Raw genomic sequence first — 56,902 nt, forward strand, 5'->3', positions numbered from 1 at the left:
AGTCCCTCGCAAGGAACAATAATTAGTATACCGGCTGCTTGGGGGTTGGTCAATGGTTTTTTTAGAAATTGTGCATAAATTGTCATTTACAGGGACTTAATAAGAAAAGAGTAAAAACGTTCGTTTTTACTCTTTTCTATCGGATTTATTTTATCGTTTTGTTCGTGATTTTCACAACCACTCAATTGACTGGCCATCACGGCCGTCTTTAACAAGGATCCCCATGGCTTTCAGCTGATCGCGCAAGTCATCGGAAGCCGCAAAGTCTTTCTCCGCTCGAGCCGCTGCCCGTCGTTCCAACAAGACTTTCGCATCCACTGGCAAATCCCGCTTCTCCTCAAAGTCGTCCAGGCCAAAGATGTGCAACCAGTCCGCCAACTGCTTTTGCAACAACGCCGCCTCAGCAGCAGAGCCCCCAGCCTGCAGAGTCTTGTTCGCCAAAGTCAGCGCCTCAAAGACAACGGTCAGCGCATTCTCCACGTTAAAGTCATCGTCCATGGCGCCGATGAAACGCTCGTTCAACAAAGTCAGTTGCTCCGAAAGGGCCGCATCGACCTCGCCAGCCGACCCAGCCTTTTGGCCCAGGGCCCGCATGGTCCGGTAGACTTTGTCGACTTCCTGCTGGGCCTGGTCCAAACGATCGCGAGAGTATGCAACCGGGCGGCGGTAGTGGGTCTTGACCAAAAAGTAGCGCACGCCCTGCGGATCAATGGTCTCATCTGCTAACAGGTCGTGAATCGTGACGAAGTTGCCCAAGGACTTAGACATCTTTTCATCGTTCACGTTCACAAAGCCATTGTGCAACCAGTAATGAACAAAAGGCTTGTCATGGTAAGAAACCGACTGGGCCAACTCGTTTGTGTGGTGCGGAAAGGCCAAGTCAATGCCGCCAGCATGAATATCGATGGTTTCGCCCAAGAGCGAATCAATCATCACCGAGCACTCCAGGTGCCAGCCGGGGCGGCCCGGTCCCCACGGAGAAGGCCAGGCCGTCACGCCCGGACGCTCCTCTTTTTTCCAAAGGGCAAAGTCCGTGTCGTTTTGCTTTTCGTCTTGGTCGTCGCCGTCCAAACGACCAGCCGCATTCTTCTTCAACTCGGCCATGTTTTGGTGGGACAAAACGGCGTAGTCTTTGAACTGGTTGGTCTTAAAGTAGACATCGCCGTTGACCTCATAGGCCTGGCCCTGGGCCAGCAGCTTTTCGACAAAGGCCACCATCTCTTCCATATATTGGGTTGCTCTTGGCCGCGTCGTGGCTGGTTCGATATTCAAAGCCGCGGCATCCTCTAAGAAAGCATTGGCATACTTGTCAGCCACTTCGGCTTCGGTCAATCCCTCCTTTTCACCCTGGGCGATGACTTTATCACCAAGATCGGTAAAGTTGGACACGAAATTTACTTCGAAGCCACGCCATTCCAAATACTTACGGATGGTGTCAAAGGCCACCGAGGAGCGGGCGTTGCCGATGTGAATGTAGTTGTAAACCGTCGGACCACAAAGATACATGCGCACCTTGTTCTTTTCAATAGTAGAAAAGCCTTCTTTTTCAAGGCTATAGGTGTTGTAAACCGTCTGCATGTGTCGTCGTCCTTTTACATTTTTTCTTATTATAACAAAAAAGCGAAAGCCCTTCGGCTCTCGCAATGAATTTAGGCCAAGTACTTGGCGTTGATTTCGTCCATAGTCTTCAAAACGCTATTCTTATCCAATAGAACAAGCAGCTCTGGCAAGTTAGGACCCTGAATCTGGTGTGTCGTGGCAATCCGAATTGGGTTCCACAGTTCACGACCCTTGATTTCCAATTCGTTTTGAATGGCGCGAATCGTCTTCATGTAGGTTTCGGCATCCGCATCTTCTGGAAGGGCCCGGTAGGCGTCGTTCCAGGCAGCCAAAACCTTTTGACCAGCCTCGGAAGTCAGGTAATCCGTCATTTCATCGGTCACTTCACCCAATTGGAAGAAGGGCTCACGCATCAAGTCAACGATTTGACGGGTATAGGAGATGCCATCCACACCGGCAACGTCGATGGCTTCAGCCAACCAGTCCTGCTTGGCTTTGGCCTCTTCTTCTGAAATCAGACCGGCTTTAACCAATTCCTCGATCAACTGTGGCATGATGCGGTCCTTGTCGCGACGAATCCACTGGTTGTTAATCCATTCCAACTTCTTTTGGTCGAACTTGGCGTTGGCCTTTGACAAACGGTGCTCGTCAAACATGTTCTTGAATTCTTCCAGTGAGAAGATTTCGTCTTCACCCTTTGGTGACCAGCCCAAGAGGCCGATGAAGTTATCCAGGGCTTCTGGTTGGTAACCAAGTTCGCGGTACTGTTCCACGAACTGCAGGATATCGTTGTCACGCTTTGACAACTTCTTTCCCGTTGCCGCGTTGATGATCAAGGCCATGTGACCAAACTTTGGAATATCCCAACCAAAGGCGTCATAAACCATCATCTGCTTTGGCGTGTTTGAGACGTGATCATCCCCACGCAAAACGTGAGAAATTTTCATCAAGTGATCGTCGACAACCACGGCAAAGTTATAGGTTGGCATGCCGTCGGCCTTTTGGATAACCCAGTCGCCACCAACTTCTTTTCCACCGATTGAAATGTGGCCCTTGACGATGTCATCCCATTCGTAGACCTTTTCCTCAGGTACACGAATGCGAACAACGGGCTTCAAGCCTTCCGCTTCAAACTTTTCGTATTCGGCTTCCCGCTCCTCTTGGCTCATGCCTTCATATTCGTAGATATAGTGAGGGGCTTGCTTGGCAGCCTGTTGTGCCTCTCGTTCGGCCTTCAACTGTTCAGAAGTCTTGTATGACTTGTAAGCCAAGCCACGCTTCAACAAATCATCGATGAAGGGTTGGTAAATGCCCTGTTCGTTTCGCTCAGATTGACGGTAAGGTCCGTATTCACCAGGGTTTTCTGGTGATTCATCCCAGTCCAAGCCCAACCACTTCAGGTTGTCTAATTGTGACTTTTCCCCATCGGCGATGTTACGAGCGGAATCAGTATCCTCGATACGGATAACGAAAGTGCCGTTGTAATGGCGGGCGAAAAGCCAGTTAAACAAAGCCGTACGGGCGTTTCCAATGTGTAAGTAGCCCGTTGGTGATGGGGCGTAGCGGACGCGAAAGTCGTCAGTCATGAATTCAGTTCTCCTCAGTCAGCTTAGCTGAAAAATTTCTATTAATTAGTATACAACAAAGTGCCCGTTCTTTCAGGGCTAGGAAGAATGGATTAAAGTCGGTCAAGCAAGTGCCAGCTTCAAGGCCTCCTTGATGGTCGACACGCCGACCACCTCGAGCCCTTCCGGCACCTTCACGCCGGCCAAGTTGTTCTTTGGCACAACGGCCCGGGCGAAGCCGAGCTTTCGGGCTTCTTTCAAGCGCCCTTCCAAGTCGGAAACCGAACGGACCTCGCCGGTTAGACCCAGCTCCCCAATGAAGACGTCCAAAGCCGGCGATTCCTTATCCTGGTAAGAAGAAGCAATGGCAACGGCGATGGCCAAGTCAATGGCCGGTTCGTCCAACTTCACCCCACCGGCCGCCTTCAAATAGGCGTCTTGGTTTTGCAAGAGCAAGTTGGCCCGCTTTTCCAAAACGGCCATGATCAGAGAAACCCGGTTACGGTCCAAACCAGTGGCCGTTCGCTGGGCGTTTCCAAAGACGGACGGCGTCACCAAGGCCTGGAGTTCAACCAAAATTGGCCGCTCCCCTTCCAAAGTCGCCACAATGGCCGAACCGGTTGCACCGGCCAACCGCTCTTCCAAGAAAATCTCGGACGGGTTGGCCACTTCGGCCAAGCCCTTTTCCCGCATCTCAAAGATGCCCAGTTCGTTGGTTGCCCCAAAGCGGTTTTTGACAGCTCGCAGAATCCGGTACTTGTAGTGCCGGTCCCCCTCAAAATAAAGGACCGTATCAACCATGTGCTCCAAAATCTTTGGACCAGCAATGGCCCCACCCTTGGTCACGTGGCCAACGATGAAAATCGAAATGTTGTTGGTCTTGGCAATCTGCAGCAGGTCGGCCGTGACTTCACGGATTTGAGCAACGGAGCCAATCGGCGAGGTCAGATCCGGTTCCTGCATGGTTTGCACGGAATCGATCACCAAGTAGTTGGGCTTCAACTCCTCGACCTGCTTCTTAATGGCCTCCATGTCCGTTTCCGGGTAGAGGTAAAAGTCGTCGCCACCAACTTCCAAGCGGTCGGCGCGCATCTTGACTTGGGTAGCGGATTCTTCACCGGTTACGTAGAGCACCTTACCATGGCTGGCCAACTGGCCGGATACCTGCAGCAGAAGTGTCGACTTTCCAATACCCGGATCCCCACCAATGAGCACCAGGGTGCCGGCAACAACACCACCGCCAAGCACCCGGTTTAACTCCTGCAAGTCAGTGGCGACTTTGGGCGTGTCTTCTAAGGAAACCTGGTTGATCTTCTGAACCTTGGCCGCCTTACCGTCCAGGCCAACCCGGGACTTGCGCGACTGGGTTTCGGGTTGAATCTTTTCCTCAACAAAGGTCCCCCACTCCCCACAGTTTGGGCAGCGACCTAAGTAGCGGGCCGAAATAAAGTCACAGTTGGAGCAAATAAATTGTGTTTTCGTCTTGGCCACGAATTAGGCCTCCCCGGTTGAACCAAAGCCGCCGGAACGAATCGTCTTGATGGCATCCCCATCCTGATCAGCCAGCAGGAATGGCAAGAAGAGTCCTTGGCCAATCCGGTCGCCCTTTTTGATTTGCAGGTCTTCGTCACCAAAGTTCAAGAACTGGAAGAAGATTTCCCCCTCGTTCTTTTCATTGTTATAGTAATCGCCATCCACAATGCCGACCCCGTTTGGCATCATCAACTTCTTCTTGATGGGACCAGAGGAACGGGAAACCAACTGCAAGTATTCACCTTCTTGCATGTAGGCCTTGATTCCCGTTGAAACCAAGACCGGCTTCATGGACTCTTGCAAGCCACGGGCGGGAATCACTTTGTCTTCAGCCGCTTCAAAGTCGTAGCCAGCTGCCTGAGTCGTTGAGCGCTTTGGCAGGTTCAAGTCCGCCTTTTCGTATTTTTTTACAATTTCAAATCCACGTGTGGCCATGTGATTTCCCACCTTTTCTGCTAAAATTTACTTATTATCTTTCTTATTATACGACATTGAAAAGCTTTCAAAAAGGAGGGAATCGATGGCCATTGTTTCGGCACCCGGTTGGTTCTACTACGAGGAAAATAACAAGCGCCTCGGAGAAGTTTCCTATTTAATTGAAGAAAAGGGGCAGGTCCTAGCCCTGAATCACACCTACGTCGACCCCAGCATGCGCGGCCAAAACATTGCGCAACAACTGGTCGATGCCGTCTGCGACTTGGCCCGTTCAAAAGACGCTAAAGTAAAGCCCGACTGCCGCTATGCGGCTGTTTTATTCCGCCGTTTTGACGAGAAGTACGCTGATGTTGCGATGGAAGATGGTCCAAACGCCAATTCCTGCTCAATCTAGCACACACCCCGAAGAAAAAAGGAGTCCCCATGCAAACGTTCATGAAAGAGTTTCGCGAATTTATTCCAAACAAAAAAGGCGCTCTCATCTCTAAGGGAAAAGCTGTTGATTTGGACACGCAAGTAAACAAATATGCCGAAGAAAACAACCTTGAAATCCTTCAATTCCAAGTCCGCTACGGTTCCGGTTTTGGAGAAAGCCAAAGTCCTAAGCGCATCATGGTCCTCTTCCGCCAAATTGAAGACTAATCAACAGAGAATTTTTATTTGCTTGCCACTACCAAAGTCGCTTTGCTGAACCACAAGCGGCTTTTCATCTGTCGATTTTTGAATTTCTAGGGCAGTATGATAACCTATCACTAAATATTCTAATCAAGAGAGAAATTTTCGAGAGGTATCCATGTTTTCAGATTTCGGCTTAGCGCCCTTTATCGCACTCTTTGTCATCCTGTTTTTTATCGGCTATTTGTTCCGTAAGCAGTTGAAAAAGCCCCTTAATCTCTTGGTTATTTACCTGCTACTATGGCTGCTGATGACTTTCTTCCTCGTCACCAATCCGTCTTCCGATGGCCGATCCTCGATGTGGCTACCCTTCTATCTATTTTCTTTTCTGATCATTAACCAGGCTTGGATTCTTTGGAGAGACCATAAAGGCCTTCCAAAAAGGGAACCCTTGGCAGCCAAGCATCCCGTTGCGGCCTTTTTTGCCGTCTTCATCCCAGCCATTCTCATCTTGATTTACATTAATGGCTTTCTCCCATACGACGCACTGAATACTTGGTGGTCATCATTGCTCTTCCTGACCATTGCCATGCTAGGTGGGACGTGCAGTGACTTTCTTGCTAGAAAAGTCATGGACTATCTGGATGCAAAATAACTATTCATCATTAAATTAGATTAGCCGTTTTGCTAAATAATTGACAACACAAAAACACGCCCCCAGCTAGAGGATGAGATCTTCTGGGAGCGCGTTTTTTATTTATGAAAGGCAATCAGCAATTCGCTGCACCGATTTTATTTCTTCGCCTTCTTTTCTTCAATGGCTGAGATGACAACCTTGCCATCAACCATGTCCGCAGACAATGCCTTCTTGTCAGGGTTGTCCAGGTAGAAGTCTGTCACTTGGTCACGAATTTGCTGTTCGATGACGCGACGCAGTGGACGAGCCCCGAGGGCTTCATCGTAGCCGTCTTCGATCAAGTGTTCCTTGACTTCGTCTGAAATGGTCAAGGTCAAGTTCTTCTTGGCCAAAGTCTTATTGACATCGTCCAGCATCAAGTTGACGATTTGCTTCAAGTCGTGCTTCGTCAAAGCCGAGAATTCAACCACACCGTTGAAACGGTTCAGGAATTCTGGACGGAAGAAGTGAGACAAGCGGTCCATCAAATCGCCCTTTTCGACTTCCTTATCACCGAAGCCGGCGTTTGACGTGGCAATCACAACCGTGTTCTTGAAGTTGACGACGTTTCCTTGACCATCAGTCAAGCGACCGTCATCCAAGACCTGCAAGAGCAGCGTCAACACTTGTGGGTTGGCCTTTTCAATTTCATCCAAAAGGACGATTGAGTATGGGTTACGACGGACTTTTTCAGTCAACGTGTGGGCGTTGTCGTCATAGCCGACGTAGCCAGCAGTAGCACCAATCAACTTTGAAACGGCCGTTTGGTCGGAGTATTCAGACATATCCAAGCGGATGATGGATTCCTTCGTACCAAAGAGGTCCTTAGCTAATTGCTTGGCCAATTCCGTCTTACCAACACCGGTTGGTCCGACGAAGAGGAAGGAACCAATTGGACGGTTTCCTTCGTCAAAGCCGGCACGGTTACGACGAATGGCCCGAGCAACCATGTTGACGGCCTCTTCTTGTCCGATGACCTTTCCGGCCAAGCGCTTGTCGATCTGCTTCAAGTGTTCAATGTCTGAAGCACCCATTTGTGAAACAGGGATTCCGGTCAAGCGTTCAACGGACTTAGCCACATCGTTTGCAGTGGCCGTGACTTTCTTAGCTTCCTTGGCGTTTTCCAATTCATGCTTAATGTCCTTGATTTGCTTCTTGATGGACAAGGCCTTTTCGTAGTCCTCTTCGGCTACGACCCGATCCTGTTCAGCCTGCAAGTCGGCCAGGCGCTTTTCCAGCGAAACCTTATCGGTTGCTGGATTTTGTGCTGACAAGTGAGCGGCCGTCATATCGATCAAGTCGATGGCCTTATCAGGCAATGAACGCTGTGGGATGTATTGAACGGAATAGTCCACGGCTGCCTTCAAGACATCGTCAGGCAAGGCCACGTTGTGGTGCTTTTCGTACAATGGGGCGATACCCTTCAAAATCTTCAGCGTGTCTTCTGCTGAAGGGGCGTTGACTTTGACTTCGTTGAAACGACGGGCCAAAGCCGCGTTCTTCAAAATTGTGTTCCGGTATTCGTCTTGTGTAGTGGCACCAATCAAGGACAGTTCACCACGTGACAGGGCTGGCTTCAAAATGTCGGCCAAGCCCTTACCACCTTCGCCGTCACCGGTTGAACCGGCACCGAGAATTTGGTGAATTTCGTCAAAGAAGAGCACGACGTTACCGGCCTTCTTCACTTCGTCAATCAACTTCTGCACGTTTTCTTCGAAAGCACCACGGTACTGGGTACCGGCTTCCAACTGTGAAATGTCGATGGAGTAAATCTGCTTGTCTTGGATAGCGGCCGGAACATCCCCAGCCACAATGGCTTGAGCCAAACCTTCGATGACCGCCGTCTTACCAACACCGGCATCACCGACCAGAACTGGGTTGTTCTTTGTCCGACGAGACAAGATCTCGGCCGTTTCTTGAATTTCCTTGTTACGACCAATGACTGGATCGAGCAAGCCATCCTTGGCTTCTTGAGTCAAGTTACGGCCAAGCTTTTGGAGCATGCCGTCCTGCTTAATCTTGCCAGCCTGTTGACTAACACGACCGTTACCAGCCGTTTGGCCTTCTTGGCCAGCGCCGTTTGGCAGAACCCCGGTTTGCTTGTATTGGGCAAACTCTTCGGGCGTTACTTCCCGGCCGTTGATGAGGTAACGACGGTTTTCAGAGTTCATGCCGCCGAGGCCACCCATCATGTTGTTAAAAATATCATTCATATCAGAATTAAAAGGATCGTTTTGGTATGCCATAATTTTACCTACCTTTATAAAGTAATTATTTTGTCGAACTGTTTAAAAGTCTTTAGGAAGTTACCAACCGGTTAGCCGTCTGTTTGTTGACGGTAGCTTTCTTCCAATTCACGGAGCACCTGCCACATGGCGATGTGCTGTGCTTTGGCAAGGGCGTCCAAGTCACGCAAGTTCATGGACGTTGCTTGTGACTGCGCCTTGTTAAAGGACCGGTGAATGGTTGTGTAACCGTAACCAGAATTCTTAGACACTCGATAAATTGTTAAGGACTTGTCGTCCAAGTATCGTTTAATATTGAAGCGGACCATTTTCGTCCTCCTCTTCTGTCACATTGTTAACCATTCTGTAACCTCCTCGACTATTAGTATAACACATTTGTGATATAACACAAGTGTGCTATATCTATTTTTTTAACAATCCTTTAAACTAGGTATATTGGCGCCGATGGTCAATTGTACCGTCCATCGGCCTTCACTTTTTTCCTATTTAAGAGGTAGCTACGTGGCAAAAAAACGTTTTGAAATTGAACTTCCCGACCAAGTGGTCGATGAGTTGCATCTGGAAGATGGCGATCAGATCGACATTCAGGTGACCAACCAGGCTTTCAAAGTCCTGCCGACCAAAAAGGCCCAGGAAAACCAAAACCAGGAACTGTCCATCCGCCGTTTCCTGATTCCTTCGGTCCTTGCTACCGTGATTTTTGCCCTCTACACCATTTGGCAGAAGGAAGACTTGGTCCCCCTAACCGGGTCCGATTCGATTGCCACTTGGGTGATCTTCTTAGGTGAACTAACCGGGATGGCCACCTTTATCTACACCCATCTCCAAAAAATCACTACTCTGCACGATACGGTTAAGAAGAAAACCGCCATTCGTCTGGCGCCCACGCTTTTTCTTTCCTTTGCCCTGATTCAGGCCTTTGTAACGATCGCCCTCTTCTGGGCCATCGGCTACCTCTTTCAGGCAGCCTCCTTCGATTCACTGACGGCCACGCTCATCTTCTTTCTCTTCATCTCGGTCGTCAACTACGTCATGATTTATTCGGCGACTTTGGTTTCAACAACTTTCATGATGTTCTTGTTGATCATCACCATCGTTTGCGGGGTCTTGGTGGCCATGGTGACCAACTCTCGCCTGCTCTGGTGGCAGCACAACTTCTCCTTTTTAGGAACGTCCAAGGCCGACTTTTCCTGGACCTTTAACGCGACCTTGATGATTGCCGGGTTACTCTGGGCAACCCTGATTGACTACCTCTTTGTGCCCATCCAAAAGCGGCTCCCAAAGAACTGGCGCTTAATCGTCCTGCGCCTCTTTTTGACCTTTGATGCCGGCTGCCTCTTTGCCATCGGCGCCCTGCCGAACGATCCTGGGCTGCTGCACATCGCCCACGATACGGCGGCCAACTTCTTGATTTTAGGAACCGGTCTACCCATGATTAGCATCCACTTCCTGCTGCCAAACGCCAGCAAGGAATTCAACCTCTTTTCACTGGGTGCCGCCCTTGGTATGATGCTTTCAACCATCCTCTTTTACGGGGTCCGCTACTTCTCATTAACAGCCTTCGAAATCTTCGTTTTGACCATGGGCATTTCCTGGCTCTTGCTGCTCATGCAAAACATCCACGAACTATACGAACTAAAAGACAACACCTATTCCTTTAAATTAAAAGCCATCGACTAGGAGCGACCATGACCGATTATCAGAAAAAAAACAATCAAAAAAAGCGTCCTGCAGGACACTTTCAAAAAAATCACCAGGGCCAAAGGCGTTCTGACGTTTCGGTCAAAGTCGGACAGAAGTTTCCGCTGACCATCAAGCGCCTTGGCATTAACGGTGAGGGGATTGGCTACTTCAAAAAGAAGATCACCTTCATTCCTGGTGCTTTACCCGGTGAAGTCGTGACTGCCAAAGTCACCAAGGTCACCGATAAGTACTTGGAGGCCAAGACCGTCACCGTGCGCGAACCCTCGCCCGACCGGGTTACTCCGGATGACCCGGCCGCGGACTTAGTTGGTGGCTTTGAACTGGCCCACTTGGCTTATCCGGCACAACTGGCCTTTAAGAAGGACCTGATTGGCCAGGCCTTAGAAAAGTTCAAGCCCCTTGGCTACGACCAAATCAAGGTGCTCGACACCTTGGGTATGGCAAACCCTGCCCACTACCGCAACAAGGCTTCACTGCCAATTCGAAAGCTAAAGGGTGAGCTGACCATCGGTTTGTACAAACGTGGTACCCACGACTTGGTTGATTTGCCTGAAATGGCGACCCAGGATCCCCGCACCCTGCACATCATCCGTACCCTTGGCCAAATTTTAGACCGACACTCCCTTTCCTTTTATAATGAAAAGACCAAGAAGGGCCTGGTTAAAACGCTGATTGTCCGCACCAACCTGGAGGGCCTGGCACAAGCAACGATTGTGGCTACCGAGGATCGGCTACCCGACGAAGAGCTCATCGTAAACGACTTGCAAAAGCACTTGCCCGAAGTCACCGGACTCTTCTTAAATCTGCACGACGACTCATCTTCCTTAATCTGGGGTGAGGAAACCTGGAAGCTCTGGGGTGAAGATTACTTACAAGAGGATATCTTGGGTTTGACTTTCAACTTTTCCCCAAGGGCCTTCTTGCAGCTGAACTACGAACAAATGGAAAAAACCTACGAAATTGCCCTGGCTGCCCTGGACTTGCAGCCTGAAGATCGCCTGGTTGATGCCTATGCCGGGGTCGGTACTTTAGGCCTCTCCATGGCTTACAAAGTCAGGGAAGTACGCGGCATGGAAATCATCCCCGAAGCCGTGGCAGACGCCAAGCTAAACGCAGCGGAAAACGGCATCCAAAACGCCTTTTACGAAGTTGGCTCGGCTGACCGGGTCTTCAAAAAGTGGGCCAAGGACGGCTTTAAGCCAACCGCTTTAGTCGTTGACCCACCCCGGCCCGGCTTGGAAGAGGACTTGAAAAAGGCCATTTTAAAGGCCCGTCCAGAAAAGTTTGTCTACATTTCATGCAATCCCTCGACTTTGGCACGGGACTTACGCGATCTCGATTCGGCCTACCGGGTCGACTACATCCAACCAGTCGACATGTTCCCCCAGACCCCCCGTTGGGAAGGGGTCGTCAAGCTCTCGCTCAAATAAGAGCAGCTTCTAGCACGAACCGTAGAGTCGACTGCTTCGTTAATTACCGCAATTCAAACACCTAGGAGGAAAATGCTCATGCACCAACACGACGGACAGTACTTTGAACTTTCCTTCAAGCAATTTCTTTTTTACTTCATTCTCTCGCTGACCTTAGATGCGCTCGGAAACGGCCTTTCCGTCTCAACCAACCTCGGTTCCGCTCCCTGGACCGCCGGCGCTGCCAACCTGGCCCACCTAACCGGTCTACCGATTGCCCTTTACCTGGGGTTGACGACCGTTTTGGTGGCCACAGCCAACATCTTCTTCGCTCGCAAACTCGATTGGCGGCGTTTTTTCGGTAACATCCTCTTCGGCATTCTCTTTTCGTTGATGGCCGGCTTCTTTACCTCCTGGTTCATGACGCTTGGGATCAACCACTTCCCCCTCTGGTCCAAAGTCGTAATCGACATCATTGGTCTTTCCACCATCGGTGTCGGCATCTCGATTTACCAACGGGTGAACGTGATTCTCCACCCAATTGATGATTTGACCAACATCCTGCGCTTCTCCTACTTCCATGGATCGGCGCCCAAGGCTCAGATGTCCAACTTCTTCGTGGCCATCTTCATTTCCTTGATCTGCTGGCTTCTGTCAGGAACGGTCGTTGCCCTAAACATTGGAACGGCCTTCGCCTTTCTCTGCCAGGGCTCCATCATCGCCTGGTCGGACCGCTTCGTCTTCCCGGCCCTCGTGCACGGAAACATGGACAAGTCCCACAAGGATATTCCACAGCAAAATTAATGCAAAAAAGCCGTTCTTTTGTTAAGAAAGAACGGCTTTTTTAATGAGCTTTTATTTTAAAAGAAGCGCTTTGACAAATCCAAGACCGCTGGATTATTCAACACCCAGTAGGTCAGAACCAGCTGGATTGGATAAAAAATCACGGACTTGATGAGCCTTGGTGACAGCATCCCCATAAAGACGGACCAGGAACGGTGGCTGGCATAGAGAATCATAATGGCCGCCGTGTTAATCAGCAAGTTCACGATAAGGGTGATGGCCAGCACCGCTAAGGCAATTGTCCACCAAGAGAGCTTCTCCTCCTTTCGTTCACGAAAGAAGAAGGCCCCGTAAATCAAACCGGATAAGGCAACTCCCACCGCCATCACCGGCGACCAGGTGCCGCCGGAAAAGAAGCTGACTTTGATAAAGTCCGAAAGAACCATGACCAGCATGGTCCAGATTGGCCCAAACCACTTGCCCATTAGAGACGAAGCCAGGAAAACAAAGGAGATTCGAAGAATCTGCGTTGTAATCGACAGCCGGCCCAGCAAAAAGGACAGGGCGATTAAAACAGCCAGCAAGACCAGCTGTTGGACGGTCAAAATGGGCAAGCCCCACTTTGAAAAGCGCGTGCGTGTATTGTTCATGTTATTGAACCTCCTCAAAGGAGCGTCCACCGATTGGTGAATGCGAAACCCGTACCGCACATTAACTGTTTCGTCGCTGGCCCACATTCCGTTTCCAGCGCACTTAACGCACGGGTTCCTACCCCATATTTAATATAGCGTTCGCTAGCAAAACGCCACTCCCTATTATAGCAGGTATTTCAGTCCCCCACCTTGCCAAAGTCGCATGAGAAAAGTCCTAAATGGCATATGTTATACTATTTACCATAAATACTCTGATAAAAATTCAAAAAACTAAACATTCACAGGGAGAAGTTTACATGAAAGAATTTATTGAAAAACACATCATCTGGTTCTTAGCTGCCATCATCATTTTAGAAGCACTGAACATCTTTAGCCCACTAGGAAAGGATGCCACGACCAGTATCATCTTAAACTTGGCTCTCTTGGTCTATTCCGCTTTCCTATTGGTTGGGGTGCGATCAAATCACAATAAAAAGAAGTAAAACAAAAACCCTCTGTTTTCAATCCATTCGCAGGATAAAAGCAGAAGGGCTTTTTAATTGTTTTCGAGACAGCCTTGTACTGGAATTACTTGTACAAAATCAAAGCGGAAACGCGGGCCAACGATTGGGCGTATTTAACGTCCACAATCTCGTGATCGTGGTTTTGCAACTCCTTCAAAGCCTCGTTCAACTTCTTATCAAAACGTTGTCCACTAACACTACCCGTTACTAATTGCGTTAACATGCGATTGCTTCCTTTCTTCTATACACCCCAAGTCTAGCACTCTTTTTGAATAATGACGTATTCAATTGAAAAAGGCCAGTATGAAATCGATTGGATCCGGCAACTCCTTTCCATAGACAAAACGGAAATAAGCCATTAGCCATATAAAAATAAAAATCAAATAGAGAATAAGAGTAACTTGCGTTAACGAAAAATGTGCTGGGAAAAGGGTCGCCGCACCATCAAAGGCCATTTTAACACCAGTATGTGTTTGAAAGCCTTGGCTACTGCGATTTAAAAACAGTTCAACTAGATTATCAAGAAAAAAGATTAAAACATATACCACAGATGCAATCGAAGTTTGCTTCGTTAATTTTCTCAATACCTTTGCCATATAAACCCTTTCTCTCCATCTAAATTCTTTTTCTATGATAACAAAAAACAGCCACCAACCGGTGACTGTCATTGCTAAATTTACATTTTTGCTTCCAAGTCCACGTCGGGGTACTTGTCTTTAAACCAATTCATGGCGAACTGGTTTTCAAAGAGGAAGACGGGCCGGTCGTAGCGATCTTTGACCAAGAGGTTTCGTGACGAGGCCATTTTTTCGTTGACCTGGTCAGGGTCGACCCAGCGGGCGACTTTGGAACCAATTGGCTCGAATTGGATGGCCACGTTGTATTCGTTTTCCATTCGGAACTTGAACACTTCGAACTGCAGTTGTCCAACAGCACCCAGGATGTACTCGTTTGAGTTCCAAGACTTATAAAGCTGAATCGTCCCTTCTTGAACCAGCTGGGTGATGCCCTTGTGGTAGGACTTCTGCTTCATGACATCCTTGGCAATGACTTTGTTAAAGAATTCTGGGGTGAAGGTTGGCAAATCGGGGTAGGTCACCTTCTTTTTACCCGAATAGATGGTGTCGCCAATTTGGAAGTTTCCCGTATCGTAGATACCAATGATGTCACCCGGAACGGCGTCTTGGACGTTTTCACGTTCCTCGGCCATAAACTGGGTCACGTTAGCCAGGCGAAGCTTCTTATCGGTCCGCGACAAAGTCACGTCCATCCCCTTCTTGAATTCACCAGAGACAATTCGCGCAAAGGCGATTCGGTCGCGGTGCCGGGGATCCATGTTGGCCTGAATCTTGAAGATAAAGGCAGAGAACTGATCGTTTGTCGGTTCCATGACTTGGTCATCGACCGTTTCAATGGCCGCTGGTTCCGGTGCGTACTGCAAGTACTGCTCCAAGAACTCCGTCACACCGAAGTTGGCCAGAGCTGAACCGAAGAAGACCGGCGTTAACTTTCCATGAGCAACAGCCTCTTTGTCAAAGTCGTTTCCCGCATCTTCTAGCAGTTCGACCTCATCCATCCCCTCTGCCATCACTTCGGGATGGTCGGAGGCGTTTTTGAAAGGAATCAATTCCTTTTGACGCAAGTCATAGATTCCTTGCAGAATCTGACCGGAACCGATTGGCCAGTTCATCGGAAAGGCTTGAATGCCAAGCGTCGATTCCAATTCATCAACCAAATCCAATGGTGCTCGGGCGTCCCGGTCAATCTTGTTGAAGAAGGTAAAGACGGGGATTCCACGCTTTGACACGATTTCAAAGAGCTTTTTAGTCTGTGGCTCGATACCCTTGGCGGCATCAACAACCATGACAACCGAGTCCACGGCCATCAATGTTCGGTAAGTGTCTTCCGAAAAATCTTCGTGCCCAGGGGTGTCCAAGATGTTAATTCGCTTACCATCGTAGTCAAACTGCAAAACGGAAGAGGTAACCGAGATACCACGTTGCTGCTCGATGGCCATCCAATCGGAAGAGGCCATCTTCTTCGCCCCACGACCCTTGACCGTTCCGGCCTCGCGGATAACCCCTCCGTGCAGGAGGAGTTGCTCCGTCAAAGTCGTTTTACCGGCATCGGGGTGGGAAATAATGGCGAATGTTCGCCTTGTTTTCAAAGCTTGTTTAAAGTCTGTCATAATGTCTTTATTTTACCGGAAAAAAGCAGTTAGGGCTAGACGCAATGTCTGCCTTAACTGCTTTTACTCGTTTAAAGAATACCTTCTCAAGTCATTCTATCGTTGGGCGTCCTTGTACTTGACCACTTCTTCTGGCGTTGCCAAAACAAAGTGACCCGGTTCCACTTCCACCATTTCACGTTCCTGACCGTCCTTTTCAAAGGATGGGTCGTAGGTTTCAACGCGGTGGGCTTTTTCCTTAACAGGATCCGGTTCCGGAACGGCTGAAAGCAAGGACTTGGTGTAAGGGTGCAGGGCGTGGTTATAGACCTGCTCGGCCGTTCCTAACTCAACCAACTTTCCCCAGTGCAAAACACCGATTCGATCGGACAAGTACTTGACCATGGCCAAATCGTGGGCGATGAACAAGTAGGTCAGCCCGTGGTCCTTTTGCAATTGAGCCAGGAGGTTGACCACCTGGGCCTGAACGGACACATCAAGGGCCGAAATCGGTTCATCGGCAATGATGAACTTAGGCTTCACGGCCAAGGCACGGGCGATCCCGATTCGTTGCTTCTGCCCACCGGAAAATTCGTGTGGATAACGAGAAGCGTGATCCTCGTTCAAGCCAACCATTTGGAGGAGTTCCAAGACTTTCTTCCGGCGCTTTTCCTTATCTTTTGGATAACCGGCTTCATCAAGGCCTTCGCCCAAAATGTTTGAAACCGTCAAGCGACCGTTCAAAGAGGCCTGCGGATCCTGAAAGATCATCTGGGCCTGACGACGAAAGTCGCCCAGCTCCTTGCGCTTCATCTTCGTGATGTCTTGACCATCAAAGGTGATCGAACCAGATTCTGGTTCATACAGTTTCAAGACGGAACGACCCAAAGTCGTCTTTCCCGAACCGGATTCCCCAACAAGGCCGAAGGTTTCCCCCTCGTAAATGTCGAAGGAGACGTTGTCCAAGGCCTTGTTTTCGTTTTTCTTTCCCTTGTTAAAAGTCAGGGTCAAGTTCTGAATCGCCACTTGTTTTTTTGCATCGGGATTCTGCATGGCTTACCCCTCCTTTACAAAGTTTTCCTGCCAAAAGGCTTGGCGTTTTTGAATTTCAACCGGTGGCTCCACCTTTGGTGCCCGTTCATCAAGTAACCAAGTAGCGGCTTCGTGCGTATCGGAAACCTTAAAGAACGGTGGTTGTTTCTCATGGTCAATGTCTAGTGCATAGGCATTACGGTTGGCAAAGGCATCCCCCTTTGGTGGGTAAAGCAAATCGGGTGGTGTTCCCGGAATGGCGTGCAAGGACCCGAGGGCCGTTGACGTCGTTGGCATGGATGAGAGAAGTCCCCAAGTATAGGGGTGCTTTGGATTGTAGAAAATCTCGTTGACCGTTCCCTTTTCAACAATCTTACCGGCGTACATAACAGCCACGCGGTCGGCCACGTCAGCCACCACACCCAAGTCGTGGGTGATGAAGATGACGGACATGTCCCGCTTCTTCTGCTGGGCCTTAATCACGTTAATGATTTGGGCCTGGATGGTCACATCCAAAGCCGTCGTTGGCTCATCGGCAATCAACACGTCCGGCTCGGCCGCCAAGGCAATGGCGATCACGGCACGCTGGCGCATTCCACCAGACCACTGGTGTGGGTAGTCGTTAATGTGCTTTTCAGCATCAGGAATCCCAACGTCTTTCATCAAGGCCAGGGCCGCTGCAAAAGCTTCCTTTTCTGACATGCCCAGGTGCTTTTCCATGGGTTCTGCAATTTGCTTACCAATCGTCATGGTTGGGTCCAATGAGGTCATCGGATCCTGGAAAACCATGGCAATCTTAGCACCGCGCACCTGGTCCCAGTCACTTTCTTCATAACCGGCCAAGTTTTCCTCACCGAGCAAAATCTGACTTTCTTCTGAAACGGTCGCGTTTTGGGCGTTTAAACCAAGCAAGGTCTTTGTCGTAACGGACTTTCCAGAACCTGATTCCCCGACAATGGCCAAGGTTTCACCCTTCTTCAGGTCAAAGTCGACCCCGCGAATGGCTTTGACCACACCGGCGTAGGTTTGAAAGGAAACCGATAGATTTTTAACTTGTAAAACGGGAGCTGGCATAAAAGCCTCCTATTCGTCTAACATCTTTGGATCAAAGGCGTCCCGCAAGCCATCGCCCAAGAGGATGAAGGCCAGGGAAACCAGAACCAAGATGGTAGCTGGAATGAGAATTTGGTATGGGTAATACTGAAGCATCGACTGTGAATCGGCAATCAGCGTTCCAAGGGAAGCCGTTGGCGCCTTCACACCCAGGTTAATGGCGGACAAAACGGCTTCGAACATGATGGCTGATGGAATCGTCATCATCACTTGCACGATGATTGTACCGGCCATGTTTGGCACCAAGTGCTTAACGGCAATCTTTGGTCCAGAACCGCCAAGGGTCTTGGCAGCCAGAACAAAGTCACGTTCCTTCAAGGTCAAAGTTTGGTTTCGCACCTGCCGAGCCATGGAGACCCAGTTTGTCAGGGCGATGGCCAGAATGATGGAACCAATTCCGGAACCAAAGAGCATGGCCAAGAGGGTCACGACAACCAAAGTCGGGATGGCCGAAATCACTTCGATGATACGCTGCATGAGTGTGTCAACCCAGCCACCAAACCACCCGGAAATCAATCCGTAGGAAACACCGAAGACCAAGTCAATGGCCGTGGCGGCTAAGGCAACGAAGAGCGAGATACGAAGACCAACCGTCACACGCTTTCCAAGTGAACGACCCAAGTTATCGGTTCCAAAAAGGAAATTCTGCTTAACGTCGTTCTTTTCATAAACGTCGACTTTATCAGCGGAACCAAGGACCGTTCCCTTTCCATCCCAGAGTGGAATGGGCAGACCGGACTTTGGTGGCAAGCTCTTATACTTAGCCCCCGCGTTTGTATTAAATTGGTTGGCATCGCTTTGTGAAACGACCGCGGTCGAAGCCAAAGCAAAGATGGCCACAGCCGCCAAGAAGTAAAGGGACACAACGGCCAACTTATTCTTCTTCAAGCGGTGCCAAACCGACTGCCAGAAAGTCAGTGTGGGCTTGTTAATTTTTTCCGTGGCGGCTTCGTTTTTGATGCCGACCAGGGTAAATTCTTGACTTGCTTCCATGACTTTCCTCCTAGTCTAAGCGGACACGTGGGTCAACAAAGGCCGTCAAAATGTCGGTGATCAAAATCATCACCATCAACATCAGGGCGTAAACAATGGTCGTTCCCATGATAACGGGGTAATCCTTTGTCGGAATCGATGACACAAACTGCTGCCCAATTCCAGGGATTGAGAAGATGTTTTCAACCAGGGTTGAACCCGTCAACAGGTTGGCCGTCATTGGGCCAATCAGGGTCAAGATTGGAATCATCGAGTTACGGTAGGCGTGTTTTTGAATAACCTGACCTTCACCAATTCCCTTTGCCCGGGCTAATTGGATGTAGTCGGAATGCAACACTTCAATCATTTCAGACCGAACAAAGCGCGTCGTAATCGCGGCTGGTCCAACAGCCAAAGCAATCGTTGGCAAAACCGTCTGGGAGAACGAATCACCCCAGCCAGAAACCGGCAGCCAGTTTAATTGGTAGCCGAAGACGAAGAGCAAGACAATGGCCAAAATAAAGGAAGGTGTTGAAATTCCAAGGGTTGAAACAACTCCCAGGAAGCCATCCAACTTTTGGTTTTGGTGACGGGCCGAAAGGGCACCAAACCAAAGACCAAACAAGACACCAACAATCAAGGCCTGGACACCCAGCTGAGCTGAAATTGGCAGACGCTGCCCAATCAGCATCGAAACGGACTGGTTTTGGTACTGGAAAGAAGTTCCCAAATCCCCGTGCAAGAGGTTAATCAGGTAGTCCCAGTATTGAACGATGACCGGCTTATCCAGCCCGTAGGTGGCGTTCAACTGTTCAATGGCAGAAGCCGTCAGCTTGGGGTTGTTGTAAGGTGTTCCCGGCAGAATCTGCATCAGGAAGAAGGTGGACGTGACCACGATCCATAGAGTGATAACCAGGATCAATACACGTTTCAATATATAGCGGGCCATAAGGTCTCTCCTTTTAGTTACGAATATGTACGAAAGTCGGCTTTCGCCGACTCTCTTATCTTTCAATTACTTACGGTGTGCGTAAGTCAAATCAAGTGTTAATCCAACTGGGCTTTCAACAACACCCTTCACGTTTGAACGAACCAGTGAGCTGGCCTTCCATGAGTAAAGTGGATTGATGTTAGCATCGTCCATCAAGGCCTTTTCAGCGTCCTTGAAGTCGTCTTGACGAGCAGATGCGTTGGTTGCATCCGTCGTGTCTGCCTTCTTTACGGCTGCGAAGTAAGATTCGTTAGTGAACTTACCGTCGTTGTAGCCGGCATCCTTGCTTGCGAACAGGTCGTAGAAAGTAGAACCGTCTTGGTAATCACCGTTCCAGTTCGTAACCACAACATCAAAGTCGCCAGATTGTGAATCCTTCAAACGTTGCTTGAATGGCACAACCTTTTCAGTCACTTCGATGTCAGATCCGAAGGTTGATTCCCAAGCCTGCTTGATGTAGTCAACCGTGTTCTTTGAGATGACGGAATCGGCATCAGTTTCAAGGCTGATCTTCATCTTGCCTTGGTTCACTTCGGCCAAACCTTCCTTGAAGAGCTGTTGGGCCTTCTTCTTGTCGTAAGTGTAGCCAGGCTTTACGTAGGCAGCCAAGTCTTCACCAGAAGTCGTCTTCGTCAATCCCTTTGAAACGAGGGAAACGGCGGCGTCACGAGTTCCACCAGTTGCCTGTGAAGCCAATTCCGTACGGTTCGTTGCCAAGTTCAAGGCTTGACGAATCTTTTGGTTCTTCAAAAAGGCGTTGTTGGCCTGGTTGTATTCAAGGTAAGTAGCAGCGGCAACGGCCGCTGACTTAACATCCTTGTTGTTCTTGTTAGCTGAGTACATTTCAGGTGAGTTCGAGATTGAAACGCGGTCGATCTTACCTTGCTTGTAAAGCTTCAAAGCCGTGTCTGGGTTCTTAACAACTTGCCAGTTAACCGTCTTCGTCTTCACGTTCTTGGCATCCCAGTAGTTGTCGTTTTTGACCATCTTGAACTTACCGTTGGTTCCGTTCCAACCTTCGAACTTGTAAGCACCAGAGTAGATTTGCTTGTCAGCAGTCGTTCCGTACTTGTCGCCTTCTTTGTTCACAACAGATTCTTTTTGTGGAGCGAAGTTCGCAAAGGCCAAGAGGTACTTGAACTGTGGCATTGCGTGGTCCAACTTGAAGGTAATCGTGTTACCAGAAGCTGAAACGCCCAATTCAGAAACGTCCTTCTTGCCTGCCATAATATCGTCAGCGTTCAAAACACCGGAAGCCAGGTATGAGTATTGTGAAGCTGTCTTAGGGTTAACCATTCGCTGCCATGAGTAAACAACATCTTTGGCAGTTAACTTTGAACCGTCTGACCACTTCAAACCTGAACGCAATTCAACTGTATAAGTCAAACCGTCATCGGAAACCTTGTATGACTTTGCCAAGTCAGGCGCTGGTTCACCCTTTGAGTTCACACGCAACAAGTTTGATTCCGTGTTACCCAAAACCAAGTTTGAATATTGGTCGGTTGCTTTTGACGTATCCAATGTCTGCACATCAGCAGACATCGCATAGTTCAACGTATTCTTATCGGAGCTGGGGTTACTGCCCCACCATCCGGCTGCTTTGGTTCCACCCGCCACAGCAGCGACAACAACAACGGCTGTTGTCCACTTCTGCCATTTCTTCATTTTCCTGACCTCCCGGCGTTTTTAATGTTGAATTAATAATATCAGATAAATATTTAACTTTCAAATAATTTTCTAATAATTAACTAATAAAAATTCATTAAGGTCGATAAGAGCAGCTTAACGTCCGCTATCAAAGGGCTTTTTTACCGTTTTATTACAAAATAAAAAAGGGGCTTTTAGCCCCTTTTTATCCTTTGTTACGCTTTTTGCTCCTTTAAACGGACAAAACGCACGTAAAAAATCAGCACAATCGTATAGGCTGCCATCAGGCCGAAGGATAGTTGGACCGACCAAAGATTGGCCACCGACATGAAAATTAATTGCCCGACCGGCAGTGTAAAAGTCGTCGCTGTCGAAATGATGCTCATCGAAAGGGCCAGGCGTTGGTCCTTGGTATTGTTCACCACCCAGGCCGACAGCTTGGGTTGCACCTGTCCCTGGCAAAAGGCGCAGATAAACATTAGCAAAAAAGTGATGTAGAAGGGACAAGTGTAGAAAAAGGCCAAAACAACAGCTAGAATGCTCATCATCTGAAGGCTTAGTGCCTCTGCAATCGTCTTCTGTCTCATAAAGGGCAGAGGCAGCAGGGCACCAAGAATGGCGCCGACGGCAAAAACCGTTTCCATGGTCGCCACCGAAAAACCAAAGTTCACAATTTGCATGCTTGGTCGACGCAGGAAGGCCAAGACCGACACTTCGCCAATCGCAGCGCCAATAAAGCCCGACAGCGTGTAGATGGACACGTACCAGCCAAGCAACCGAACAGAAAAAACGTCTTTTAGGGCAGCCAGCAGAGCAACCAAGAACTTTGGTTTGGCTTCCTGATCGCTGACTTTTGCTGACTCAGCAGGATTGCTGGCTGGTAAAGCCTTCTTTATCCGAAACAAGAAGAGAGCACTCAAGACAAAGAGGAGGGCGTTCATGATGGCAAAGGATGCGTAGTTATAGGCCAGTAACACAATCACGGTCGACCCAAGGAACTGGCCGGCCAAAGAAGCGGTCTGCAGCACGCCATTGGCAAAGCCGGTCATCCGTTCTCGGTCATCGTTTCGAATCGACTTTTGTAGAATGGGCATCAGTAGGGAGGTGCTGTAGTTGCCAATCGAATCCGAAAAGACGTTCACGAAAATGATGAGGGCAAAGAGCAACCAGCTAAAGGGCTGGTTAATGAAGAGCGCTAGGAAAAAGTAGGCCAGAGCCTGCACAAACTTTAACCGGCGGGCCGAACGGACTTTTTCGGGCTTTTGATCAGCAAAGTAGCCGGTTAGCATTTGATAGAGGCCGGGGACGAAGTTGGCAATGCCAACAATCGTTAGCGCCCAGCCCTGTTCTGCGTGACTGGGCATCATACCGGCGTAAATGACCATCGTAATGTTGAAGAGACTAGCCCCCAACGCTTCTGCAACGTTTGAAAACAGTAAAGACCGATAAGTCGGTTTTCTTAAGTAATCCTGGATAATTCCCATTTTCAACCCCCCTCTTCATTTTTCTCTCATTTTAAGAAACATTATACGGGTGCATTAAGAAAAGTCCACAAAAAAAGCACACCTGCGTGTGCTTTTTGCTATCCTTCCGGATTTTCCTTGTAAGACAAAGCGGCGACGTTCAAAGTCTGATCCGCCAAGTCCTTGGTAAAGGAAACTTCGTGGGAAACGATGATGGCGTTTCCTGGGAAGGCCTTGATGGCCTTGTACAAAGCATTCTTCGTTTCTTCGTCCAAGTGGTTGGTTGGCTCATCTAGAATCAAGAAGTTCGATGGCTTCATTTCCATAATGGCCAGCTTGACCTTCGTCTGCTCCCCTCCTGAAAGTTGGAAGAGTGGCTTTTGGGCGTTTTCGGAATTGATTCCAGCCCCGGCCAAACGCTGCCGGAGCTCCTTTGGCAAGATGGTTGGGAAAAGGTCCTGCATGGCCTGCAAAGGCGTTTGCTGGTCATTGTCCCAATCCAGGTCCTGGTCAAAGTAGTTCACGACGGCGGATGGGGAGAACTCAACCGTTCCACCCAGCTTTGGAATGTCACCCAGAATTGATTTAATCAAAGTAGACTTACCCGCCCCGTTAAAGCCGGCAAAGACCAGCTTCTTTTCGGTAGTAATGGAGAAGGATACGGGTTCCAGGATTGGCTGATCGTAGCCAACCGAGAGCTTGGTCACCGTTAAGGCCGCGGCCGATTGCGTGTTGACGTATGGGAAGTTAAACTTGGCCTTCAGGTTTTCCTGAGGCGGTTCGAGTTTATCCATTCGAGCCAGCATCTTTTCGCGGGAACGGGCCTGCTTGGAAGTTGAGGCACGGGCCTTGTTTTTGGCAATAAACTTCTCAGCCTTGGCGATTTCTTCCTGCTGCTTTTCGTACTGGCGGATCTGTTGGTCCGTCCGCTCCGCCTTTTGCCGCATGGCCTTTTGGAAAGAACCACGGTACTTGGTAATCTTCCCAAAGGAAACGTCAGCAATGGCGTTGGTGACTTTGTCCAAGAAGTCAAAGTCGTGGGAAATGATCATGGCAGCGCCTTCAAAGTTTTGCAAGAAGCCTTCCAGCCATTCAATGTGAGAAACATCGAGGTAGTTGGTTGGCTCATCCAAAATGATGACGTCATCGTTTTCAAGCAGAAGCTTGGCCAAAATCACCTTGGCACGCTGCCCACCGGACATGTGTTCCAGTTCGCGGTCGCGCCCAATTACTTCCAGACCAAGCCCGGAGATCACCCGCTCAATTTCGGTATCGACGTCATAGAAGCCGGCGGCATCCAGCTCTTCTTGGATTCGCCCAGCCTTTTCGAGCAGCTTGTCATCTGCCGTCGCCGCGTACTTTTCGTAGAGCGCCGTCATCTTGTCCTGCTTGTCGTAGAGGTCCTGGTAGGCGGTGTGCAAAAAGTCCACCAGGGTCATCCCCGCAGGAATTTCGGCGTACTGATCCAGGTAACCAATCTTCAGGTTCTTGGCCCACTCGATTTTTCCGGAAAGGGGCAAGACCTGACCGGTCAAAATCCTGATCAAGGTTGACTTGCCGGCCCCGTTTTGACCGACAATGCCCATGTGTTCACCGGCCTGGAGTTCCAGTTCCGCGTTTTCGTATAAGGTTTTTTCTGCGTAGGCCATTGACAGCCCACTTACTTCTAATAATGCCATAGCCCTAATTCTAGCACATTTTGGCCCATTTCCATAGCAAAGCCAAGACGCTTGGCCTATACTAGAAGAAAGATCCTCGAGGAGTTTTTTATGAAAGTCCGTAAACTAAACCACAAAACCATCCCCGCCACCGATAAAAACCGGGCCTACCGCTTCTGGCGGGACGTTTTTGACCTGCCCCAAGTAGGCCAACAAGACGAGCGACGACTTGCGGTCGATCACGAAGAATTAACCTTTGTCGAAGGGCCAGTCGAAAAGGACTTTGAACTCCTGGTTCGCGACCACGAAAGTTCCTTACAGCAGCATTTAAAGAACAACTTCGTGCCCGTTTTGGAGCGCGAGGAGCGCTTTTCCAACAAGGTCGCCCTGACGGTCGAAGATTCCGAAGGAAACCGGATCGTGATTGAAGGAAACTTGGACTAATTTTTTTCGATTTTTTTCGCTAAAAACCTTGCCTGGCCCTAGCCGCCATGCTACAATAATATCTGTTGTTTGAAACAAACTGGTTAGTTAGCTCAGTTGGTAGAGCAACGGACTCTTAATCCGTGGGTCCAGGGTTCGAGCCCCTGACTGACCACTAAATGAAAAGACCAACACTACGGTGTTGGTCTTTTTTCTTTTACATTTTCTTTTTTAGCCATTCTGGTACTTGAGGAAGGAAGTAGGCTGAACTGGTCAAAATTAAGACATGCGTCACCTCACCCAGCCAATGGCCCATGTCAAAGGAACTCTTAATCGAGCCGGCCGTTGTCGTCAGTCCAATTGATAGGAAATAGAGGAAGGCGGCCAAGATGGCCAACATTGACCACTTGTTTTCATAAAGCACGACCGGTTGTTTAACCGCCAAATAAAGGGCGATCACTGCAGCCACAAGGACGAGGTTCAGTATCCCGGTCACCTTTGGTAAGAAGTTTAGGTAGTGGTTCAAGATAAGGACCGTTAAAGTCAATCCGTTGATAACATAGGCCAGGGCGTAGACTTTGTCCTGACGGTCTTCCTTGCGATCGGCCTCTTCAATCTTGTTGCGCATTTGCTGGTCCTCCTTGATTAGTTCGTCCAGTGAAATCCCATAGGAATCACTAATCGTCACCACGTCTTGAAGACTGGGTAGGCTTTTGCCCTGTTCCCAGTTGGAAACCGTTTGCCGCGTCAGGTGAAGAGCTTGCCCCAGGTCTTCCTGCGTTAAGCCCTGTTGCTTTCGGATTTCTTTAATTTTTCAGCAATTTGCATGTGATTCGTCCTCCTTGGCTTTTACCATAGCAAGATTTCAGGCTTTTTAGTAGCAAAGAATCTTAACATTGCCCCTCCTTGCCCTTTTTACAAAGAAAAAACAGCCCCCGTTCATATGAACGAAGCGCTGCTTTTGACTTTGTTTGATTACTGACGGTAAACGTAGTAGGCCAAGCTACCACCATTTGCCTTTTGGTTATAGTAGTAGGCGTTGTCGTAATTCCAAACGGAAACGGCCGCACCGGCTTGATCACCATGAGCGTAGTTTACGGAGATGGCGTTTGTATCATCCGTCATGATTTGCACGTGACCGGCGGAACCACCAGAGGCCCCCTGCTGACCCCAGATGACGATGTCACCTCGTTCAGCATCCCAAGGTGTGTTGGTTGAAATCAAGTGGTAGCCATTGGCTTGCAGGTAGCTGTGCATGGAGTCCGTGTTGTACAGGTAAGCTGGCTTTGATGCACCGGCTTCGTACAAGGCTTCGACCATGGAGCCGGAACAGTCGGCGGTGCCATCGGTACCGTTTCGTGAACCAGACATGTCGTATGTCAGCTGGCCCATGTGGTTGTAGAACCAGTTGATGACGGCGTTTGAATCCACCCGGTTCGTCTGGGCTGGGGCCTGGTTAGCCGCCTGGCTGTTGTCAACGTTGTTGGCAGCTGGCGTGTAGGCGGTTGGTGCGACAGAACCCTGGGTATCCACGGCATAGTTGTTCGCCTGAGTATCCGCTTGCTCGTTATCGTCACCCATTCGCGTTGAGATGCCATTGTTTTCGTCATTAGCATCCGTCGCGTTGTTTGCCTCAGACGTTGCGCTTTGGCTGTTTGACGTTGCCTGACTTTGGCTAGCGGCTGGGGCCTGACTAGCTTGCGTCTGCAAGGCAGCTTGGGAAGCTGCTTGTGATGAAGCCTGGGAAGCCGCTTGGCTATCTGCAGCAGCCTGGGAAGCTTGCTGGTAGGCAGCTTCTGAACCTGACTGTGAGCCAGTCTGGTTGTTCACAACGGCTGCATCCTGGTTGGCTTGGGCAGCATCTTGGCTATCCAAAGTAGGCGTTCCCTGCTGCAAAACGATCAAGTTCTGATCGCCGTTACCCAAGTCGGCTTGCGTGGTCTTTTGACCCTCTTGCAAGTAGCCGGCATCCTTCAAGCCTTGGATGATTTCGGCTTGCTGGCCCATCTTTTGACCAGCCACCAAAAGGCCGTGATCAGCCAAGCCCAGTTGGTTGGCTGCATCATCAGTTGTCGTTCCAAACGCATCGGCAATGGCAGACAAAGTGTCACCCCATTGGACGTGGTAGTCGGCCAGGTTCTTGGCCCCCTGCTTTTGGATTGCTGCTTGAACATGGTCAACTGAATTGGCTGACCATTGGTTCTGGTTTTCCGTCTGGCTTGTTTGCCCCGAAACATCGTTAGCGGAAACGGATTGTGCGTTTCCAATAACGTTAGCCCCCAGGACAGCGCCCGTGGCTGCCAAAGTCGTGGCTCCGGCAGTGACCATCAGGCGCTTGCTGAGTTGCTTCATTGTGTTATTTTCCATAACAATAACCTCCATTTCAATCTAGCGCTTCTCCACTATAGATTAGCAGAGAAGAGCCGAGAGAAAAGGGATTCGCGCCATGCTTAACCTTTGCTTAAGCATCTTTTACAAATCGAAAGAAGCCCGTGACTTTTGTATCAGCAGCCAACCAAAAAAGCAGTGCCATGGCACTGCTTTTCTTAAGGTTCGATCACTAATGATGAGGAATGACCGGGGCCGCCCTTTTCCGGAGCAACCAGGGCCAAAGCAGCATTCACCGCTGCCGGTGCCTGGCCAAAGCCCGTGGCAATCAAATCGACGTGTTCGGGGTAGGAAGTCAAATCACCAATGGCAAAGAGCCCTTCCTGCTTGGTCTTGACCTGCTCAGAAACCAGGAGGCCGGCCTTATCCCAGTCGACGTCGATCGACCACTGCCGCTCCGCCTGGCCCGCCGTCTTAAAGCCGTACTGGACGATCAGTTGATCAACCGTCAAACTTTCTTTCTGCTGTTCATCTTTTGGGTTGACCAAAGAAAGAGTGAGTTGTCCCCCTTTTTCATCGACCCGGGCGACTTTGTATGGGGTCTTTTTTATGACAGCAGAAGCCTGCAGCTCTTTGACCGACTGCTCCATGGCCCGAAAAGTCTCCCGGCGGTGAATCAGATAGGTCTGACTAGCCCTTTCCGCCAACTCATTGGCCAGGTCCACGGCCGAATCGCCACCACCGAGCACGGCGACCTTCTGACCGGCGTAGTTAGCCAAATTATCCGCCACGTATGAAAGCCCCTTTTCAACTAAGGCCGCTTCGTTTTCAACCTGCAGGCGCCGAGGTTCAAAGGCCCCCTTCCCCGTGGCCAGGATGACGGTTTTAGCCGCTTTCTTTGCCGCACCATCATTAATCACAACGGTAAAAGTCCCGTCGGCCTCTTTTTGAAGGTCGGTCACCCGGGCACCGGTCTGCATTTCTAAATCAAAACGCTTGGCCTGTTCAACCAGCCCGTCAATCAGCTGTCGACCACTTTCACCGGCCAGACCGGCCACGTCCCAAATTTTCTTATCCGGGTAGAGCGTGGCCACTTGGCCGCCAAATGTTTCTTGGGCTTCCAACAATAAGACCTTAGCAGCCCGCAAGGAAGCATAATAACCAGCAAAGAGGCCGACTGGTCCGGCACCAATCACTATAATATCGTACATTTCTTTATGTTTTGTATCATTCATTCGGAATTTACCAAATCTTTCTCAGAATAAACGCCTTTTTTGCACGTTTTTTTGCTATACTTATTGTACCGAAACAAAGGAGACTTTCAATGCCACGCTACAAAATGATTTTAGATCTCGATACCGGTATCGATGACGCTCTGGCCCTGGCTTATGCCGTTGGCCACGAAGACATCGACCTGATTGGGATCATTGCCTCATACGGAAACAATCTAACACCCGTGACTGCTCAGAACTCCCTTGATTTGCTCAATCTCTTGGGCGCATCTGACGTGCCTGTTTTCTACGGGGCCAGCCACTCAACGACGACGGACGACTTTACCGTGATGGAAGTGTCCAAAACGATTCACGGTCAAAACGGCCTCGGGGACGTCACGGTGCCAAAATCCGAACGGTCCGTGTCTGACCAATCCGGCATCGACTTCTTAATCGAGGCTGCTCACCAATACAAAGACGACTTAGTCTACCTGCCAACCGGTCCATTGACGAACCTGGCCTTGGCCTTGGAAAAGGATCCGGCGATTGCCAAGTTGATTGGTCAGACGACTTTGATGGGTGGGGCCTTGACGGTCCCTGGCAACGTGACCCCCTTTACGGAAGCCAACATTAACCAGGATCCCGAAGCAGCCAACACCGTCTTCCAAGAGCAGCAAAAGCTGACCATGGTGGGCTTGGACGTGACCCTTCGGACCCTTTTGACCAAGAAGGAAACCGCTGAGTGGCGGGCCCTTGGCACAAAGAAGGCCGAACTATACGCTGATATCATGGATTACTACATCGATGCCTACTACAACTTGGACATTGATAAGCGTGGTGCGGCTCTCCACGATCCCTTGGCCGTGGCCGTGGCTGTTCAACCCGACTACATTGATACCTTACCATTGAACATGAAGGTCACGACCGACCGCGTCAGTGGTGATTACGGTCGGACCATCGGTGATACCGACAAGCTCTTAGATGAAACGACTTCTAAGGCGGCTGTTTTAGTTGACCAGGAACGCTTCGTTTCCGACTTCCAAAACATGATGCTCAAGGTCCTTGGCTAATCTGAATAAAAAAGCTTAACCCGACGGTTAAGCTTTTTTATTTTTAGCTTGCCTTCACTTCGGCCAGCTTATCATCAATCATCTTCAAAACCGTTTCACGAGCCGCTGCATCTTCAACAAAGTTTAATTCATCGCCGTTGATAATCAACTTTGGTGAACGGTCATATTCTTCAATCCAGTCTTCGTAACGCTGGTTCAAGTCCTTGTAGTACTGGTACAAGTCCGGATCCTGCTCCACTTGTTCGTAAGGACGGCCACGCTTGGCAATCCGTTCCAACATGGTATCCAAGGAAACGCGAACGTGAATCAACAGGTCTGGCGTCTTCAACTGGTGTTCTTCATCGACTTCTTGCAAGACGTTGTTCACGAGGTCCTGGTAAATATTCACTTCGGTCTGCGTTGCACGACCCAGGTCGGCATTTAGCTTAAAGAGCAGAGCATCTTCGAAGATGGAACGGTCAATAATGGCCTTTTCTTCTTTTTGAGCGGCCATAATTTGGTCCAATCGGCTGTTTAGGAAGTAAACCTGCAAGAGGAAGGCGTACTTTTTTGGATCCTTGTAAAAGAGGGGCAAAATAGGGTTGTTATCCACACTTTCGTAAAAGGCCTTCGCCTCCAAGTGCTCGGCCAGGATATCCGTCAACGACGTCTTTCCAGCCCCAATTGTTCCTGCCATTACAATCATGATTTTTCTCCTAAACTTTCGCTTTTTTTAGTATAGCAAAATTCATATCGAACCAGTAGTCTTGACTTTTCAAAAGTCAGGCAAATCCGCACCAAAAAACAGCCCAAGCATTCAGCTTAGGCTGTTTTTAATTCGATATTACCGTTTCTTTACGATTGCAAAGTCTGGTTCAACTTGATAGTCACCGTCTTCTTATCGCTACCGCGGTAGTAGGTCAGCTTAATCTTATCGCCTACCTTGTGCTGGTAGAGCTTTTCGCGCAAGTCGGCCTGGTTGGAGACCGTCTTGCCATCGATTCCGACAATCAAGTCGTACTTCTTCAGGCCAGCCTTATCCGCCGGTGAATCATCGTTCACCTTGTAGACAACGACACCGCCCGACACATCGGTTGGCAGTTTCAAAGTTGACTTTTGCTCGTCTGCTGGCACCTGGGTCAGGTTGATCATCGAAATCCCAAGAGCGGGACGGGTGACCTTGCCGTACTTGACCAGCTTGTTGACGATGTTAACCACCTGATCGGAAGGAATGGCGAAGCCAATCCCTTCAACGGCCGTTCCCGATGAGGAAGAGGACAGCTTCATCGAGTTAATTCCGACAATCTGACCAGCGAAGTTAATCAAGGGCCCACCGGAATTTCCGGGGTTGATGGCGGCGTCGGTCTGAATAACCGTCGAGCCACCGTAGTTGGCGTTTGACGTGTCATCAGAATTAACCAGGCGCTTGGTAGCCGAAATAATTCCCTCCGTCACAGACGAAGCGTATTCGGAGCCAAGTGGCGAACCAATGGCCAGCACCTTTTGTCCAACGGCAATCTTTTCGGAATCACCAAAGGAGGCGGCGGACAAATCGTCTGCATCGGTCACCTTCAAAACGGCCAAATCCGTCAGTGAATCCTTACCAACCAAATCAGCCACGACGGTTCGATTACTGTTGGTAATAATCTGAATCTTCGCCGCCCCGTCAATCACGTGGTTGTTGGTCACGATGAAGGCAGAGCCATCGGCCTTCTTGTAGACAACACCGGATCCTTCGGAGGACTCTTCAAAAGTCGACCCGGACTTTTTGAAGTTCACAACCGAAACGACGGCGTTGGCGACTTTGGAATAGGCCGTTGAGGCAGTGTCTGAGGAATTCAACTGTTTGGTGGTGTTTGCTTCGGTCAGGACCTTTGAATGGGTGACCTGATAGTTTTGGTAGATTTCCTGACCAGCTAGGACGGCCGATCCACCAATTAAGCCAGCAAAGGCACCAGCCAAAATTAATTTTGTGAGCTTACTTTCCATAATGCACTCCAAGTTTTTGCTCTCATTAGCTTAGCCGACACGCATTAATCTAAGATTAACGCGGTCCTTCTACTCATCCCACAGTGTATCGTCGGACAACAAATCGTCATCAACATAGTTCAGTTCGAAACTGAAGACCGAGCCAACGCCCTCTTTCGAATCAACCCAAATCCGACCACCAAAGGTTTCAATGACTTCCTTTGAAATGGCCAAACCAAGTCCGGTTCCGCCCATGGCTCTAGACCGGGACTTGTCAACACGGAAGAAACGGTTGAAGACTTGTTGCTGGTCTTTTACCGGAATTCCAAGTCCTTGGTCGGCCACACTAATGCGGGCCTTATCTCCGACTTTGTTAAGCGAAACCGTAATCGTTCCACCATCCGGTGAGTATTTAAAGGCGTTGTTCAACAGGTTATCCAAGACCTGCATGATCTTATCGTGATCGACGTCAGCCCAGAGCTCTTCATCAAGAATCTGTCGGTCAATCTTCAAGGGGTGTTTGGTCTCCTTAGTGTTGTCCGTTCGAATCATCATGTCGAAACGGTCCAAGACGAAGTTGACCATTTTATTCAAGTTAACCAGTTCAGTCTTCAGTTCCATGGTGCCCTGATCAATCCGCGAAAGTTCGAGCAAGTCGGCGACCATTCGAGACATTCGCTCCGTTTCGTTTTGAATAACGGACAAAAAGGCGTCCAGCGTTTCGGGATTATCTTTGGCACCATCGACCAGTGCCTCAATGTAAGAGGTAACCGATGTTAAAGGCGTACGCAGTTCGTGGGAGACGTTTGAAACAAAGTTCTTCCGGTCCGATTCGGTCTTCAATTGCAAAGTCACATCGTGCAAAATCAAAATCAACGCGTTAATCATTCCCGATGGATCTTTGATCATTGAGATCCGGACTTCGATGATTCGGTCGCCCAAGTCCATCGTAAAGGGCTTCTTCGTTTTAATTAGGTCACGAATGTTTTGGTACTCTGGCATGTCCAAAATATCAAAGACCGGTTGCCCAAGGGCCTCGTACTCATTGACTTTTAAGTAGTCCGAAGCGGCCTGGTTAATAATCGTTAAGCGGCCACGCGCGTCAGTCAACAGTACCCCATCGGTCATGTGGTGCAAGACCGAGTAAAGTCGGTTCTTTTCATTCGAGATCATCTCGGTCGATGAGGCAATCTTTTGTGACATCACGTTGACCGACTGGGCCAGTGTCGCGATTTCATTCGAACCGGCAATCTTGTTGACCATGGCATAGTCACCAGCCGTAATGCGGGCCGTTTGCTTAGCAATCTGTTCGATTGGTTTCGTCACCGTCCGGGACAGAATATAGGCCAAGTAGATGGCAGCCACAACCGTCAGGACACCGGCCAAGATGAAGAGCCACATGACCCGGCGCGCATTTGAATAAACTTCATGCAGGTTGCCATAGACCACAACGGCCCCGACAACCTTCCCTTCGCTCTTCAAGGGGGTAGTCACAATCACTTCTTGCCCTACAGAACCGTCGTTTGTCCGGACTTTCCGGTAAGCCGAACTATTTTTTAGCGCTAACACGGTATTAGCATCAATGCCCCGATTACTAGCTGACCTCACCGTGGGGTGCTTTCTTTGACTAACAATATTGCCAGCCGCATTATAGACCACAACGTTGTCAATCATCTTGTCATCAAAATTGCTGACTGATTGATTCATGGCCTTTTTCGCAGCGGCATCATCTGGATTCTTTAATCCCTGCACAACGCCGTTTTGCATATAGGAAGGCATCGTCAACCGGCTACCGGAATTAATCAGGTCGGTTGATTCAATTTGGTGAACAAAGAAAATGCCGACCGATTCGAATAAGACAACAAAAAAGAGGACAAAGACGAGCGCCAGCCGGAATCGAATCGATTGTATCGTTTTAACAAGAAAATTCATATTCACAGACGGGCGTTTGCCTTGTCCTCCTCAATTGTAATTTATTGACCCTGCTTACCTGATGAAAGGAAGTAACCAACCCCACGACGGGTTCCCAACCAAACGGGGTGGGATGGCACGTCTTCAATCTTTTCACGAAGGCGGCGAACCGTTACATCAACGGCACGAACATCGCCAAAATAGTCGTAACCCCAAACCTGTCGAAGCAAGTTTTCACGGTTCATGACTTGGCCAATGTGTTGGGCCATGTAGGCCAACAATTCAAATTCACGGTGTGTCAATTCAACATCAACACCGTCCTTTGTCACCATGTAAGTCTTTGTGTGGATGACCAAATTACCCAACTGGATATCGTCTTGGTTCAATGCCGATTCATCGTTACGACCAGCGGAGTGACGATTACGTAAGTTCGCCTTTACTCGAGCAACCATTTCACGATTTGAGAATGGCTTCGTAATGTAGTCATCAGCACCCATTTCGAGCCCAATCACCTTATCGATTTCGGAGTCCTTAGCCGTCACCATGATGACCGGCGTCTTATCCTTGGCGCGGATCTGACGCAAAACTTCAATTCCTTCGATTTCAGGCAGCATTTGATCGAGTAGGACCAGGTCGGGTTTTTCGGACTGGTACATATCCAAAGCTTCCTGGCCATCACTTGCTGTTACAACTTCGTAACCTTCTTTGACCAAGTTGAATTTGATGATATCTGAAATTGGTTTTTCGTCATCAACGACTATGATTTTATACATGAACCCCATCTCCATATAAAAAAATTAATACATATGGCTTATTGTAACATACTTGCGTCCCATGTGAACTCTTTTACTGATAAAGGAAATAGAAAAGCCGACCACTGTATTATATGAATACGGTGGTCGGGCTTTTGACATATCAAGATTTTTAAATGCTAGCGCACCACCGCTTTATTTCGTGCAAAGCCACACGAAATTACTGGTTACGACGGCGGAAGCGGTGCTTGAACAATGGGCTAATGGCTTCGTTCATCGATACACGACGAATGGCTTCACCAATCAATTCACCAACGGAAACGATTTCCAACTTATCGAATTTCTTTGAGTCCGGCAAGTTAATCGAGTCGGTCACAATGACTTTGGTAAAGACGGAGTTTTGCAGGCGTTCCAAGGCAGGCCCGGAGAAGACGGCGTGGGAAGCAGCCACATAAACTTCCTTGGCCCCGTGTTCCAGAACCAATTGTGCTCCTTGCGTGATGGTTCCAGCCGTGTCGATCATGTCATCAACCATGATGGCCGTCTTACCAGCAACATCACCGACAATTGAACCAACCTCGGCAACGTTTGGCTTTGGCCGACGCTTATCGATAACAGCAACCGGCGCATCCAAGCCAAGCATGTTGTTCAAGTTACGGGCACGAGTCATCCCACCGTGATCCGGTGAGACAACCACGGCGTTTTCCTTGTCCGCAATGCCCGTTTCAATCAGGTAGTCAGCCAAAAGTGGCGCCCCCTGCAAGTGATCCATTGGCAAATCGAAGAATCCTTGAATCTGTGCAGCGTGCAAGTCCAAAGCCATGACACGGGTTGCCCCGGCACGTTCAATCATGTTGGCAACCAACTTAGCCGTGATTGGTTCGCGTGAGCGGGCCTTACGATCCTGTCGAGCATAGCCATAGTAAGGCAAAACCACGTTAATCTGTTCGGCAGATGCCCGCTTCAAGGCATCAATCATGATCAACAATTCCATCAAGTTATCGTTAACCGGCTGTGACGTTGACTGAATAACAAAAACGTTCGCACCACGAACAGATTCTTCAATGTTAATCTGAACTTCCCCATCGGCAAAGCGCTTAACCGAAATATCGGAAAGGGGCACGCCAACTTCAGCCGCGACTTTTTCGGCTAAGGGGTGGTTGGATGAGAGAGAAAAGAGCTTAATATTTGACTGTGACATAGATTCATTTACTCCAAGCATCATTTGCGAGATTACCCTTCTATTATAACAAAATTAGGCTAAAAAAGAGGACCGCTTTTCAGCAGTCCTCCAATCATCATCAATTGTCCGTCAGTGCGTATTTTTTAATGGCTTCTGCCACACCGTCATGGTTGTTATCCGTCGTTTGCACATCGGCGGCTTCTTGAATCATGGCAACGGCATTGCCCATGGCCACACCAATGCCGGCCTGGCGAATCATCGTAACGTCGTTTTCCTGATCGCCAATGGCCATGGTTTCGTCTTTTTCAATGCCCAATTCCTTGGCAAGGGCCAGCATAGCCGCCCCCTTCGAGGCATCGCGGTTCATAAATTCCAAATTATTTGGCGTTGAGCGCACCACATTTGCCTTTTCGAGCAGATCTTCCGGAACCTTTTTCTGAACCCCATCGATAAAATCTTTCTCACCAATTAGCATGGCCTTTACAAAGGGCACCGCCTGCATGTCGGCAATGGAGTCAACGACTTTTAAAGGCAACTGAACAACATAGTTTTCTTGTGAAACGAAAACGTTTTGTTCACGAGCCATCGTATAGGCATATTCGTCTGATTCGATTTGGAGGTAAGCACCCTGTGTCATGGCAAAGGCTTCGGCTTCCTTAAAGAGCTCCCAGGGAAGCGACTCGTGGTAGACCATTTTTGAATGGTCCGTCGATTGCGCCATTCCCCCGTTGTGAGTAATCACGTACTGGTTTTCAGAAACCAGTCCAAGTTCCTCAATCACTTTTTTGACACCAGTAGCCGGCCGCCCCGTCGTAATCACAACGTAGATTCCTTGTTCGCTTGCCAGTTGAACGGCTGCTTTAACAGCCGGCGTAATCTCACGGTTATCGTTTAAAAGCGTACCATCAATGTCAATTGAAATTAATTTGATCTTTTTCATGAATGAGTCCCTTTCCAATTAGGGCTATTATAGCAAATTTCCTTAAAGTCGCCTGGACTTTTTCACTGCTTTTACCCACAAAAAAAGAACGAGCGCAGGGCTCGTTCTCTTTGAAGGGTGTTCAGCTTACTTCAAAGGTGACCATTGCCACTTCGTGAATTCTTCGATGTCTCGACCTTCTTCACGGGTAACCTTCATGTGCTTTGCCAAGATGTCATCCATCTTTGAGATGAACGTATCAGCAGCAGCTTGATCGATTACGCCACGTCCTGAAAGGACTTCGACAGCTTCCTTCGCTTGGTGGAAGCGGTCAAGGTGTGAGTAGACACGCATGTCATAAGTCGTCGTGATGTCACCATCTTCACGGTATCCGTGAACGTATACATCACCGCGGAACTTGCGTTCGAAGAAGAATGATTCAACCAAGTTTTCGTAACCGTGGAATCCGAAGATAACAGGTGTGTCAGCTTGGAAGAACTTGTTGAATTCGTCAGCAGACAATTCACGTTCGTCGTTTCCGGCTGCTTCAGACTTCTTTTGCAAACGAAGCAATTCAACAACGTTAACGTAACGGAACTTAACGTCTGGGAATTCTTGGTTAACCAACCAGAGGGCAGCCAACGTTTCGATCGTAGGTTCAGTACCTGCAGATGCGAAGGTAATGTCAACCTTAGCAGAAGGTGCAGTAGAAGCCCAGTCGATTACGGCCAAACCTTCGTTAGCAAGAACTTCAGCTTCAGCAGCTGAGAACCATTGCTGACGTGGTTGCTTAGAGATAACCATGTGGTTAACCTTTGAGTGCTCTGAGAAGGCACGGTCCATCACGGCCAAAGTAGCGTTACCATCGGCTGGCAAGTACTGGCGGATGAAGTTTGACTTCTTTTCGGCCAAGTGAGTCAACATACCAGGATCCTGGTGAGTGTAACCGTTGTGGTCCTGCTGGAAAGCAGTTGAAGTAGAAATCAAGTTCAATGATGGGTAGTCATTACGCCATGCTTGTTCTGAGGCGTGACGCAACCACTTGAAGTGCTGAGTGATCATTGAGTCGACAACGCGGAGGAATGATTCGTATGAAGCGAAGATTCCAACACGACCAGTCAACGTGTAACCTTCCAACCAACCTTCAGCTTGGTGTTCTGACAATTGAGCATCCAAGATACGGCCTTCTGGGGCTTCGTATTGGTCGTTTGGCGTCTTGACTTCTTCCATCCACTGACGGTTCGTCGTGTCAAACAATGACCAGAGACGGTTTGACATGGTTTCGTCAGGTCCGAAGAAACGGAATGACTTAGGGTTCATTTGCATTACCTTTTCAAGGTAAGTTGACAAAGTGAACATGTCCATGTTGTGGTTACCGTCTGGCAACAAAGTTCCACGGTTGTCGGCAGTAATGTTGTTCGTGTATTCGTGCCAGTCTGGCAAGTCAAGATCCTTAAGATCTTCACCGCGCTTACGTCCACCGTTCGTGATTGGGTTAGCAGACATACGCTTGTCGCCCTTAGGAGCGATTGCCTTCAATTCATCCTTCAATGAACCATCAGCGTTGAACAATTCTTCAGGCTTGTATGAGTTCATCCATTCTTCGAATTGTGGCAACGTTTCCAAGTTGTTTTGGCCAAGTGGCAATGGAACTTGGTGGGCACGGAATGAATCTTCGATTGGCATTCCCTTTTGGTCGTGCGTTGGTCCACCCCATCCCTTAGGAAGGCGAGCAATAATTACAGGCCATGCAGGGATCGTACCATCTTCATACTTACCGTCTTCACGGGCAGCCTTTTGGATGGCTTGGATATCTTCGATGGCTTGGTCAAAGATTGACGCAGCCTTTTCGTGATATGCCATGTAGTCGTGGATGTCGTCGTTTTCGATGAAACGAGCTGAGTAGCCAAGACCCTTGAAGAAGTTTGTGATTTCTTCATCTGACATACGTGAGAAGATCGTTGGGTTTGAAATCTTAAATCCGTTCAAGTCCAAGATTGGCAAAACGGCACCGTCGTTCTTGGCGTTCAAGAACTTGATTGAGTGCCATGACGTCATTGATGGACCAGTTTCGGCTTCACCATCACCAACAACCGCGAAAGCGATTTGGTCAGGGTTATCCAAAACAGCACCGAAGGCGTGGGACAATGAGTATCCCAATTCGCCACCTTCGTGCAAAGAACCTGGCGTCTGGGCCGTCATGTGCGAACCAATTCCACCTGGGAATGAGAAGCGCTTGAACAACGTTGACATACCCTTCAAGTCTTGCGTAACTTCTGGGTAATCTTCCGTATATTCACCATCAAGGTAGGCGTTGGTAACCATTACCTGGCCACCGTGTCCTGGTCCACCGATGTAGAACATGTTCAAGTCATACTTGTTGATCAGACGGTTTGCGTGAGCGTACAAGAAAGTTTGACCAGAGATCGTACCCCAGTGCCCGATAGGCTTAACCTTCACGTCTTCAGCTTGAATTGGCGTCTTAGTTACTGAGAACAATGGGTTTGACTTCAAAAAAATCATCCCAGCTGACAGATAGTTGGTAGCACGCCACCACTTGTCAACGAGTTCCAAGTACTCTTTTGAGTTGTAATCAACCATGTAAATAGTACTCCTTTTTCTTTCCACGAAGGGTGCTTATGCACACCTCCGGTTAAATATTTACAAGTATTATTATATCTGCAGATTAAATGGGTTTCAAGGTAATTGGGTCGATGGGACGAACTTTCTCGATTTTGGTTACACCTGTTTTTATAATTGGAGCGGTCCAATTATAAAAAGGACGACTTTTCCATTTTAATCTGAAAAAGTCGCCCTTCTTGCTCTTTTTATTCCGATGAAATCGACACAAAGGCGTTATAGCGAAGGTACTGATAATGCAGGCGCATGTTGGCGTATTCCAAGGGCGTGCCGTCGTCCATGAAGAAGATTCCTTCCATGATCCCAACCGGTTCCGTTTTCTTGAGCTTCAACAGCTGCTGCTCCTCTTCGTTTGACGGGGCCGCCATAATCGTCATGAAAGACCGGGTCACCTTCTTTTGCTTTTCTTTTTCCACGTAGCCGTATATCGATTGCGTCACGTTTTCTTTTTTCAGACCGGGTAAAAGCGAAATCGGCACGTAACCGTACTCGATCATGAAGGGCACGCCGTCTAACTTCCTCAAGCGCTTAATCTCGTAGACAAAGTCCCCGTCGTTTAAGAAAAGGGCCGACTGCTGTTCGGGATTGGCCTGAATCACGCGAAAGTCAAGCAGCTCAATCGACGGCGCCTGCCCGTTAATCCGAAAGGAGTCCGAAACCCCCAAGTTCGATCCCTCGTGCTGAAAAATGGCCTGGTTTTTCAAGTAAAGCGGGTTCACAAAAGTCCCGGAACCACGCTTCTTAAAAATAATCCCCTGCTGGACTAAGACACTCAAGGCCCGTTTGATGGATGAACGAGAAACCCCGTAGTCTTCTGCCATCGACCGTTCATCCGGCAGCTTCAAATCGGGGTAGGCCCCCTGGTAGATTTTTGATTTAATGTCGGCTTGCACCGTTACGTATTTTGATTCTGTCATAGGCTGATTTTACCACAAATTGGTCCGACCAGTTTTACCATTGGACCAACTCAGCTCCTTGACGGCTATGCTAGAATAAAACTATGGCAAAGAAGAAAAAAGATAAAAAAACGTTACCAGAACAAGTCTTGGATAAGCACGGCCTTTCGTATGAGTCCCTGGCCATCAACGCCCTTGATTTAACCGAAGAAGAAAAACAGGCCAAGTTTGCAGAACTCCGAATTAAGGAATCCGACATCTACAAAACACTGGCAGCAAAGGGCGACAAGACCGGCCCAGTGGTTGCCGTTGTCCCACTGACCGAGCGCTTGGACATGAAAAAACTGGCGGCCGTGTCCGGCAACAAAAAGGCGCACATGTTGCCGATGAAAGAACTCGAAAAGACCACCGGCTACATTCATGGGGCCAATAACCCGGTTGGCATTTGGCAAAACAAGCACTTCCCCATCTACATCGACAAACATGCGGAAAATGCCGACTTTATTTTGGTATCAGCGGGCGAACTTGGGCGCTCGGATAAACTAAATCCAGTTGAACTGGCCGAAATGATTGGCGCTTCCTTTGAAGAATTAACCGAATAAAAAACGACCTGTGTTTTCACAGGTCGTTTTTCTTTACCATGAATTATTAAGGTTAGCCGGTGGGATCGGGCCGTTTTCGGGACCACCCGCTCGGTATTCCGGCGCACGGTCAGCAAACTTGAAGGTTGGCTTATTAAACATCAAGGTCGCCGTACCACGGGCTCCTGCACGGTTCTTTTCCAAAATGACATCAATTGGAACGGAATCCTGCTCCGGCTCGGCCGGTCCAGGTGCCCCGTCTTCGCCATCGTCGTTTCGGTAGTAATCGTCACGGTAGAGGAAGGCCACGATATCGGCATCCTGTTCGATCGAACCAGATTCACGCAAGTCCGAAAGAACCGGCCGCTTGTCCGTTCGCTGTTCCACACCACGGGAAAGCTGGGCCAGGGCAATGATTGGCGTGTGCAATTCCTTGGCCAACTTCTTGATGGAACGAGAAACTTCAGAAACCGCCTGCTGACGACTTTCCGTGTTCCCAGATTCAATCAAACCAAGGTAGTCAATCATGACCATCCCCAGGGGATGGGGATTCTCATCACGTTCTTCTTCTGACATGTTGGCCAGCAAATCCTTTTCCAGTTGCCGCAGCTTTGAAGCAATCTGGTTAATTCGGATACCCGGCGTGTCGTCCATGTAGATTTTCATGTTAGAAAGGGACTGCGTCGCCACCGTCAGCGATGCCCAGTCCTCATCATCCATCTGACCGGTCGTCAGGTGGTTGGAATCAATCGATCCCTCGGCAGCCACCAGACGGGTCACCAGATCGACCGCCCCCATTTCAAGGGAGAAGATAACCACGGGGACTTTTTCGGACTTGGCGGCGTTTTTCGCCACGTTCAAGACAAAGGCCGTCTTTCCAACGGCTGGACGGGCACCAATGACAATCATCTGATCTTCGCGAAAGCCGTGCGTTAACTTGTCCAACTCGGGATAGCCCGTTGCCAGGCCAACGATGTCAGAATCGTTTTCGGAAGCCGCTTCCAAATTGTCCTGGAATTCGTGAATGACGTCTTGGATGCGCCGAAGGTCATCGTTCCCCCGATTTTGTGCTAACTGATCGACTTCGTGGGAAACTTCTTCCAGCAATTCCGTCGAGTCCGTTGCCCCATCGTAGGCCAAAGACATGTTCTTCGTCAGCGTTTCGATCAAGCGTCGAAGGACGGCTTTTTCGTGAACGATGTTAGCATAGTGCTTCAGGTTAGCGGCCGATGCCGTTGATTCGGCCAATTCAGCCAAATAAGCAATGCCACCGACGTTTTCCAACTGTTGGTTGGCATTCAACTTGTCTTGTAAAGTCAACACATCAATTGGTCGACCATCGTTAACCAAGGCCTGCATGGCCTTGAAAATTTCCTGGTGGGCCGTTCGGTAAAAGTCTTTCGGTTCCAGGATGGCTTGGGCCGATACCATGGCAGTGTCTGACTTAACATCAAAGAAAATCGCCCCGAAGACGGCTTTTTCAGCTTCGATGTCTTGGGGCGCCTGCCGGTATTCATTGGCCATGAGTAAAACGTCGGCCATGATTACCCCTCTTTTACGTGAACGCGCAGGTCAGCTTGGACTTGCTTGTGCAGCTTAACTGGAATGGTTGAAAAGCCCATGGCGTGAATTGGCTGGTTCATCAGCAACTTACGCTTGTCCAACTTCACTTGGTACTGCTTTTCCAAAGCCGCCACCACTTGCTTAGATGAAACGGCACCGAACAAACGGCCGTCCGTTCCGGCTTTTCCAGGAATCGCGACAATCGTTTTTTCGTCTTCGAGAAAGGCCTTTAAATCGTTTGCGGCGGCCAGTTCAGCAGCGGCCTGCTTTTCTTCGGCCTTCTGACGGCCCTTGACAGCACCCAGGTTCTTACCAGTTGCTGGTTCGGCCTTCTTGTTCTTGATTAAGAAGTTGTTGGCGTAGCCATCGGGCACTTCCTTCACTTCACCCTTCTTACCGCGACCCTTTACATCTTCCAAAAATACAACTTTCATTTCTGCCTCCTTTTGGGGACGAGGTCCCGAGTCTTTCCTTTATTATAACTTAAATAGACGCTTCTTCAGCTTCTTGTCCTTCAATTGCTTGTACCAATTGATCGTAAGCATCATTTGTTGTGACATCTGCCATCTGTGTGGCGGCGTTTGACAAGTGGCCACCCCCACCGAGGTCTTCCATCACCGTCTGGACGTTAAAGTCGCCGTTGGAACGGGCCGAAATCCCGACCCGGCCATCTTGGCGCTTAGTCAAGACAAAGGAAGCCTTGACCCCCTTGATTTGCAAGAGTTCATCGGCGGCCTGGGCAGTGATAACACCAGGGTAAACCGTGTCGTTATCGCCAACCGAAATGGCGGCATCATCGCGAATTTCCGCCTGGGAAATCAATTCAGCCCGGGCCTTAAAATCTCCGAACTTCTCCTTCAGGAAGGATTGAATCAATTCGTTATCAGCCCCGTTCGCCCGTAAGTAAGAGGCCGCATCGAAGGTTCGCGATCCCGTCCGCAAGACAAAGTTTTTCGTATCAACTTGGATACCACCCAACATGGCGGTCGCTTCCAATCGGGTAATCGGTGCCCCCTTCTGGTTTTGGTACTGGAGCAATTCCGTGACCAGTTCAGAAGTCGAGGAGGCGTATGGTTCAATGTAAGTCAACATTGGCTTTTCAGACAAACCATCCTCTGCCAAACGGTGGTGGTCAATGACAACCAAACGGTTGCCTAAGGCGTCCAATAGTTCTGGCGCACCCGTCAACTGTTCCTTGGCGTGATCCACCAAAATCAAGAGTGACTGATCCGTCATGCGTTCCAGAGCGTCTTTTTCAGAGACAATGGATGCGCCCAAGTTCACCCCTGGTTCGGCATCTTCAGGGTCCGTGTTGCGAACCGCCTGCAAAAGTGACTGAATGTCTGAGAAAATATGCTCTTCATCAACGACGACAAAGGCTTTCTTTTCCCGGGTCTGAGCAAAGCGCCAAAGACCCATGGCAGAACCAACGGCATCCAGATCAGGCATCTTGTGCCCGACCACAAAAATCTGATCCGATTGGTCCATCAATTCGGCAATGGTCTGAGAAATCACACGTGCCCGAACGCGGGTCCGCTTTTCCATCGGGTTGGTTGTTCCACCATAGAAACGAGCTGGTGCGTCTTCTGATTTCACCACCACCTGGTCACCACCACGACCCAGGGCCAAGTCCAAGTTGGTCTGGGCCAACTGAACCAAGGAGGCGATGTTCTTTTCGCCATAGGCGATTCCCATCGACAAAGTCAGCGGCGAATTCTGCTGCGCCGTTGCTTCGCGAATGGCTTTCACAACGGAAAACTTATCGTCTTCGGCCCGCTTCAAATCTTGCTGGTAGCCCATTAACAGGTAGGAAACCGGCGACAAACGACGAACGTACAAATCGTAGTTCTTTGCCCAGTCGGTTAATTGACCGGTCACTTCCGTTCGTAACTTCGACGTTTCGGAATCCGGCATACCTTCAGTCACTTCTTCATAGTTATCGACCGAAACAATCCCCGTTACCAAACGGTGATCGGCCAGGTTCTTTTCCAAGGCCACGTTTTCCGTTGCGTCCAATAGGTACAAAGCACCCAAGTCTTCTTGGTAGTCGACCGTAAAGGAGCGATCAAGCCATTGAATGGTTGATTCCCCCTCGTCTTCCAATGCAGATTTGATTTCCGCCTCATCATCCAAAAGATTGCTGCCGATAATGTCTCGTTCACCCAGCAGCTCTTGCAGATAGGGGTTCACCCAAACAACACGCTTGTCGTCGAAGAGAACGATACCGACTGGCATCTGCAAAACGGCCTCTTGCTGCCCCGTTTTGACCCGGTAAGTCAGTTCTTCCAAGTAGGATTCCGAATCCTGGCTCGACAAAATCAACTGGCGAACTAAGCCGGCCGCCATGACAACGAGCACTAACAGCCAAACAAGTCCAAAGACCCAATTGACATAAATGGCCAGCACCAAAGAAAGCACGGTCACAACAGCCGCCATGACCGTCGACATGACAAAAGTCTTATTTTGTTGGTAGCGGGACAGGGCCCCGATGTTCAAAAACGTTTTCATGTTTTCCTCAACAATCTATATATCCTTAGGGCTATTTTACCATAACTTGCCCCATTAAAATCGGCACCCAAATCGGCGCACAACCGAAAAAAGGATAAAGAAAAAGCAGGACCGAAGTCCTGCTTTAAAACCATTAGTCTTCAGTGACGAATGGCAACAACGCCATGATACGGGCGCGCTTGATAGCGGCCGTAACCTTACGTTGGTTCTTTGCTGACGTTCCAGTCACACGACGTGGCAAAATCTTACCACGTTCTGAGATGAAGCGTTCCAACAATTCCGTGTCCTTGTAGTCAACGTTTTCGATGTGGTTGGCTGCAATGTAGTCAACCTTACGGCGACGACGTGGGCCGCCTTGTGGGCGACGACGTTGTGGACGTGCGTTTTGTTCTGACATGAAGATGCTCCTTTCTGAAAAGAATTTTTAGAATGGCAAATCGTCATCTGAGATGTCGATTTCCGAATTCGTGTTGGCGGCAAATGGGTTAGCACTTTGGCTGCCAGCTTGATTGTTGTTTTGGTTGTTGCTTGCAAATGGGTCAGCTGCGGCAGAACCGTAGTTGTTGTTCCCACCAAACGAAGCGCCCTGACTCTGGTCAGATGAACCGTTTTGTGCACGGCGACGTTCTGAATCAGCCTTTGACTCCAACAATGAGAAGTTATCGACTGAAACTTCGGTCACGTAGACACGTTGGCCGGCGTTGTTTTCGTAGTTACGGGTTTGCAAACGACCTTCGATGGCAACCAGGGCACCCTTACCAGTAAAGTTGGCAAAGTTTTCCGCTGCCTTCCGCCAGATAACGGCGTTGATAAAGTCAGCTTCCCGGTCGCCATTGGCGTTGGTGAAGTTCCGGTTTACGGCAAGCGTAAAGGAACCAACCGCCACCCCAGACTGGGTATAGCGCAATTCCACATCACGGGTCAACCGTCCAATTAAAACTACTCGATTAATCATCTATTAGGTCCCTCCCGGTGGAATTTCGTTTTACTTTTCGTCTGCTTTAACGATCATGTGACGCAAGATGTCGGCTGAGATCTTTGCCAAACGGTCGAATTCGTTTGCTGCTTCGTTAGAATCGGCAGTAAATTCAACAACGTGGTAAGTACCTTCGCGGTAACCAGCGATTTCGTAAGCGAAACGGCGGTTAGCGGCCCAGTCAGCTGACTTCGTCAGGTTCGCACCGTTGTCAGACAAGATACCGTCGAAGCGTTCTACGAGCGCCTTCTTAGCATCGGCTTCCATGTCGGGGCGAATAATGTAAGTTAATTCGTATGCTGTGGTCATCGATTTTTCCTCCTTTTGGTCTCTGGCAACCAGCTGGTTGCAAGGAGTGCGTGCAATGTCTGCACTCACGTCTATTAAATATACTAAATTTCACGGCATTTCGCAAGGGGAATCCAAACCTCCACCGTAGCTTCTTCCCCTACACCTAATCATACGAAAAAAGTCGGTGAAATACACCGACTTTTTGATGACAATTATTTATTTTTGGTCGGCGTCTTCTTTTGCCTGTCGCAAACCAATTCCGGTCAAGGCTGACAAGAGTGAAAAGACTGGCGAAAAGAGGGCCAAGAAGGTGAAGGGAACGAAGGCCAAGACCGAGACGTGCAAGGTCTGGCTGGCAAAGGCCCCGGCAACACCCCAGGGAACCAAGTAATTGGCAATCGCTCCAGAATCTTCCATCGCCCGGGACAAGGCCAGTGGCGAAAGACCGAAACGCTTGTAGTCTTCTTTGAAGAGCTGGCCCGGCAACATCGTTGACAGGTACTGTTCGCCAACCAAGAAGTTCGTGGCAATTCCGGTAACCAAAGTGGCAAAGACCAAGGAACGTTGAGACTTTAGCTTGGAAACCAAGGGGTTCATCACCGCCCGCAAAATGCCTAAGTTGGAAAGCAGCCCACCCAGTCCAAGGGCCAACATGATCAACATGATAGTATCCATCATCGCCACCATGCCGCCCCGGTTTAACAGTGCCATCAAAGTAGCGTTGTGCGAAGTCGTCTTGAACCCGTTAACCACCAGGTTCGACCAAGTCGTTAAGGAGTGGCCGGAGAAAAGGAAGTACAGGGAGGTCACGGAAACGTTGATTAAGAGGGAAGGAATGGCGGGGACTTTTTTCAAGGCCGTCACGAAGATTAAGGCAATCGGTACAATGGCCCACCAAGTTGGCTGAATCAAATTCGTTAAGCTAGCCCCTTCAGCGGCTAAGTTTCCGCTGTGCCCACCGGTCAATCCGAAGACAAAGGCCAGCAAAAGGCTGACCAAAAGGGCCGGGATGGTCGTCCACATCAAATTCTTCAAATGTGAAAAGAGGTCGACCTCGGCCACGGCCGCCGCCAAGTTGGTTGAATCGGACAAGGGCGAGCTCTTATCACCAAAGATGGCACCGGAAATGATAAAGCCGGCCACCATGGCTGGGTGAAAGCCAATCGTCGTTCCAATGCCCATCAAGGCCACCCCGACGGTTGACATCGTTGTAAAGGCCGAGCCAATCATCATCCCCACCAAGGCACAGGTCAACAGCGCGGTTGGCAAGAACCACTGCGGATTAATCAGCTTAAAGCCGACCCAGATCATGGTTGGGATGACCCCCGTTCCAATCCAGAGGGCAATCATCGCCCCAATCAAGAGGAACAAGAAAAGCGGCGCAATGCCCGCTTCAATCCCCTTAATCAATGCCGCCTGGGCATCTTTAAAGGAAACCCCGGTCAGGCGCATGCACATCACCACCCAGGCAATGGCCACAAGCAGCGGGGCAATGGGCGCCAGACCCAGGCCGATAATGCCGCCAGCCAAAATAAAGACGACCCCCAAAAGGAGAATCGTTGCAAAAGTTCGATTTAACGTTTTCATTTTCTATTCACACCAATCAGCGATTCGAATCGCCATTCATTTTTACGCGTTTTTCTTCGACTGCCTAGCCGCAATCAAATAGAGGCCGAGGTTGACCAAGACCATGCCGAAAAAGACCGAAAAGAAGAGGCCGGCAAACCAGCCATGGTCCAACATGATACCACCGTAAACCGGTCCGAGCATTCGGCCAAGGGAAATCATCATCCCAACAAAGCCCTGGGCTTGGCCGGAAACTTCTCTTGGCGTCATCTGTGCCACCCAGGCGGGAACCTGGGGTGAGGCCAGCATCTCGCCCACTGTCAACAATTCGAAAACCAGGACAATTTGCCAGAATTGGTTCACAAAGAGCATGAGCAAAAAGGAGGTCGCAAAGATCAGCCCACCGGCGATGACCGAAATCGCATAGTTACGCTTGTTGGCCCAGTTTGAGATCATCTTCTGAAAGACGATAATCGTCAGCCCATTTAAGACCCAGAGGTTGGCGTAGTGAGCCGTCGAAATCCCAATGCGGTGCAGGTAGGTCGCCATGACCGTTTCCCAAAGCATGTAGGACAGATACATTAATAGAAGAAAGGCGGCAATCCAAACGAGCAGAACCGTGATTTTTAACTTTGGTCGACCGCCTTGCGAAGCGACTTTGTCATCGGCTACTTCTGCCAGGGCCGTCTTGTTTTCTGTTTCTTCAAGAACAGGTTCGGCAGTTGTCACGGGATTGGTGTCAACGTTGAAGAAGATGGCCACCACAATCCCCAGAGTTAAGTAGAGCAAGGCGGCAATCAGCATCAGCCAGGAAAAACCGTAGTCAAAGAGGTAGCCGACGACCAGCGTCCCGAGAACCACCCCGATGTTCAAAACGATGTACATGTTGTTAAAGATGACCCGGGTGTTCTTGCCAGTCACCGTCGTGGCAAAGGCGTTTAGCAAAGTCGTGATCGACCCAAGCCCAAGCGAGGTCAGCCAAATCAAAAAGGCAAAGACTGGCCAACCATTATAAAAGAAAAGGGTTGAAACAGCGAAAAAGGCGATGGCCGAAGCAATCAATAAAGCTGGGTAAGGTCGCCATCGATCAAAGAGCTGACCGGCAACAAAGGACCCCAGAACGTTCATTAAAGCCGCAACCAAAAGCACTAGCCCAGAAGTCGTCAGCGTCTGTCCCAGTGACAGGGTCATGTGCAGGGTCGTGACCGGCCAAATCATGGCGTGACCGGTGTTGGCCGCCAAATTAGCCAACAGGAGCCATTTTTCATTCAGTTTTTTTGCTGGATTAATCGCCATTTCACGCCCCCTAACCGTTTTTCATTAGTATAGCACAGCTTTTTCTCATTTTTTGAAATCGTTAAAAGTCTATAAAGACCATTCTAACAGGCTTGTCCCCCTCCCGTCTCGGATTTTCGAAAAAAGCCGGCCCATAAATAAAGTAAACGGTTTCATTTTCTGATTTTTTTGGGATTCACCCCTGTTTTTTTAGCCCCGTATCGTTTATAATGTAGTGGATAGAGAAAAAGAGAAAAAAGGGGAATCTTATGGTGAATGAATTACAAACCTTAGTTACGTTCTTCGGTGCCACGGGTGATCTTGCCAAGCGCCTGCTGTACCCATCCGTCTTTAACTTGTACAAGAAGGGTTACCTGAAGGAACACTTCGCCATCGTTGGTACTTCCCGTCAGAAATTGTCTGACGCCGAATACCAAGACATGGTCCGCACATCGATTTCAGAAGGCCAGGACAAGGACCAGGTTGAAGGATTCTTGAAGCACTTCTCCTACATCGCTTCCGATGTAACCGACGCTGCTGGCTACGCTGGTCTGCACGACCAAATCGAAGCCGCTTCTGATAAGTTTGGCGTGGAAGGCAACCGGATCTTCTACTTGGCCGTTGCCCCACGCTTCTTCGGAACAATCGCGCAATACCTCAAGTCCGAAGGCCTGATGGCCGACAAGGGCTACAACCGCATCATGATTGAAAAGCCTTTCGGAACGTCATACGAAACGGCCGAACAATTGCAAAACGAATTAACGACGGCCTTTAACGAAGACCAGGTTTACCGTATCGACCACTTCATGGGTAAGGAAATGGTCATGAACATTGCCCCACTTCGTTTCGGCAACCCAATGTTGAACACGGCCTGGAACAAGGATTACATCAAGAACGTCCAAGTGACTTTGGCCGAAACACTCGGTGTTGAAGAACGAGCTGGCTACTACGACACGGCCGGTGCCCTTTTGGACATGATCCAAAACCACACGATGCAAATCATCGGTTGGTTGGCCATGGAAGAACCAAAGGACTTCTCCGACGTTGCCATTCGCGATGCCAAAAACGCGGCCTTCTCATCTTTGGAAATCTACGATGAAAAGGGTGCTAACCGCTACTTTGTTCGCGGACAGTACGAAGCAAGCAAGACGGTTGCTGGTCACGTGGCCTACACGGACGAACCCGATGTGCCAAAGGATTCCAAGACCAACACCTACATCGCCGGCGAGTTGCACTTCAACACGCCACGTTGGGAAGGCGTTCCCTTCTACATTCGTTCCGGTAAGCGCATGGCCGCTAAGACGACCCGTATTGACGTTGTCTTCAAGGCCGGTGCCTTCAAGTTCGGTGGCCAACAGGAACCACAAGAAACAGTGCTTTCAATCGTAGTTTCACCAGACGCCCACATCACCATGTCAATGAACGCCAAGGAAGTTTCCGACAACTTCTCAACGCAGCTGATTGATTTGAACTGGGCCCCAACGGACAAGCAAAAGGCGGAAACGCCAGCGCCATACGAACGGATGTTGCACGATGCCATGGACGGTAACGGTTCAAACTTTGCCGACTGGCACGGTGTGGCAACGGCCTGGAAGTTTGTTGACGCTCTGTCTGATGTTTATGCCGAAGACAAAGCCCCACTCTTCCCTTACGATTCCGACACGATGGGACCAAAGGAAGCCGACGACTTGCTCGCCCAAAACGGCGATGCCTGGGTTTTCAAGGGTTAATTTCAAACAAAATAAAAAAGCGGTTCACAATGTGAATCGCTTTTTTGCTGTCTTAAAGAACTTTTACGATGATTTTGTATAGGTGTGCCAGAAAGCCGGAATCAATCAGTACGTAAAGTCCGATTAAAATGTAGCAAAGCTTCATGAGCTTTTCACCGAAACGATCAATCAAAGCTGTCACGACTTTGTGATTGGCAATGGCCCACAGGATGAAAACAATGATGACCGTCAGCATGCCAATGTAGAGGAGCGTTTCACCAAAAATGAGCCAACTTTCACTAAGCAATACCGGTAAGAAAATAGCGAGGTTGCAGCCAGCACAAACCGACAGGTAAGTAAAAAGAACCAAGCTGAAGGGCGACTTTCCCTTAACCTTCCCTTCCTCCTCGTCATCATCGAAAAGGGCCAAGTAAATCGGAATGAAGCCAAGCAGGCCAAGCAACCATTCCGGAAAGAAAGCCTGTAAAAGCTGCCCGGCCAGGAAGCTGACCAGCATTAAGAGAAGGTTTCCCGCCAGATAGGCCGATAGGACGGCAGCGAAGGGGTACTTTTTTAGTAGGAAAAGCAGCATGATAAAGAAATCGAGGTTAACTGCTAAAAAGGTCAGTGTCAGGAGTGAAATGTTCATTTAGTCCTCTTGCATCCAATTCATGAATTTAAATTCATCTGTTTATTGCATGAATATTTTATCATATATTGCTCAGCTGTCAATTTCTCAAAATAAAAAAGACCTTTCGGTCCTTTTTCAACAAAGTATTTTTTAGACTTTATCCAAATCAAAAGCCGGGTCGGCCAAGAGGCCGGTTTCAGCATTCAAGGTCTTCAAGAAGTCCTTCATGAATTCCTTGCGCTTTTCACCCTCAACACGGGCGGCCGGCGTGTTCAGCTGGGCAGGCAATTTGAAAATCTTCTCGTAAAAGTGATTGACAGACGGATTCTCGTTCTTTCGGTAGGTTGCCTTGTCTTTCAGGTCCTTGACTGGGAGGACTTTGGGGTCGGCCAAGACTCGGCCCTTGGCACCACCATAGGCAAAAGTCCGGGCAATGGCAATGGCACCAAGCGATTCAATCCGGTCGGCATCCTGCACGTACTGGCCCAATTTCGAAAGTTCATAATGCTGCACCAAGTTAGCCGAATAGGACATGTGCTGAATCGTATCCATGACGTCGGCCGCTTCTTCTTTGGAAAAGTCGTTTTCAATCAACAGCTTTTCCACCTTTTCAATCTGCCCAGGCACGTCATCGACCACCTTATCGTCAATAGTGTCATGCAAGAGACCACCGGCCCGAATAACCGCCTCTTCTTCTGCCGTGATTTTTCCATGGTCTTCTAAGAAGAATTTCACGCCCCAGTCCGCCACGCGCTGCGCGTGGTAAAAGTCATGGCCGGAGGCATCCCCGCCCAAAGTCGCCTCTGAAAATGCTACGATACGATCCAAATTTGCCATTTTGCTTCTCTCTCCATTTTCTCTGCCAAAACGTTTTTCTAATTTTAGTACGAGAAAGGCTAAGATACAAGAGACTTTCTTTAAATCGTATTGAAAAAAGGCAAACAATTAACTAGACACCATTTTGTCGTTCGGATTTTTGCGATGTTTGGATTTCTTGCGCCCAAACCAGCCCTTCTTCTTGTAAAATTTGTTACACTGTTAGGGAATTTGAAGAAAGAAAAGGAAAAAGCATGGCATTTTTAGAACTGAAAAACATTCATAAGTCCTACTTCTTGGGCAGCCAAGAATTTCCGGTCTTAAAGGGAATCGACCTCGACTTTGATTTGGGCGACTTCGTTTCCATTCTCGGGGAATCCGGTGGTGGTAAGTCGACGTTGATGAACATCATCGGCGGCCTTGATCGCAACTTCGATGGTGAAGTGCTTGTTGATGGCAAGAAGCTCGACCACAAGCAGGAAAAAGCCCTGGATAAGTACCGTCGGGAAACGATTGGTTACATTTACCAGTCTTACAACCTGATTGCCCACCTGTCCGTCTTGGACAACGTCTTGGTTTCACTTGACATGACGACTTTGTCAAAGAAGGAACGAGAACAACGGGCCAAGGACCTCTTGACCAAGGTTGGCTTAGACGGCCAGATGAAAAAGTACCCGAACCAGCTCTCTGGTGGCCAGAAACAGCGTGTCGCCATCGCCCGCGCCTTGGCTTCCGACCCCAAAGTCATCATCGCCGATGAACCGACCGGTGCCCTGGATGCCCAAAACACCAAGGAAGTCCTCGCGCTCTTGAACGAAATCGCTTCCGAAGGTCGCCTGGTCATTACGGTTACCCACTCGCAGGCCGTTGCTGATGCTGGTACGCGAATCGTTCGCTTAGCCGATGGCCAAATTGAGTCAGACGACCGCATCAAGCCAGCCTATGAAAAGCAGGATAAGGAAATGATTCCTTCCCGTGCCCTGCCACGTCGTGCTTCCATCAAGACGGCCTTCAAGCACTTCCGCCATAACTTGGGTACCAACTCCCTGATTATCTTGGGAACCTCGATTGGCCTCTTTGCCGTCATCCTCTTCTCCGGATTGGGTAACGGGATTTCTGGCTACATGTCTAGCCAAATCACGAAGTTGGCCAACCCACAGGTCATGTCGGTTAGCCGCTACGTCAAATCCGATGATGACGATTCCGCAACTGCATTCGGTTCTAGCACCGATACGCCAGCCTTCACAACGGCTCAGCTAAACCAAATTAAGAAACAAAAGCACGTTTCAAAGGTGGAAGCCTCTTACACAGCGGCAAACGTTAACGTTTCCTATAACAACCAAAACGTGAAGATGCGCTCCCTTTCCAACTGGAACGACTCCTTCTCCAAGGACTCAATCAAGGCTGGTCACGCCCCTACTAAGGACGGCGAGATTCTGTTGGATCAGTCAGCAGTCGCTGAAAAGTTCAACAAGAACAATTACAAGGACCTCATTGGTAAGCAGGTAACGCTGTCTTATCAGACACAAAATGCTCAGGGTGCTGCAGTCACTGTTAACATCACGGCCACTGTTTCCGGTATTGGTCACTCAGATGGCAAGGCTGCTCAAATTAATGCAATCAACACGCAAACCCTTCAAAAGGCCCTCCAGGCTGCTGGTGTTAGCGCTGATCCGACGGAAATCGATGTCAAGGTTGACGACTTGAACAATGTCGAAGAAACGGCCAAGGCCATCGATAAAATCAAGGATGGTTCAACCCGACTTTACAAGACATCAACCATTCAAAGCTTGATTAGCCAAATTCAAACCTACGTCAACCTGGCCACGTCCATTCTTTCAACGATTGCCGGCATCTCCTTGATTGTTTCGGCACTGATGATTATCGTGACCATGTTCATGTCCGTTGCCGCCCGTACCAAGGAAATTGGTATCCTGCGTGCCTTGGGTGAATCCAAGCGTGACATCCGCTGGCTCTTCATCTCTGAATCATTGATTACCGGATTGCTTTCGGCAACCTTGGCAACCATCATTGCCTATCTGGCACAGGCCGGTATCAACGGCCTGCTCAAGGGCACAGCCGATTACGCCTTCGTTCAGATTACGTCAGGCAACATCATCAACGCCTTCGTCATCGCCCTGATCATTTCCCTCCTGGCTGCTTTGCTTCCCGCACGACGCGCCGCAAAGCTCAACCCAATTGACGCTCTGGCTGCGGAATAAAGCTTTTAGTAAACAAATGAAAAAGTCGTCACCGTTTCATCACCGGTGACGACTTTTTTACTGCTTAAATTTCCGTGGGTGGCAAATCCTCTAAGTAGGTCCGAAAGAAGGGGCAGTCAAAGAAGGCAGCCAATTCGTTGCCATAGAGATGGCAGAAAGTCAGCAAGACCAACAGGTCTGGCATCACCTGCCCCGACTCGTACTTAGAGATGGCCGATTGGGATAAGTGCAGGCTATTGGCCACCTCGGTTTGCGAATAACCGCGTATCAGGCGGGCCTTCTTTAGTCGATTCGCCACCTCTTCTTGGATTTCTTGGCGGAAGGAAAGTTCCATCCATTTGTGATCAAACTGTTCAATTGCTGCGGGATGTACAAGAACCATTTCTCTCCTCCTATCATGGTACTTGTTTGATTCCATTTCCTAATCACTGTCTCGGCCCTATTATAACCAGGCATACCCGCTTTGCAAAGAAAAAGCACGAACAAGCGTTCGTTTTATTCAAAACATTCATAAGTTTGAACAAAGCGACTTTTTCCGTATAAAAAAAAGTCGACCGGTGGGTCGACTGCTGTTTAAATTTAAAAGTAAACGCCTGAAATGGGCAATCCAATCGCTACCAAGTACATAGTCCAGCCCCAGAGCAAGAAACCGATGATTTCGACAACGGTCTGTTGCCATGGCAGGTGCCAGAAGAAGGGCTTTTGCTTTGTAACGACCTTGTAATTCTGGTCAATGACAATCCAAACAATCAAGCCAAAGAGCGTCCCCGATCCTTGCGTAATGCTGGAATCATAGTTAGCCCAGATGATGAAGACGATGATTAAAACAATCGACATGAGCAAGAAAAGCCCCCGACTAAAGTCGATAAAGACACCGCCCCCAATCGAGAGCGCCTCCGTTTTTGTGGCTTCTTCCGTGCGGAAGAGTTGCTGCCAGCCCGCACGAACAAGGGAGGCTAAGACGCCACCCAGAAAACCAACCCAGAGGGCGTTAAAAATAATGGTTGCCAACATAGAAAATCTCCTTTAATCACTTCCCTAATCTTAACACTTCTCCGTTCTAATGAAAACGGCTAGTCAAGGGACCCTTCAGACGGGACTTTTTGGTATAATAGGGAACTGAGGAGTTCAGCAACGAGGCGCTTTTCTCGCCTTTTAAGACTTCTCCGACTAGCGCCGGAAGATTTTTCGGATTCAAACGGAGGTTTTTCTTTTGAAAGTCAAACGCGAAAACATGATTGATTATTACACCTTCGGCTCAACCGCCGAACTTTTACTATACCTGGGCATTGAACGAGAAACACTCTTTCACCGGGCCAAGTTACGTGGCATCGATTTAAACGGGACTTATACGGAAGCCGATTTAGCGGCTTTAAAGCCCCAAAAGGACGCTTATCTCGGTTCATTAAACGCCGAAACGGAAGCCGAAATCGAAGTGCTCAAGATGAAGCTGCAGATGCTCGAATCCCAACTGGGCTTTAAGGATCAGCAACTCGAAGATCGCCAAGATCACATCGACACCCTGCGTTCTTCTCTCGAACAGGCCGAACGCAACCTGGAAAAGACCCAAACAACGGTCGACCAGCAGCAACACCTGCAGATGGCTACCCTCTCCCAGCTGGACAAAGTCACATCCCGCGTCCAACGTATCGAAATGGAAGAAGACCAAAAGAAGCACTGGTGGTCGAGAAAGAAAAAAGATTAAACGAAAAAGAGCGATGAATACTCATCGCTCTTTTTAATTGTCATCGATTTGTCCGCTACAGAATGTACAGTCAATGGTAGCACCGAGATAACACTGAACTCTAGGCGCTTATCAATTATTTAGCGACACAAAACCAGCCATTCGAAACGAATGGCTGGTTTTATTTTATGACATTTGTCATCCTAAGCAAAGTAATGTTGATCTTGCTTTGAGATGTTGTTCTTTACGGTTGTTGAGTACCAGAATGGGACGTGAATCTTTCCGATGACGTGCTTCTTTGAAACGAAACCGAAGTAACGGGAATCGTTTGAAACCGAACGGTGATCACCCAAAACGAAGTAGCTATCCTTTGGCACGACCGACTTGTTCTGGTCGCTCTTCTCCCAGAGGCCGGTTGAAGACAAAGTCTTCAATGACCAGGAAGAACCAAATGAGGAAGCCGTTCCGGCGTTTTGCTCTTCTGTACTAATGTAGGATTCGTCCACCTTCTTATTATTGACGTAGAGGGTGCCGTCCTTGTATTCAACCGTGTCGCCGGCAACGGCAATCACACGCTTGACGTAGTCCTTGTTACCAGCCTTGATGCGGGGGTCTTCTTGCCGGGCATCAAAGACGACGACATCCCCACGCTTCAAATTCTGTGTTTTTTGCACCACGACTTTTTGCTGGTCGAGCAGGTTGGGATCCATCGAATCACCATTAATGGTCACCACGTTCACCCAGAAAGTCGTAATCGCCAGGTAGGCGAGAATGCCAATGGCAATCGGCACCACCCAGTTCCAAATAAATAAGAATAGTTTCTTCATAGTCTTAACCTCAATCCCTAGCTTACTCGTCTAAACGCCTATGTCAAGCGTTCAAAACAAATGAGCCCTGGAAAAATTACATTAGATTACCTTAGGAACGAACCGTGTTAATCCTTACCCGATAGGTAGCCCGATCACGAACGCCCGGCGTTTCAAAGGAGATGATGCCATGGGACTTGGTCAGATTGGTCAAGTCGGCATTTTGCAGGCGCGACCCAATCAAGTTCAGCGGGTTTGGCCCAGGATAA

At 49.1% G+C, this 56,902-nt stretch carries 55 protein-coding genes, 1 tRNA gene, 1 pseudogene and 1 riboswitch (1 of these 58 cut by a window edge); of the genes and pseudogenes, 14 read left to right on the forward strand and 43 right to left on the reverse strand.

From position 1 onward, the window contains the following. Positions 1 to 171: 171 nt before the first annotated feature. The 4 genes from cysS to G6R28_RS05420 form a co-directional block, all read right to left on the reverse strand. Positions 172 to 1,578, reverse strand: a complete 1,407-nt coding sequence (gene cysS / locus G6R28_RS05405; protein ID WP_213793223.1) for a cysteine--tRNA ligase — start codon at positions 1,576 to 1,578, stop codon at positions 172 to 174. 71 nt (positions 1,579 to 1,649) lie between these two features. Then, positions 1,650 to 3,146, reverse strand: coding sequence for a glutamate--tRNA ligase (gltX, locus tag G6R28_RS05410; protein WP_213793224.1), 1,497 nt, complete (start codon positions 3,144 to 3,146; stop codon positions 1,650 to 1,652). A 102-nt stretch (positions 3,147 to 3,248) separates the two neighbouring features. Then, positions 3,249 to 4,616 carry a DNA repair protein RadA gene (gene radA / locus G6R28_RS05415; protein ID WP_213793225.1) on the reverse strand — a complete coding sequence of 456 codons (1,368 nt, stop codon included), beginning with the start codon at positions 4,614 to 4,616 and terminating at the stop codon, positions 3,249 to 3,251. Between the two features lie 3 nt (positions 4,617 to 4,619). Then, positions 4,620 to 5,093, reverse strand: coding sequence for a dCTP deaminase/dUTPase family protein (locus G6R28_RS05420; protein WP_213793226.1), 474 nt, complete (start codon positions 5,091 to 5,093; stop codon positions 4,620 to 4,622). A gap of 85 nt (positions 5,094 to 5,178) precedes the next feature. Between G6R28_RS05420 and G6R28_RS05425 the strand changes: the two genes are divergently transcribed. The 3 genes from G6R28_RS05425 (at position 5,179) to G6R28_RS05435 (ending at position 6,363) form a co-directional block, all read left to right on the forward strand. Beyond that, complete coding sequence (locus tag G6R28_RS05425) at positions 5,179 to 5,487, forward strand: GNAT family N-acetyltransferase (protein WP_213793227.1); 309 nt, start codon at positions 5,179 to 5,181, stop codon at positions 5,485 to 5,487. A 29-nt stretch (positions 5,488 to 5,516) separates the two neighbouring features. Beyond that, positions 5,517 to 5,735 carry a hypothetical protein gene (locus G6R28_RS05430; RefSeq protein WP_213793228.1) on the forward strand — a complete coding sequence of 73 codons (219 nt, stop codon included), beginning with the start codon at positions 5,517 to 5,519 and terminating at the stop codon, positions 5,733 to 5,735. 151 nt (positions 5,736 to 5,886) lie between these two features. Further along, positions 5,887 to 6,363 (forward strand): hypothetical protein, encoded by a 477-nt coding sequence (locus G6R28_RS05435; protein WP_213793229.1) that lies wholly within the window; start codon positions 5,887 to 5,889, stop codon positions 6,361 to 6,363. A gap of 137 nt (positions 6,364 to 6,500) precedes the next feature. On the opposite strand, the gene G6R28_RS05440 is transcribed toward G6R28_RS05435, so the two are convergent. Next, positions 6,501 to 8,630, reverse strand: coding sequence for an AAA family ATPase (locus tag G6R28_RS05440; protein WP_213793230.1), 2,130 nt, complete (start codon positions 8,628 to 8,630; stop codon positions 6,501 to 6,503). A gap of 71 nt (positions 8,631 to 8,701) precedes the next feature. After that, entirely contained in the window at positions 8,702 to 8,938 is a 237-nt protein-coding gene (locus G6R28_RS05445) for a transcriptional regulator (RefSeq protein WP_213793231.1), read from the reverse strand. A 193-nt stretch (positions 8,939 to 9,131) separates the two neighbouring features. On the opposite strand from G6R28_RS05445, the gene G6R28_RS05450 reads away from it, so the two are divergent. From G6R28_RS05450 to G6R28_RS05460, 3 genes are all read left to right on the forward strand, one after another. After that, positions 9,132 to 10,310 (forward strand): DUF998 domain-containing protein, encoded by a 1,179-nt coding sequence (locus G6R28_RS05450; RefSeq protein WP_213793232.1) that lies wholly within the window; start codon positions 9,132 to 9,134, stop codon positions 10,308 to 10,310. Between the two features lie 8 nt (positions 10,311 to 10,318). After that, on the forward strand, positions 10,319 to 11,764 hold the full coding sequence (gene rlmD / locus G6R28_RS05455; RefSeq protein ID WP_213793233.1) for a 23S rRNA (uracil(1939)-C(5))-methyltransferase RlmD: 1,446 nt from the start codon (positions 10,319 to 10,321) through the stop codon (positions 11,762 to 11,764). A gap of 78 nt (positions 11,765 to 11,842) precedes the next feature. Continuing rightward, entirely contained in the window at positions 11,843 to 12,547 is a 705-nt protein-coding gene (locus G6R28_RS05460; RefSeq protein WP_213793234.1) for a YczE/YyaS/YitT family protein, read from the forward strand. A gap of 56 nt (positions 12,548 to 12,603) precedes the next feature. On the opposite strand, the gene G6R28_RS05465 is transcribed toward G6R28_RS05460, so the two are convergent. Further along, positions 12,604 to 13,176: a folate family ECF transporter S component gene (locus tag G6R28_RS05465; RefSeq protein ID WP_213793235.1), complete on the reverse strand. Its 573-nt coding sequence runs from the start codon at positions 13,174 to 13,176 to the stop codon at positions 12,604 to 12,606. Between the two features lie 32 nt (positions 13,177 to 13,208). Beyond that, positions 13,209 to 13,304, reverse strand: a riboswitch (THF riboswitch). Between the two features lie 171 nt (positions 13,305 to 13,475). Here G6R28_RS05465 and G6R28_RS05470 point away from each other — a divergent pair. Beyond that, on the forward strand, positions 13,476 to 13,661 hold the full coding sequence (locus G6R28_RS05470) for a hypothetical protein (RefSeq protein ID WP_213793236.1): 186 nt from the start codon (positions 13,476 to 13,478) through the stop codon (positions 13,659 to 13,661). A gap of 85 nt (positions 13,662 to 13,746) precedes the next feature. On the opposite strand, the gene G6R28_RS05475 is transcribed toward G6R28_RS05470, so the two are convergent. From G6R28_RS05475 to G6R28_RS05520, 10 genes are all read right to left on the reverse strand, one after another. Next, a complete protein-coding gene (locus G6R28_RS05475) occupies positions 13,747 to 13,905 on the reverse strand; it encodes a hypothetical protein (protein WP_213793237.1) in 159 nt (52 codons plus the stop codon). Positions 13,906 to 13,966: 61 nt separating this feature from the next. Continuing rightward, the gene (locus G6R28_RS05480; protein WP_213793238.1) at positions 13,967 to 14,350 is read right to left on the reverse strand and encodes a hypothetical protein; all 384 of its coding nucleotides are present in this window, start codon (positions 14,348 to 14,350) and stop codon (positions 13,967 to 13,969) included. An 8-nt stretch (positions 14,351 to 14,358) separates the two neighbouring features. After that, positions 14,359 to 15,870 carry a peptide chain release factor 3 gene (locus G6R28_RS05485; protein ID WP_213793239.1) on the reverse strand — a complete coding sequence of 504 codons (1,512 nt, stop codon included), beginning with the start codon at positions 15,868 to 15,870 and terminating at the stop codon, positions 14,359 to 14,361. Positions 15,871 to 15,966: 96 nt separating this feature from the next. Further along, positions 15,967 to 16,902: an ABC transporter ATP-binding protein gene (locus tag G6R28_RS05490; RefSeq protein WP_213793240.1), complete on the reverse strand. Its 936-nt coding sequence runs from the start codon at positions 16,900 to 16,902 to the stop codon at positions 15,967 to 15,969. A gap of 3 nt (positions 16,903 to 16,905) precedes the next feature. Continuing rightward, complete coding sequence (locus G6R28_RS05495; RefSeq protein ID WP_213793241.1) at positions 16,906 to 17,955, reverse strand: ABC transporter ATP-binding protein; 1,050 nt, start codon at positions 17,953 to 17,955, stop codon at positions 16,906 to 16,908. A gap of 9 nt (positions 17,956 to 17,964) precedes the next feature. Then, positions 17,965 to 18,987 carry an ABC transporter permease gene (locus tag G6R28_RS05500; RefSeq protein ID WP_213793242.1) on the reverse strand — a complete coding sequence of 341 codons (1,023 nt, stop codon included), beginning with the start codon at positions 18,985 to 18,987 and terminating at the stop codon, positions 17,965 to 17,967. 10 nt (positions 18,988 to 18,997) lie between these two features. Then, the gene (locus tag G6R28_RS05505; RefSeq protein ID WP_213793243.1) at positions 18,998 to 19,915 is read right to left on the reverse strand and encodes an ABC transporter permease; all 918 of its coding nucleotides are present in this window, start codon (positions 19,913 to 19,915) and stop codon (positions 18,998 to 19,000) included. A gap of 66 nt (positions 19,916 to 19,981) precedes the next feature. Further along, positions 19,982 to 21,622 carry a peptide ABC transporter substrate-binding protein gene (locus tag G6R28_RS05510; protein WP_213793244.1) on the reverse strand — a complete coding sequence of 547 codons (1,641 nt, stop codon included), beginning with the start codon at positions 21,620 to 21,622 and terminating at the stop codon, positions 19,982 to 19,984. A gap of 197 nt (positions 21,623 to 21,819) precedes the next feature. Next, entirely contained in the window at positions 21,820 to 23,088 is a 1,269-nt protein-coding gene (locus tag G6R28_RS05515) for an MFS transporter (RefSeq protein WP_213793245.1), read from the reverse strand. A gap of 98 nt (positions 23,089 to 23,186) precedes the next feature. Continuing rightward, positions 23,187 to 24,746: an ABC-F family ATP-binding cassette domain-containing protein gene (locus G6R28_RS05520; RefSeq protein ID WP_213793246.1), complete on the reverse strand. Its 1,560-nt coding sequence runs from the start codon at positions 24,744 to 24,746 to the stop codon at positions 23,187 to 23,189. A gap of 90 nt (positions 24,747 to 24,836) precedes the next feature. On the opposite strand from G6R28_RS05520, the gene G6R28_RS05525 reads away from it, so the two are divergent. Beyond that, positions 24,837 to 25,169, forward strand: a complete 333-nt coding sequence (locus G6R28_RS05525; RefSeq protein WP_213793247.1) for a VOC family protein — start codon at positions 24,837 to 24,839, stop codon at positions 25,167 to 25,169. A gap of 81 nt (positions 25,170 to 25,250) precedes the next feature. Further along, positions 25,251 to 25,323: transfer RNA gene (locus G6R28_RS05530), tRNA-Lys, on the forward strand. Positions 25,324 to 25,365: 42 nt separating this feature from the next. Here G6R28_RS05530 and G6R28_RS05535 read toward each other — a convergent pair. The 4 genes and pseudogenes from G6R28_RS05535 to G6R28_RS05545 form a co-directional block, all read right to left on the reverse strand. Further along, positions 25,366 to 25,776 carry a hypothetical protein gene (locus G6R28_RS05535; RefSeq protein WP_238479365.1) on the reverse strand — a complete coding sequence of 137 codons (411 nt, stop codon included), beginning with the start codon at positions 25,774 to 25,776 and terminating at the stop codon, positions 25,366 to 25,368. Between the two features lie 9 nt (positions 25,777 to 25,785). Beyond that, positions 25,786 to 25,959: pseudogene (locus G6R28_RS06660) on the reverse strand (helix-turn-helix transcriptional regulator); the annotation flags it as partial. A gap of 164 nt (positions 25,960 to 26,123) precedes the next feature. Beyond that, the gene (locus tag G6R28_RS05540; protein ID WP_213793248.1) at positions 26,124 to 27,515 is read right to left on the reverse strand and encodes a C40 family peptidase; all 1,392 of its coding nucleotides are present in this window, start codon (positions 27,513 to 27,515) and stop codon (positions 26,124 to 26,126) included. 179 nt (positions 27,516 to 27,694) lie between these two features. Continuing rightward, a complete protein-coding gene (locus G6R28_RS05545) occupies positions 27,695 to 28,687 on the reverse strand; it encodes an NAD(P)/FAD-dependent oxidoreductase (protein WP_213793249.1) in 993 nt (330 codons plus the stop codon). Positions 28,688 to 28,800: 113 nt separating this feature from the next. Here G6R28_RS05545 and G6R28_RS05550 point away from each other — a divergent pair, with 113 nt between their 5' ends. Continuing rightward, positions 28,801 to 29,757: a nucleoside hydrolase gene (locus tag G6R28_RS05550; protein WP_213793250.1), complete on the forward strand. Its 957-nt coding sequence runs from the start codon at positions 28,801 to 28,803 to the stop codon at positions 29,755 to 29,757. Positions 29,758 to 29,800: 43 nt separating this feature from the next. On the opposite strand, the gene G6R28_RS05555 is transcribed toward G6R28_RS05550, so the two are convergent. From G6R28_RS05555 to G6R28_RS05590, 8 genes are all read right to left on the reverse strand, one after another. Then, positions 29,801 to 30,442 (reverse strand): deoxynucleoside kinase, encoded by a 642-nt coding sequence (locus G6R28_RS05555; protein ID WP_213793251.1) that lies wholly within the window; start codon positions 30,440 to 30,442, stop codon positions 29,801 to 29,803. Between the two features lie 149 nt (positions 30,443 to 30,591). Beyond that, entirely contained in the window at positions 30,592 to 31,728 is a 1,137-nt protein-coding gene (locus G6R28_RS05560; protein WP_213793296.1) for a S1C family serine protease, read from the reverse strand. A 66-nt stretch (positions 31,729 to 31,794) separates the two neighbouring features. Further along, positions 31,795 to 33,636, reverse strand: coding sequence for an ATP-binding protein (locus G6R28_RS05565; RefSeq protein ID WP_213793252.1), 1,842 nt, complete (start codon positions 33,634 to 33,636; stop codon positions 31,795 to 31,797). A 41-nt stretch (positions 33,637 to 33,677) separates the two neighbouring features. Continuing rightward, complete coding sequence (yycF, locus tag G6R28_RS05570; protein ID WP_213793253.1) at positions 33,678 to 34,388, reverse strand: response regulator YycF; 711 nt, start codon at positions 34,386 to 34,388, stop codon at positions 33,678 to 33,680. A 199-nt stretch (positions 34,389 to 34,587) separates the two neighbouring features. Beyond that, positions 34,588 to 35,568, reverse strand: coding sequence for a ribose-phosphate diphosphokinase (locus tag G6R28_RS05575; RefSeq protein ID WP_213793254.1), 981 nt, complete (start codon positions 35,566 to 35,568; stop codon positions 34,588 to 34,590). A 100-nt stretch (positions 35,569 to 35,668) separates the two neighbouring features. Then, on the reverse strand, positions 35,669 to 36,490 hold the full coding sequence (locus G6R28_RS05580) for a Cof-type HAD-IIB family hydrolase (protein ID WP_213793255.1): 822 nt from the start codon (positions 36,488 to 36,490) through the stop codon (positions 35,669 to 35,671). 126 nt (positions 36,491 to 36,616) lie between these two features. Next, complete coding sequence (locus tag G6R28_RS05585) at positions 36,617 to 39,070, reverse strand: phosphoketolase family protein (RefSeq protein ID WP_213793256.1); 2,454 nt, start codon at positions 39,068 to 39,070, stop codon at positions 36,617 to 36,619. Positions 39,071 to 39,297: 227 nt separating this feature from the next. Beyond that, complete coding sequence (locus G6R28_RS05590; RefSeq protein WP_213793257.1) at positions 39,298 to 40,026, reverse strand: GntR family transcriptional regulator; 729 nt, start codon at positions 40,024 to 40,026, stop codon at positions 39,298 to 39,300. Positions 40,027 to 40,109: 83 nt separating this feature from the next. Here G6R28_RS05590 and G6R28_RS05595 point away from each other — a divergent pair, with 83 nt between their 5' ends. Then, on the forward strand, positions 40,110 to 40,607 hold the full coding sequence (locus tag G6R28_RS05595; RefSeq protein ID WP_213793258.1) for an aminoacyl-tRNA deacylase: 498 nt from the start codon (positions 40,110 to 40,112) through the stop codon (positions 40,605 to 40,607). A 33-nt stretch (positions 40,608 to 40,640) separates the two neighbouring features. Here G6R28_RS05595 and dnaB read toward each other — a convergent pair whose 3' ends face one another. The 8 genes from dnaB to G6R28_RS05635 form a co-directional block, all read right to left on the reverse strand. Then, positions 40,641 to 42,128, reverse strand: coding sequence for a replicative DNA helicase (gene dnaB / locus G6R28_RS05600; protein WP_213793259.1), 1,488 nt, complete (start codon positions 42,126 to 42,128; stop codon positions 40,641 to 40,643). Between the two features lie 2 nt (positions 42,129 to 42,130). After that, positions 42,131 to 42,583 (reverse strand): 50S ribosomal protein L9, encoded by a 453-nt coding sequence (gene rplI / locus G6R28_RS05605; RefSeq protein ID WP_213793260.1) that lies wholly within the window; start codon positions 42,581 to 42,583, stop codon positions 42,131 to 42,133. Between the two features lie 49 nt (positions 42,584 to 42,632). Further along, the gene (locus tag G6R28_RS05610) at positions 42,633 to 44,657 is read right to left on the reverse strand and encodes a DHH family phosphoesterase (protein ID WP_213793261.1); all 2,025 of its coding nucleotides are present in this window, start codon (positions 44,655 to 44,657) and stop codon (positions 42,633 to 42,635) included. 133 nt (positions 44,658 to 44,790) lie between these two features. Then, entirely contained in the window at positions 44,791 to 45,054 is a 264-nt protein-coding gene (gene rpsR, locus G6R28_RS05615; protein WP_213793262.1) for a 30S ribosomal protein S18, read from the reverse strand. 27 nt (positions 45,055 to 45,081) lie between these two features. Continuing rightward, a complete protein-coding gene (gene ssb / locus G6R28_RS05620) occupies positions 45,082 to 45,612 on the reverse strand; it encodes a single-stranded DNA-binding protein (RefSeq protein WP_213793263.1) in 531 nt (176 codons plus the stop codon). Positions 45,613 to 45,642: 30 nt separating this feature from the next. Beyond that, a complete protein-coding gene (gene rpsF / locus G6R28_RS05625) occupies positions 45,643 to 45,942 on the reverse strand; it encodes a 30S ribosomal protein S6 (RefSeq protein WP_213793264.1) in 300 nt (99 codons plus the stop codon). A 198-nt stretch (positions 45,943 to 46,140) separates the two neighbouring features. Continuing rightward, entirely contained in the window at positions 46,141 to 47,511 is a 1,371-nt protein-coding gene (locus G6R28_RS05630; protein WP_213793265.1) for a Na+/H+ antiporter NhaC family protein, read from the reverse strand. A gap of 42 nt (positions 47,512 to 47,553) precedes the next feature. Next, positions 47,554 to 48,786 (reverse strand): MFS transporter, encoded by a 1,233-nt coding sequence (locus G6R28_RS05635; protein WP_213793266.1) that lies wholly within the window; start codon positions 48,784 to 48,786, stop codon positions 47,554 to 47,556. Positions 48,787 to 49,034: 248 nt separating this feature from the next. On the opposite strand from G6R28_RS05635, the gene zwf reads away from it, so the two are divergent. Then, the gene (gene zwf / locus G6R28_RS05640; protein WP_213793267.1) at positions 49,035 to 50,495 is read left to right on the forward strand and encodes a glucose-6-phosphate dehydrogenase; all 1,461 of its coding nucleotides are present in this window, start codon (positions 49,035 to 49,037) and stop codon (positions 50,493 to 50,495) included. Positions 50,496 to 50,547: 52 nt separating this feature from the next. Here the strand turns inward: zwf and G6R28_RS05645 are convergent, their stop codons facing one another. Both G6R28_RS05645 and G6R28_RS05650 read right to left on the reverse strand, forming a co-directional pair. Next, positions 50,548 to 51,123, reverse strand: a complete 576-nt coding sequence (locus G6R28_RS05645) for a cadmium resistance transporter (RefSeq protein WP_213793268.1) — start codon at positions 51,121 to 51,123, stop codon at positions 50,548 to 50,550. 132 nt (positions 51,124 to 51,255) lie between these two features. After that, positions 51,256 to 51,942 (reverse strand): HD domain-containing protein, encoded by a 687-nt coding sequence (locus tag G6R28_RS05650; RefSeq protein ID WP_213793269.1) that lies wholly within the window; start codon positions 51,940 to 51,942, stop codon positions 51,256 to 51,258. A gap of 233 nt (positions 51,943 to 52,175) precedes the next feature. On the opposite strand from G6R28_RS05650, the gene G6R28_RS05655 reads away from it, so the two are divergent. Further along, positions 52,176 to 54,143, forward strand: coding sequence for an ABC transporter ATP-binding protein/permease (locus G6R28_RS05655; protein ID WP_213793270.1), 1,968 nt, complete (start codon positions 52,176 to 52,178; stop codon positions 54,141 to 54,143). Between the two features lie 64 nt (positions 54,144 to 54,207). Here G6R28_RS05655 and G6R28_RS05660 read toward each other — a convergent pair whose 3' ends face one another. Continuing rightward, complete coding sequence (locus G6R28_RS05660) at positions 54,208 to 54,525, reverse strand: helix-turn-helix domain-containing protein (RefSeq protein ID WP_213793271.1); 318 nt, start codon at positions 54,523 to 54,525, stop codon at positions 54,208 to 54,210. A 197-nt stretch (positions 54,526 to 54,722) separates the two neighbouring features. Further along, complete coding sequence (locus tag G6R28_RS05665) at positions 54,723 to 55,157, reverse strand: DUF1440 domain-containing protein (protein ID WP_213793272.1); 435 nt, start codon at positions 55,155 to 55,157, stop codon at positions 54,723 to 54,725. A 199-nt stretch (positions 55,158 to 55,356) separates the two neighbouring features. Here G6R28_RS05665 and G6R28_RS05670 point away from each other — a divergent pair, with 199 nt between their 5' ends. Further along, positions 55,357 to 55,848, forward strand: a complete 492-nt coding sequence (locus G6R28_RS05670; protein ID WP_213793273.1) for a hypothetical protein — start codon at positions 55,357 to 55,359, stop codon at positions 55,846 to 55,848. Positions 55,849 to 56,030: 182 nt separating this feature from the next. Here the strand turns inward: G6R28_RS05670 and lepB are convergent, their stop codons facing one another. Next, positions 56,031 to 56,654, reverse strand: a complete 624-nt coding sequence (gene lepB / locus G6R28_RS05675; RefSeq protein WP_213793274.1) for a signal peptidase I — start codon at positions 56,652 to 56,654, stop codon at positions 56,031 to 56,033. Between the two features lie 91 nt (positions 56,655 to 56,745). Then, a protein-coding gene (locus G6R28_RS05680) for a hypothetical protein (RefSeq protein ID WP_213793275.1) crosses the window boundary here: on the reverse strand, positions 56,746 to 56,902 show its final stretch. 188 nt of this gene lie beyond the right edge of the window; the window shows 157 of its 345 coding nt (coding positions 189–345); its start codon lies off the right edge, out of view; the stop codon is at positions 56,746 to 56,748.

The sequence above is a fragment of the Fructobacillus papyrifericola genome (assembly GCF_018437235.1).
Classification (GTDB): Bacteria; Bacillota; Bacilli; order Lactobacillales; family Lactobacillaceae; genus Fructobacillus; species Fructobacillus papyrifericola.

Coding starts and splice junctions, on each gene's coding strand:
- cysS (WP_213793223.1), bottom strand. CDS start 1,578: ATGCAGACGGTTTACAACACCTATAGCCTTGAAAAAGAAGGCTTTTCT.
- gltX (WP_213793224.1), bottom strand. CDS start 3,146: ATGACTGACGACTTTCGCGTCCGCTACGCCCCATCACCAACGGGCTAC.
- G6R28_RS05420 (WP_213793226.1), bottom strand. CDS start 5,093: ATGGCCACACGTGGATTTGAAATTGTAAAAAAATACGAAAAGGCGGAC.
- G6R28_RS05425 (WP_213793227.1), top strand. CDS start 5,179: ATGGCCATTGTTTCGGCACCCGGTTGGTTCTACTACGAGGAAAATAAC.
- G6R28_RS05430 (WP_213793228.1), top strand. CDS start 5,517: ATGCAAACGTTCATGAAAGAGTTTCGCGAATTTATTCCAAACAAAAAA.
- G6R28_RS05435 (WP_213793229.1), top strand. CDS start 5,887: ATGTTTTCAGATTTCGGCTTAGCGCCCTTTATCGCACTCTTTGTCATC.
- G6R28_RS05440 (WP_213793230.1), bottom strand. CDS start 8,630: ATGGCATACCAAAACGATCCTTTTAATTCTGATATGAATGATATTTTT.
- G6R28_RS05445 (WP_213793231.1), bottom strand. CDS start 8,938: ATGGTCCGCTTCAATATTAAACGATACTTGGACGACAAGTCCTTAACA.
- rlmD (WP_213793233.1), top strand. CDS start 10,319: ATGACCGATTATCAGAAAAAAAACAATCAAAAAAAGCGTCCTGCAGGA.
- G6R28_RS05460 (WP_213793234.1), top strand. CDS start 11,843: ATGCACCAACACGACGGACAGTACTTTGAACTTTCCTTCAAGCAATTT.
- G6R28_RS05465 (WP_213793235.1), bottom strand. CDS start 13,176: ATGAACAATACACGCACGCGCTTTTCAAAGTGGGGCTTGCCCATTTTG.
- G6R28_RS05470 (WP_213793236.1), top strand. CDS start 13,476: ATGAAAGAATTTATTGAAAAACACATCATCTGGTTCTTAGCTGCCATC.
- G6R28_RS05475 (WP_213793237.1), bottom strand. CDS start 13,905: ATGTTAACGCAATTAGTAACGGGTAGTGTTAGTGGACAACGTTTTGAT.
- G6R28_RS05480 (WP_213793238.1), bottom strand. CDS start 14,350: ATGACAGTCACCGGTTGGTGGCTGTTTTTTGTTATCATAGAAAAAGAA.
- G6R28_RS05485 (WP_213793239.1), bottom strand. CDS start 15,870: ATGACAGACTTTAAACAAGCTTTGAAAACAAGGCGAACATTCGCCATT.
- G6R28_RS05490 (WP_213793240.1), bottom strand. CDS start 16,902: ATGCAGAATCCCGATGCAAAAAAACAAGTGGCGATTCAGAACTTGACC.
- G6R28_RS05495 (WP_213793241.1), bottom strand. CDS start 17,955: ATGCCAGCTCCCGTTTTACAAGTTAAAAATCTATCGGTTTCCTTTCAA.
- G6R28_RS05500 (WP_213793242.1), bottom strand. CDS start 18,987: ATGGAAGCAAGTCAAGAATTTACCCTGGTCGGCATCAAAAACGAAGCC.
- G6R28_RS05505 (WP_213793243.1), bottom strand. CDS start 19,915: ATGGCCCGCTATATATTGAAACGTGTATTGATCCTGGTTATCACTCTA.
- G6R28_RS05510 (WP_213793244.1), bottom strand. CDS start 21,622: ATGAAGAAATGGCAGAAGTGGACAACAGCCGTTGTTGTTGTCGCTGCT.
- G6R28_RS05515 (WP_213793245.1), bottom strand. CDS start 23,088: ATGGGAATTATCCAGGATTACTTAAGAAAACCGACTTATCGGTCTTTA.
- G6R28_RS05520 (WP_213793246.1), bottom strand. CDS start 24,746: ATGGCATTATTAGAAGTAAGTGGGCTGTCAATGGCCTACGCAGAAAAA.
- G6R28_RS05525 (WP_213793247.1), top strand. CDS start 24,837: ATGAAAGTCCGTAAACTAAACCACAAAACCATCCCCGCCACCGATAAA.
- G6R28_RS05535 (WP_238479365.1), bottom strand. CDS start 25,776: ATGCGCAACAAGATTGAAGAGGCCGATCGCAAGGAAGACCGTCAGGAC.
- G6R28_RS05540 (WP_213793248.1), bottom strand. CDS start 27,515: ATGGAAAATAACACAATGAAGCAACTCAGCAAGCGCCTGATGGTCACT.
- G6R28_RS05545 (WP_213793249.1), bottom strand. CDS start 28,687: ATGTACGATATTATAGTGATTGGTGCCGGACCAGTCGGCCTCTTTGCT.
- G6R28_RS05550 (WP_213793250.1), top strand. CDS start 28,801: ATGCCACGCTACAAAATGATTTTAGATCTCGATACCGGTATCGATGAC.
- G6R28_RS05555 (WP_213793251.1), bottom strand. CDS start 30,442: ATGATTGTAATGGCAGGAACAATTGGGGCTGGAAAGACGTCGTTGACG.
- G6R28_RS05565 (WP_213793252.1), bottom strand. CDS start 33,636: ATGAATTTTCTTGTTAAAACGATACAATCGATTCGATTCCGGCTGGCG.
- yycF (WP_213793253.1), bottom strand. CDS start 34,388: ATGTATAAAATCATAGTCGTTGATGACGAAAAACCAATTTCAGATATC.
- G6R28_RS05575 (WP_213793254.1), bottom strand. CDS start 35,568: ATGTCACAGTCAAATATTAAGCTCTTTTCTCTCTCATCCAACCACCCC.
- G6R28_RS05580 (WP_213793255.1), bottom strand. CDS start 36,490: ATGAAAAAGATCAAATTAATTTCAATTGACATTGATGGTACGCTTTTA.
- G6R28_RS05585 (WP_213793256.1), bottom strand. CDS start 39,070: ATGGTTGATTACAACTCAAAAGAGTACTTGGAACTCGTTGACAAGTGG.
- G6R28_RS05590 (WP_213793257.1), bottom strand. CDS start 40,026: ATGACAGAATCAAAATACGTAACGGTGCAAGCCGACATTAAATCAAAA.
- G6R28_RS05595 (WP_213793258.1), top strand. CDS start 40,110: ATGGCAAAGAAGAAAAAAGATAAAAAAACGTTACCAGAACAAGTCTTG.
- dnaB (WP_213793259.1), bottom strand. CDS start 42,128: ATGGCCGACGTTTTACTCATGGCCAATGAATACCGGCAGGCGCCCCAA.
- rplI (WP_213793260.1), bottom strand. CDS start 42,583: ATGAAAGTTGTATTTTTGGAAGATGTAAAGGGTCGCGGTAAGAAGGGT.
- G6R28_RS05610 (WP_213793261.1), bottom strand. CDS start 44,657: ATGAAAACGTTTTTGAACATCGGGGCCCTGTCCCGCTACCAACAAAAT.
- rpsR (WP_213793262.1), bottom strand. CDS start 45,054: ATGTCAGAACAAAACGCACGTCCACAACGTCGTCGCCCACAAGGCGGC.
- ssb (WP_213793263.1), bottom strand. CDS start 45,612: ATGATTAATCGAGTAGTTTTAATTGGACGGTTGACCCGTGATGTGGAA.
- rpsF (WP_213793264.1), bottom strand. CDS start 45,942: ATGACCACAGCATACGAATTAACTTACATTATTCGCCCCGACATGGAA.
- G6R28_RS05630 (WP_213793265.1), bottom strand. CDS start 47,511: ATGAAAACGTTAAATCGAACTTTTGCAACGATTCTCCTTTTGGGGGTC.
- G6R28_RS05635 (WP_213793266.1), bottom strand. CDS start 48,786: ATGGCGATTAATCCAGCAAAAAAACTGAATGAAAAATGGCTCCTGTTG.
- zwf (WP_213793267.1), top strand. CDS start 49,035: ATGGTGAATGAATTACAAACCTTAGTTACGTTCTTCGGTGCCACGGGT.
- G6R28_RS05645 (WP_213793268.1), bottom strand. CDS start 51,123: ATGAACATTTCACTCCTGACACTGACCTTTTTAGCAGTTAACCTCGAT.
- G6R28_RS05650 (WP_213793269.1), bottom strand. CDS start 51,942: ATGGCAAATTTGGATCGTATCGTAGCATTTTCAGAGGCGACTTTGGGC.
- G6R28_RS05655 (WP_213793270.1), top strand. CDS start 52,176: ATGGCATTTTTAGAACTGAAAAACATTCATAAGTCCTACTTCTTGGGC.
- G6R28_RS05660 (WP_213793271.1), bottom strand. CDS start 54,525: ATGGTTCTTGTACATCCCGCAGCAATTGAACAGTTTGATCACAAATGG.
- G6R28_RS05665 (WP_213793272.1), bottom strand. CDS start 55,157: ATGTTGGCAACCATTATTTTTAACGCCCTCTGGGTTGGTTTTCTGGGT.
- lepB (WP_213793274.1), bottom strand. CDS start 56,654: ATGAAGAAACTATTCTTATTTATTTGGAACTGGGTGGTGCCGATTGCC.